Here is a 57671-nt window from a genome sequence, read left to right on the forward strand (position 1 = left end):
GCTCTCGGGCCTGGTGATCGACCGTAACAGCGTGAACAACCTGATCGCCGACAACGAGATCTACCGCAACCACACCGACGGCATCACCCTCTATGAGAGCGGCGACAACCTGCTGTGGGGCAACAAGGTGATCAGCAACCGCCGCCACGGCATCCGCGTGCGCAACAGTGTGAACATCAAGCTCTACGAAAACACCGCGATGGCCAACGGCCTGACCGGTGTGTACGGCCACATCAAGGATTTGACCGACACCGACCGCGACATCGCCCTCGACCCGTTCGACGCCAAGGTCTCGCTGATCGTGGTGGGCGGTGAACTGGCGGGTAACGGCAGCGGGCCGCTGTCCATCGACTCGCCGTTGAGTATCGAGCTGTACCGCGTATCGATGCTGGCACCGACCAAATCCAGCGGCATCAGCTTCTCCGGCGTGCTTGGCGATCGCCAGGAAGAGATTCTCGACCTGCTGGTGCGCCAGCAGAAAGCCGTGCTGATTGACCCTGTCGAACGCCAGACCGAAATGCAGGACTGAGGATGACCCTTATGCACCCACACATGATCAAACTGCTGAGCCTCTCGGGTCTGACCCTCGGCCTGCTCGCGGCCAGCCAGGGCGTACGCGCCGACGACGTCAAGGCGCCGACCTTCACCGCCGAGCCATGCTGCAGCCTGTGCCCGGCCGCCCATGATGCGCGCAACTACACCACGCGCTATCAGCAGAACTTCACCACCCTGGTGCAAGCCCAGGGCGACTGGTTGTTCCGCACCCAGGAAGACCTGCGTACCGAATTCGACACCACCCCGTCCGGCTACAAGCGCATGCAACAGCTGCACGACGCGTTCAAGGCCAAGGGCGTGGAACTGGTGGTGGTCTACCAGCCGACCCGTGGGCTGGTGAACCGCAACAAGCTCAACCCGGAAGAGAAAGCCAAGTTCGACTTCGACAAGGCCCTGGGCAACTACAAGACCATGCTCGGCCGTTTCGCCAAGATGGGCTACGTGGTGCCGGACCTGTCGCCGCTGGCCAACGAGCAACTGCCGGAAGAGCTGCCGGCCCACGATTTCTACTTCCGTGGCGACCAGCACTGGACCCCGTACGGCGCCCAGCGCACCGCAAAAATCGTCGGTGCCAAAGTGCGTGCGATGCCCGAGTTCGCGGATATTCCCAAGCGTGAATTCGAAACCAAGCGCTCCGGGCGCATGGGCAAGACCGGCACCCTGCACAACATGGCCGGGCAACTGTGCGGCACCAGCTACGCGATCCAGTACATGGACCAGTTCACCACCGAGCCCAAGGGCGAAGCGGGCGACGGCGACCTGTTCGGCGATTCGGGCAATCCGCAGATCACCCTGGTGGGCACCAGCCACAGCGGCAAGAACTACAACTTCGCCGGCTTCCTGGAACAGGAAATCGGTGCCGACATCCTCAACGTCGCCTTCCCCGGCGGCGGTCTGGAAGGGTCGATGATCCAGTACCTGGGCAGCGATGAATTCCAGAAGACCCCGCCGAAAATCCTCATCTGGGAGTTCTCGCCGCTGTATCGCCTGGACCAGGAGACCATCTACCGCCAGATGATGGCCCTGCTCGACAACGGCTGCGAAGGCAAGACCGCGCAGATGACCGCGAGCACCACCTTGAAACCCGGCAAGAACGAATTGCTGGTGAACAGTTCGAACAAAGACCTGCGTAATGCCAATCACCAGGTCGATATCCGCTTCGCCGATCCGTCGGTGAAAACCCTGCAAGCCACCCTCTGGTACATGAACGGGCGCCACGAGGACATCAAGATCGAGAAACCCGAGACATCCGATACAGACGGGCGTTTCGCCTTTGAACTGCGCACCGATGAAGACTGGGCCTCGCAGAACCTGCTGGCCGTGGAAGTGCAGGGTCCCGAAGCGGGCGCTGCTGCGCAGAAGGTCGAAGCGAAAATTTGCACACGCAACGTATTCCCGGCCGGTGGTCAACAGACCGCTTCAACTGGGAAATGAGGTTACCTATGCAGAAGTTACTGATCCCTACGCTGCTGGGCCTGGCGATGTTCGCAGGCTCCGTCAACGCCGCCGCACCGCTGCGTCCGCCACAAGGCTATTTCGCACCGATTGAAGCGTTCAAGACCGGCGACTTCAAGGAAAACTGCGACACCATGCCGGCGCCCTACACCGGGCCGCTGCAGTTTCGCAGCAAGTACGAAGGCTCGGACAAGGCGCGTTCAACCCTGAACGTGCAGTCGGAAAAAGCCTTCCGCGACAGCACCGCCGACATCACCAAGCTGGAAAAAGACACCAGCAAACGCGTGATGCAGTTCATGCGTGACGGCCGCCCCGAGCAGCTCGAATGCACCCTGAACTGGCTGGTGTCGTGGGCCAAGGCCGATGCATTGATGTCCAAGGACTTCAACCACACCGGCAAGTCCATGCGCAAGTGGGCGCTGGGCAGCATGGCCTCGGCCTATGTGCGCCTGAAGTTCTCCGACTCGCACCCGTTGGCCAATCACCAGCAGGAATCGCAACTGATCGAAGCCTGGTTCAACAAGCTCGCCGATCAAGTGGTCAGCGACTGGGACAACCTGCCCCTGGAAAAAACCAACAACCACTCCTACTGGGCCGCCTGGTCGGTGATGGCAACGTCCGTCGCCACCAACCGTCGCGATCTGTTTGATTGGGCGGTGAAGGAATACAAGGTCGGCGTGAACCAGGTCGACGACCAGGGCTTCCTGCCGAACGAATTGAAGCGTCAGCAACGCGCCCTGTCGTACCACAACTACGCTCTGCCGCCGCTGTCGATGATCGCCAGCTTTGCCCTGGTAAATGGCGTGGACCTGCGCCAGGAAAACAACGGCGCGCTCAAGCGCCTGGGCGACAAAGTGCTCGCCGGGGTCAAGGATCCCGAGATCTTCGAACAGAAGAACGGCAAGGAGCAGGACATGAAGGACTTGAAGCAGGACATGAAATTCGCCTGGCTCGAACCCTTCTGCACCCTCTACACCTGCGCGCCGGATGTGCTCGAGCGCAAGCATGGGATGCAGCCGTTCAAGACCTTCCGCCTCGGGGGCGACCTGACCAAGGTCTATGACCCGACGCATGAGAAAGGCAACAAAGGTTCCTGACGAAACGCGGTAAAACATGTGGGAGGGGGCTTGCCCCCTCCCACAGTTCGAGTCGGTTTCGTCAGTTGGAATGTTGTACGGCCCGCCCCCGATTTTTCGTGGGGGGGTTTGGGGGGGCTCTGGCCCTTGACTGTTGGTTAAACATGGAGAGATCGGGATGGTTTTCTCGTCCAATGTGTTCCTGTTTCTGTTCTTGCCGATCTTTCTCGGCTTGTACTACTTGAGCGGGCAACGCTATCGCAACCTGCTGCTGCTGATTGCCAGCTACGTGTTCTACGCCTGGTGGCGAGTGGACTTCCTGGCGCTGTTCGCCGCCGTGACGCTGTGGAACTACTGGATCGGCCTGAAAGTCGGTGCCGCCGGTGTGCGCACCAAGCCGGCCCAGCGCTGGCTGCTGCTCGGCGTGGCGGTCGACCTGTGCATCCTCGGCTACTTCAAGTACGCCAACTTCGGCGTCGACAGCATCAACGTGATGATGAAGTCGGCGGGCCTTGAGCCGTTCATCCTGACCCACGTGCTGCTGCCGATCGGTATCTCGTTCTACATCTTCGAGTCGATCAGCTACATCATCGACGTGTACCGTGGCGATACCCCGGCAACCCGCAACCTGATCGACTTTGCGGCGTTCGTGGCGATCTTCCCGCACCTGATTGCCGGCCCGGTACTGCGCTTTCGCGACCTGGCCGACCAGTTCAACAACCGCACCCACACCCTCGACAAATTCTCCGAGGGCTGCACGCGGTTCATGCAGGGCTTCATCAAGAAGGTGTTCATTGCCGACACCCTGGCAGTCGTCGCCGACCACTGCTTCGCCCTGCAGAACCCCACCACCGGCGATGCCTGGCTCGGCGCGCTGGCCTACACCGCGCAGCTGTACTTCGACTTCTCCGGCTACAGCGACATGGCCATCGGCCTGGGCTTGATGATGGGCTTCCGCTTCATGGAAAACTTCAAGCAGCCGTACATCAGCCAGTCGATCACCGAGTTCTGGCGGCGCTGGCACATCAGCCTGTCCACCTGGCTGCGTGACTACCTGTACATCACCCTGGGCGGCAACCGTAAAGGCACGCTGACCACCTACCGCAACCTGTTCCTGACCATGCTGCTCGGTGGCCTGTGGCACGGTGCGAACATCACCTACATCGTATGGGGCGCGTGGCACGGCATGTGGCTGGCGATTGAAAAAGCCATCGGCCTCAACACCGCGCCACGCAGCTTCAACGTCGTGCGCTGGGCCTTCACCTTCCTGCTGGTGGTGATGGGCTGGGTGATCTTCCGCGCCGAAAACCTGCACGTCGCCGGCCGTATGTACGGTGCGATGTTCAGCTTTGGCGAGTGGTCGCTGTCGGAACTCAACCGCGCCAACCTCACCGGCCTGCAAGTGGCAACCCTGGTGGTGGCCTACGCAACCCTGGCGTTCTTCGGCCTGCGCGATTTCTACACCAATCGCCCTGCCGAGAAGACCAAGCCGGCCGACCCGAGCCTGATCAAGGCCGTGCCGGGCGACAACCCCGGCAGCATCCACGAGCCCGGCTTCACCGTGGGCCAGGATGCCGCTGTGCAACCGGCCTACTGGACCGCTGACTGGCCACGCTACGCCATGCGCGCTGCGGTGCTGCTGCTGTTCGTGGCGTCGATTCTCAAACTGTCGGCGCAGAGTTTCTCGCCGTTCCTTTACTTCCAATTCTGAGGGAGCCGACCATGACCCGTTCATTACGCGTCCTCTATATCGGCCTGTTCCTGGTGGTGTTGCTCGCCCTGGGCGCCTGGTCGCTGCGCAGCTTCTTCGGCTTCAGCACCAATGCCGACGCCACCGTGCTCAACGGTCGCTGGACCAAGGCGGTCGAGACCCACTACGACGACCAGTTCCCGATCAAGCGCCTGGGCACCAACCTGTGGGCGGCGCTGGACTACAAGCTGTTCAATGAAGGCCGTCCCGGCGTGGTGCTGGGTCGCGATCACTGGTTGTACAGCGACGAGGAGTTCAACCCCGCCGTCAACGAAGACCAGAACCTGGAAGGTAACTACGCGCTGGTCGAAGGCGTACGCCAGAAGCTCAAGGCCCAGGGCATCCAACTGGTGATGGCGATCGTACCGGCCAAGGTACGCCTGTACCCGGAACACCTGGGTGAAGTGAAGCCGGCGAGCATCCACGCCAACCTGTACCAGGACTTCCACGCCCGTGTCGCCGCCGACAAGATCATCGCCCCGGACCTGCTCGGCCCGCTGCAACAGGCCAAGCTCGGCGGCAAGCAGGTGTTCCTGCGCACCGACACCCACTGGACCCCGGACGGCGCTGAAATCGCGGCCAAGCAATTGGCCAAGACCATTGCCGCCAAGACCCCACTGAGCGGCGAGCCCCAGCGTTTTGTCACCGAGGCCGAGAGCACCACACCGCACAAAGGCGACCTGCGTCTGTTCCTGCCGCTGGACCCGCTGTTCGAAAACCTGATGCCGCCGCAAGAGCCGCTGCAAAAACGCGTCACGCACCTGGCAGAAACCCAAGGTGACGACGCGCTGTTCAGCGACAGCGAAACCCCGGTGGCGCTGGTGGGCACCAGCTACAGCGCCAACCCCAACTGGAATTTCGTCGGCGCCCTCAAGCAAGCCCTGGGCAGCGACGTGGTCAGCTACGCCGAAGACGGCCACGGCCCGATCCTGCCGATGCTCAGCTACCTGAAAAGCGATGACTTCAAGAACAGCCCGCCCCAGGTGCTGATCTGGGAGTTTCCTGAACGTTATCTGCCCGTGAACAACGAAATCGGTGATGCCGACCCCGCGTGGGTTGCGCAGCTTAAACAAGCCGGTTCGCGCCAACAGAACATGGCCATCAACACTAAATCCGAGACGCCCGACCGGGCGCAAAACTGAAAGAGAGGTAACTCACATGACTTTCACTACAACTCCTCGTCGTCTCGCTAAAACCCTGGCCATCGCAGCCGGTTTGAGCTTCGTATCGATGTCCGCCTTCGCCGGTGGCGACGCTGCCCTGTACGGCCCTACCGCGCCAAAAGGCTCGAGCTTCGTGCGCATCTACAACGCCAGCAACCAGGAAGTCAGCGCTACCGTCGGCGCCACCAACCTGAGCGACGTGGCCCCACTGGCCAGCAGCGATTTCAGCTTCATGCCCGGCGGTGACTACAGCGCCAAGGTCGGCAGCCAGACCGTACCGGTCAAGCTCGCTCCGGACCACTACTACACCCTGGTCAACAGCGGCAGCGGCCAGCCACAACTGATCGAGGAACCGCCGTTCAAGAACAAGCAGAAATCCCTGGTGCGCGTGCAGAACCTCAGCGACAAGGCCCTGACCCTGAAAACCGCCGATGGCAAGACGGATGTGGTCAAGTCAGTGGCAGCCAAGGGCCGTGGCGAGCGTGAGATCAACCCGGTGAAAGTAAGCCTGGCGTTGTATGACGGTGACAAGAAAGTCGGCGATGTGAAGCCGGTTGCCTTGGAACGCGGTGAAGCGGCGGTGCTGTATGTGACGGGCTCCGGTTCGAGCCTCTCGCCAGTCTGGGTCAAACGCCCAGTGTCGACCCGCTGAAGCATTTTTCCGGGTTGGTTGAGACCAACCCGGACCGAGACAAAAACAAGAGTGAAACGACAAACCTTCGTAGCTCTGACCCATATCGATTCAAGGAGAAACACCCATGATTCCAGTCATCCTTTCCGGTGGTAGCGGCTCACGTCTTTGGCCGCTTTCCCGTAAACAGTTCCCTAAACAGTTCCTGGCCCTGACCGGTGAACACACGCTGTTCCAGCAGACCCTGGAGCGCCTGGTGTTCGAAGGCATGGACACCCCGATCGTGGTCTGCAACAAGGACCACCGCTTTATCGTCAACGAACAACTGGCCGCCCGTAAGTTGGAAAGCCAACGCATCCTGATGGAGCCTTTCGGCCGCAACACCGCGCCGGCCGTGGCCCTCACCGCGATGATGCTGGTCAACGAAGGCCGTGACGAGCTGATGCTGGTGCTGCCCGCCGACCACGTGATCGACGACCAGAAAGCCCTGCAACGCGCCCTGGCCCTGGCCACCGTGGCTGCCGAGCGTGGCGAGATGGTGCTGTTTGGCGTGCCGGCCACTCGCCCGGAAACCGGTTATGGCTACATCAAGTCCACCAACGATTCGCTGCTGCCCGAAGGCGTGAGCCGCGTCGAGCAGTTCGTGGAAAAACCCAATGAAAAACGCGCCGTCGAGTTCGTCAAAAGCGGCGGTTACTTCTGGAACAGCGGCATGTTCCTGTTCCGCGCCAGCCGCTTCCTCGAAGAGCTGAAAAAGCACGACCCGGACATCTACGACACCTGCCTGCTGACCCTGGAACGCAGCGAACAGACCGCCGATACCGTGTCGTTCGACGAAGCCACCTTCGCCTGCTGCCCGGACAATTCCATCGACTACGCCGTGATGGAAAAAACCCAGCGCGCCTGCGTGGTGCCGTTGAGTGCCGGTTGGAGCGACGTGGGCTGCTGGGCCTCGCTGTGGGCGGTCAACGACAAAGACGTCCACGGTAACGTCAGCAAAGGCGACGTGGTGATCCAGGACAGCCGCAACTGCATGATCCACGGCAACGGCAAACTGGTGTCGGTGATCGGCCTGGACAACATCGTAGTGGTGGAAACCAAGGACGCGATGATGATTGCCCACAAGGACAAGGTCCAGGGCGTGAAGCAGATGGTCAACACCCTCAACGACCAGGGCCGCAGCGAAACCCAGAACCACTGTGAAGTGTACCGTCCGTGGGGCTCCTACGATTCGGTGGACATGGGCGGCCGCTTCCAGGTCAAGCACATCTCGGTCAAGCCGGGCGCGTGCCTGTCGCTGCAGATGCACCACCATCGCGCCGAACACTGGATCGTGGTCAGCGGTACGGCCGAAGTGACCTGTGACGAGAACGTGTTCCTGCTCACCGAGAACCAGTCCACCTACATCCCGATCGCCTCGGTGCACCGCCTGCGCAACCCGGGCAAGATCCCGTTGGAGATCATCGAAGTGCAATCGGGCAGCTACCTGGGTGAAGACGATATCGAGCGCTTTGAAGATATCTACGGTCGCTCCACACCGGTAGAACGTGGCGTGTCGGTGAAAACTATCGCGCAGTAAAACAGTCGTACAAGAAGCCCTCGCCCAGCCCATTGCGTCCCCTATCCGCAGTGGGTTGGGTGGGGGCTTTTCTCGTTCAAGGGTTCTCTACACCTATCAGCGGACGCCCCCATTGTGTCCCATCGAATTGACGCCCCAATTTCTTGGGGAAAAGGCGTTGTAATTGCCGCTGGAGTGATCTTTCCCCGCGTTTTTGAATTGATCCTTGCCAAGTTTTTCAGCGGCCTTCCCTCCCCACATAAGCGCCCCACCTGCGGCTTTGGAGGCAAATCCCCCGGAGTTGGACACCGTCTTTCCGAGCACCTTGGCCATTCCCCCGACAACGGTCAGAGCGGCCCCCTGGGCTTTGTCCTTTTTATCGTTGTAGAGCGGTGGAAAGAAGTACGCATTCAGTTTGTCATTGACGCCTTGCAGAACCGTTTGTCGCAGGTTTGTAAGCCCCATGTTTTGCATACGAGGGAATAGGCGCGAGCTGACCTCCTCCCTGGGGGCTTGATCGATTGTTCCCAGCACGACAGGCGCTGGTACGGATGCAGGTACTACAGGAGAAATCTGCGCAGGAGCGAGGATGTTTGGAATGGCCATGGTGGATCTCACTTCGTAAGATGGCAGTAGGGTTACTGAAGGGCTTACAGAGCGTCTGCGTACCCGGTTTTTTGTAAAAAGACTCCACACTGGTTCGTGTCTCGAAGCCAATAAACACCTGGGGTGGTAGGTTTCAGCGGCGTCGGCAGTCCCACTCGGGCGAGCTCCCGAAGGCGATCGTCGGACGTCCTGCAAGATCGAATTTTTCGGCGCCATGCGCTTGGGCAACCTTGCCTCCCACAATCATCACTAGACCCAAGGCTTTGGAGAGAAGGCCACCACTGGCGGCTAACTTTTGCCCAGCCTCCTGCACGGCCATGCCGCCCACGGCAATACCCACACCCTTGGCGCTCATGTCACAGTTACGCGATTGCAGCATGGCTTGCTTCAGGTTTGTCAGCTTCTGAGCCTGCCTACGCGAAAACGGGTGTGATCCTGCCGCGTCAATCGTTTGCGTGAGCGATGCAGGGTGGGACTGCTCAGCCACTTTTGAAGATGTGATAAGCGCGGTCGCCACCGACGCTAGGGAAGAGGTAACCTCAGGAGCAAGAAGGGCTGCAATAGTCATCGTTTATCTCACTTGATCAGACTGCGATAAGTACATCCTGGACAATCCGTACTTCCCTGTTATAGCTCTGTGGACAAAATGCGTGGGCCGGTTCCTCGCACAGGAAAACTGATCCTGCGTTAGGCATCCACACCCGCCCGCGAGTAGGATGTTTTATCCGCATATGAGACTGTCATCATGTTTTTTGGCGTTCTACTGATCATCACTTGGCTGGTCCTGCTACTGCGCTACCCGGCCAGAGCCTTGCCGGTGTCGCTGGCCGCCGCCGTGGGCCTGGGTTTCGTGGCGATCTGGGTGGTATGGCTGGACAACCGCGAAGCCTCGCAACTGGCGCGCCTGGAACTGCGCATCAGCTACGCCCCGCAAGAGTGCCCGGCCGACCGCCCGCTAAAGTTGACCCTCAACAACGGCAACGATGTACCGCTGACCGAACTGCGCTGGCGCGTCGCCGCCTATGCACCGGGCGACTCGGTCAACCTGGCCGACAACGTCTACGCCGCCCCCCGCTATCGTGGCCCCGGCGAGTTGCAGGCCAGGGCGACATGGGATGACTGCCTGCCCACACCACCGCTTCGCCCCGGCTACCGCCCGCAAACCCTGGAATTTCGTGCCGAGCACCTTCAAGGCCGATTTGCAGACTGAGCCACGGGGACAAGTGAATCAGATTCAGGCCGGATTGATCCGTTTGAGCAACACGCTTTTATGCGGCGAGTCCACAGTTGAGCGCGTGCGAATAACTTTTTGTTCCGCACTCGGCCCTGGATTATTCTTTACCCATTCAAGACGCTCTTTCTCACTGATGAGAGTGGCTTCATACACCTCCAGGATCGCTTCGGGCTCGACGTAGGAGTCAATCAATACCTCCTGCGAGCCTTTAGCAAAATTCATCACCCTGTTTAATTCACCTCCAATCGGCTTCGAGCCCGGTGCATCTGCATGCTCCTGCTGCATCGCCGCGCGCCCCTGTTCAGTGGTCAGATCAAAGGTAGTGCTCTCAGCCGGCCTGCGAAACTTCACGACCCTCTTGCTTCCCTCGGCAGCCCATATGCCCGCCACTTTGAGAGAGCGCGTGCCTGAGATCCATCTGGACTTGAGCAGGGCCCTCGTGCCTCTTCGAACATGTTCATACGAACTGGTGAACTTGTCATGCCCGATCGGCGGTCGAAGCCCCCTGAGTTTAAGCCTGGTTTCATCCTTGCGCAGCGCACGATAGAAAATATCCGGATCCTCACTTTCCGATTCTCCTTCCGAATCTGGATGTCGGGCCCTGACTCGGGGTGGGACGCTGGTCACCTGGGACGAAGGCCCTGCCTGGTTGTCCAACCTGGGTCGCTTCGAGGACGAAGCCGAAGATTGTTCGTCCTGGGCTCTTTTCCCTTTCAAGCCATCATCGTCAATAAGATTGACAGGGTTGTTTCCGACCATCCGGTAGAGGTTGGGCCCGTCAATCATCAATTCGGGGTCCGGGCTCAACCATCGCTGTTGCCAAGGTAAGTAATAGCGTCGCTTGAAGTAGTAAAGCCCCGTCGCATCGCACTCCTTGCCCACGTAACCCAGCGTACGATAACTCTCTTCACTGGAATCACCACGCTCCCAAAGAGCTGTAGTGCCAAACGGATGGTAACTTTCGCGACTGACGACCTTCGCCATACCATCCAGCTCTACGGCCCATGATCGCAAATGATCATCCAGGTTGTAGCGGTACTGATCATTTGCCACTCGCTTGGGTCGCGCTGTTTCCCAGTGCAGCACCTGCACTTCACCCACAGTGATCACATGCAACACATTGCCGTGCACATTACGGATCTCCAAATCCGGTAAATAGCGTGTTTCCTGGGTGACAGCACGCGCATTGGTATGGGCAATGCGCACTTTGCGCCGACGCTTACCTTCTGAGTCGTAGACGTAATGCTCACTGTCATTGTCGGTGGATTCGCGCACCACCGGCTCTACGTGGAGCAATTGGTTACGCTGATCCCAATTCAGCGGTCGGCCCTCCAGCCTGAGTAGGTTGCCATTGGGGTCAAACTCGTCGTCGAAATCAGCTTGGGTCAGCGACACACCCTGACTTTCAGGCAAGCAGCGATTGCTGAAGGGAGCCGCCTTCAAAATCCGCCCATGGCTTTGTGGCCCTTGGTGGATCAACTCCAGCAAATTGCCGCCCCTGTCATAGCGGTACGTCTGACAGTATTTGGCTATTGCGAGGGGGTCGGCCACGTGATTCGGCCCTTGGCGAAGACTGCCCGCTTCAAAGCCAGTTGCCCTGACCAATTGACCGATGCTGTCGTGGTGGTAGCAACTGATCGGATCGATACGCTGATTGTTAAAAAACCGCACCGCCAGCGTCGTGTCCTTAATTCTGACAACGTTACCCGCCGGTTCATACTCGTAATGAAGGTCCTGCAAGAGCGCGCCACTGCCGCGATAACTGGACAGCTGGCGTAATCGACCGTCTAGAGGACAGTAATCAAACTGCCTGACCACACCATTGCCCAGGGTTTTGCGTTCTATCTTGCCGTGCGCATCGTAGACAATGGCGCTCACCAGAGTCGTTTGCGCTGACGCCCCCTTGAGCCTGAGCCACGCCTCACGCAATTGGCCGTCGACCGTGTAGCGGAAGCCCTGGTGATTACCTGCCACATCGATCTTTTGCAGCACCCCGCCGAGTGCATCGAGGTAAACCTGAGTGCGCAACCCCTCGCCAGGCTCCAACAAGGCATTGCGCAGGTGCAAGGATTTCGGCCAGTCCGGCATATCCAGGGTCTTCAGGAAATGCTGCACATGATCCAATACGGTACCGCCCATCGCGTACTCGTTGAAATGGCGAGTGCCCGCAGTGTCATCCTGCCGGATGACCTGCCCGCATAGGTTACTGTCGGCATGGACTGGCTCTGCACGCGCATAGGTAAAGCGCTCCGTGCACAAGCCTTGCTCAACCACTGCCAACGGTCGTATCAACTCATCAAATTCGACCTCGCGCTGCGTACCCCGCCCATCCTGCGAATACACGTTTTGCCCGGCTTCACCAAACACGTGGACACGCCACCCAGCGTCGACGCTTTGGGTACTCAGCACCTGGCCGCCCAAGGAGTAAACAGTTGTCAGGTTTGCCGGCACCGTAGGGTCGCCTTCATGCAGTAAATGCAAGCGGGGGTCCCATTGGGCAGTTGCCTGGCCTGCCTTGTTGTAAAGCGTGCGTGTGACTCTCAGGTCTGCCGCCCCCTGCGGATCGCTGCGGCAATAGGCAACTGCGCGGCAGGCCAGGCCGCGCGGTTCAATCGCCGTCAGGTCAGGCGTATGCGTGTGCACCTGGGGATTGAATAATGGCGTGACATCCGCGTACGCCCTGGCTGCTCGGGTTTCTTCATACGTGTCGTTTTCATCCTCACTGATGGTGTACCAGCAACGGAAAGTCTGACGCCGCAGATGGCCTTCCTTGGCAAGAATAGTATTCGTCCGCCGCCCCAACGGGTCGTAGAGCTGTGTATCGTAGTAGCCGTGCTGGCTGAAGCTGGCGTCGTTGATGCAATGCCAATCCGGGGCAAAGTACGGCCGATACACCCTCACCGCAAGCCCCTTGTTGTTGTACTCGACCCGCTCGCTGACGCGCCAGCGCGGCACATCCTGCAGCGTAATCGGCTTGCCCTCGGAGTCCAGCGCCAGGGTGCCGTCCGACTGCACCTGGTACGCATAGCCATCGTCCACCTTATGCTTGGTTTGCAATGGACGGCCGAATCCATCCCAACAGCGGATCGTCATGCGAATCTGCCGGTCAGGGGCAGTCGGATCATTATCCGCCATGAGGAGCACACCATGCACCGGTTCGCGCTGCACGTTCACCAGGAGCGCACGCAGGCGCTGGCGTGCAGGCGTCAAGTCTTGCGTCGGTAAAAGCGCATGCGCGCCAGCGCGTATGTGGCCACTGGGCAACAGGTCGCCTTGCTTAACGCACTCGTCAAGCCAGGCCAAGTCCGACCGGTCAACTTCGGGTATGCGGCCCATCCAACTGAACGGGTTTTCGAAATAAGCGGTGGCGGCACCTTGCAGTGCTTGCTCCGGCGCCTCGATCGCGTGGGCGGGGCTGTCGTCCTGTGGCCGTTGATAATTGTCAACGGGGTCGAATCCCACGGCCTCACCGCGCTCCACACCGTAAAAGCTGGTAGCCAGCACCTGTCCGAAAGCGCCATGTAGGACTTCCTGGCTATTTTGATTGGGGTCGAGGATGCGGGCAGGTTGCATCAAGCGGTAATCAATTTTCTCGACCTGAGTCTTACAGCCATCAGGCAAGGTCACCGACGTGTTCAGGCATCGGTGAGGGTCATAGCCCAGTAACGTCACGCCGTGGGCCTGGGTCTGCTGCACCGTCAAGACCTGATGAAAGTCGGACAATGGGGCATAGGTGTAGAAGCCCCGCCTGATCGACCAAAGCGGCTCCGGTTCCAATTGCGGGCCGAGCAGCCAGGGCATGCGGCGGTAGCCGATCTCGGTCAGGCGTGCCGCCAGGTCAAACGGCATATCGCCGTGTTCATTCTTGAGCAGGTCATACGCCTGGAGCGCGGGTTTATCGAGCTCAGCCCTCTCCACATAGTCCGGCAAAGCCTCGAAACCGGCCTGGCCGTCGGGCCATGGCGTGTTACCGGGAAGCTTGCGATAACGCTGCAGCGATTGCCCGACCAGCTGGCGCTGGATGCTGTCATTGAGCGGGTTGTCGGCGCTGGCGGACGTAAAGTATTCGTAGGTAATGTCTTGCGGCATCAGGCCTTTGGGGCCAGCGCCCTTGACCAGCACCATCGCATCGGTGCGTTGCAAATACGGCAGGCCCAAGCGCCAGGCGTCGGGCTCGGTCAGGTTGATGAATCGCGCAAGGGTCTGCGTCAGGTAGTAACGCTGCTGTGCATCATCATGGGTGTCGCACCACCAGCGTTTTTGCGGCGCAAGCGTGTGAGGGTCCAATTGGCACGCCGGATCACTCCGAGCAGTGAGACGCCGGGCGTATTCGACGGTAACGCTGTCGGTCGGGTTGCCGACAGCATCCCAGTGCAAATTCAAGGTCTTCTGACACACAGGGTCGGCGCTTTTGCGCTCGTAGCGATAGGTGATGATTTCAACCGGTAATACGTGCAGCACATGATAGGGGGCATGTTTTCCACCGGTGGGACGCTGCAGCCTGCGCAGCAGGTAGCGATGCTGCTCGACGGAATACGGCGTGCCGTCCTCGTCACCAAAGTCAAAGAGTTCACTGCGCAGCACCTGCCCAACCAGTGCATTGCACATTTGTTCCTGTTCCTTGGCATCGGGGACGACCAACTGATCGCAGTCGTCCGCCTCGTGATAATAGCTGTAGAGCGTACCCTTCAAATCGATAGCGTCACTATCCCCGTCGAAGTAGTCCTGGGTGGGTGGGTCCACGGTGTCACCGACGTGATACCAGGTTTTGCGCAACACCGGCGCGCTGTAACCCTCCTCGCGCTGCCCATTTGCCTGCTCTTCGCAGTCGCTCGACAGCTGCAAGGCGAACCCATGAAACTCACGCTCGACGCCTTCGTAGAAGGCCTTTCGATAGCTGAACCGCTGGGTCAATTGGTTGCCGGTGATTTCATCATGCTGTATTTGGACGCTGACCAAGGGCAGCGCAAATGGCAGGTGGCACACCGCTGGTTGTTCGCGGGCCTGGAGGTATTGTTTTTCATCCAACCACTCCTGGGCCGAACTGCGGTACACGACAGTTGCGGCAGCACCGAGGTTATTGTTGGTGCCACACAACAGGTACGGCTTGGCGTGAACCAGGTCATAGCGCCAGTGCCGAGGGCTCATATGGGGCACGGTCAGCACCAGGCTCGAATACCCCTGCCCTTGCAGGTCCGCGGCGCTGACTTGGCAAAATCGGTCATAGTTCACACCGGGTGGCCAAGGCAGGCACAGGGGGACTTCATCAAAACCGTTGCCACCACGGTTCATATAGATCAGCGCACAGTTCGGCCGCAATAACACCAGGTCGACAGCACCAGAGCCGTCGAAATCGGCGAGCAGCACCTGTGACGCGTCGAACTCATCGTAGGTGAAGGGTAACTTGCACCACACAAAACCCTTGCCGAAACGCCCACGCCCCAGGTTAGGCCAGCATTTGAGCTGATCATGGCGCACTTCAACAAGATGCTGCTGGCCGGAACCCAGCACGTCACAGAACGCCACCAGTCGGTCATTCGCGCGGCTGAATAGCGGCAGGCAGTCATCGTCGATACTGTGCGCCACTTCATGGGCGGCTCGATATCCTTCTGCGCGACCGCTCGCATAAAGGCGCACGCTGTGTGGACCGATCATTGCCAGGTCCTGCAGCCCTGCGCCCATCAGGTCCGCCAGTTGCGCCTGAGGATGAAAGAACTCATTGGGCAGTGCCTTCAGCGAGATGAACTGATCCCAGCGGCCATCCGGCCGGTAGGTGAAAAAGCCGCTCCAACCCGGCTTGGCGATGATCCAATCCGGAGTGCCATCACCCGTGATGTCCGCCAGGAATTGCCGCACAGGTTTTGTGCTATCGGCGACGGGAATGCGTTCGAGCTCACGCCACTCGTCATAAACCACCTCATCGGGATGGGTCGGAGCCTCGGCCCGTTTGGGCGAGCGGTAATACCAGCTTTTGTCGCTGCGATAGAGAATGCCTGCCATTCCTTCGCTCAGCAGATCGAACAGATGGTAGCGATCACCATCGTTCAAGCCGGGCATCGCATCGAAAGGTTGGAACCCCGTCACATCTTCAACCGGGGAGAACGCCTGATAAGTAAACTCAATAGGGGGGCGGCTATGAAGCACGCCATTACCGTCACACGCCTGGGAATGGGCTGCGCTCAAGTGGCTGTAGCCCAGGGCGGTAGTGTGGTACTCGAGTAGCAAACGTTGTACCAGGACCGGCTCAGGTCCGAGTTCCGCAAAGCTGTGAAACATCAGGACTTGGTGGCACAAGCGTTGCGTCCACAGTCCGAAGCCATAGCGGTAGTCGGAGTAGGCATCCGTCCGTGCAGTCCAATGTTCTGTTCCAGCATAGGCTGGGACCGCCTCGATCCCACGGGGCCGCTCCCCGTAGTCAAACACCAGATGAAAGTGCCACTGCACATTGGCCCAGCCAGCAACTTTCCAGGCATAAAGGTGCCTATGTCCCTGGGCATTACCGTAATGCACCGCGCTCAAGTAACGCTGGGCACGGCCATCACGGGGCTGGTCGGGGCCTGGCGCGTCGGTGTCACGTTTATATTCATAGGCCACGTGCTCGCCAGCGGGGTTAACTTTTTCATGAATCAACCAAGCGGCTACGTTTGTCTCATCATCAGGACAAGCCAACCGTGAGTCCGCGGTCTTACCGTAAATGTGAAGGCTGCCGTCTGCCGTATGCACCAGCCAGAACATGGTCTGATCGGCGTTTGAGGTCCAGCGCTCAATCAAGGCAAATGCGCCTTCGATGCGGGGCCAGTAACGTGTCACCTGGTGACTGCCGACGTCTAGCCCGCGGTAATGGGTTTCGGTCCTCTGGACTAGTTGTCCATCGCGGTCATCCCGTTCCGGCATCAACACTTCGCCGTCGGGGCCGAGAACCAAGTCCTCATCGGTGTAGGTAGGTACGCCTTGGGATGTGCGCCGACTGATGGCATTAACCGTCTTGCTCCAGCCCATACCGAAGTCGCTGTTGCCCGCATCGCTGCGATAGCTCAACGCAAGGTCCGGCGCAAGGCCGCGTCCAGGGGAAATAGGCAAGGGCAACGCATATGACGCCGTTCCCCTCGCGCCTACGGCACCCAAACCATCCCCAAGACTTCGAATCGCGCCACCGCCCTTCGGCAGGCTGGGTGGAATGATGTTCAGTGAGTCGTCATGGTTCATGAGGGCTACTCCTGGCCGAGTTTAGCGGTGTAACTCAGGTGGAGGATGATGTCTTGCAGCGATTCGATGTGCCGCTCACGTATCTGCGGATTTTGCTCGGTAAATGCCAGGCGCCAACGGGAGACCGAGCCAGTGGGTTCGAAGGGAAGATAGCGCTCGTCATCGCCGGTGAATTGGCCGTCGTCGTTATCCACGTGAGATAAGACAATTTGCAACTGACCTTGCCTTTCCTGGTTTTTTTGAGGCTGCGTCAGTCACCAGGCCTTTTAAAAAACGGGTGTTGAAGACCGGCTTGACTTGCGGTGCTTTCGCGCCGGTCTTGGGTTTGGCTTTCGATTTAGACGTTGTTGGTGGTTTCGCTGTCGTGGATTTCTTATCTTTGGCTTTCACATCCAGTTTGCCCCTGTTGCCCGAGTGAGACTGGATTAAACATAAGCCATTTCACACGATGGTGAACCTGTGAAAGTTGACAGGTTCACGCTCGTTTCCCGCGAAATGTACATGTTTCAATTTGCACCACAGCTACGGTAGGGTGCCTCTCCACAAAGACAGCGACACCGCCAAGGACCGCCCCATGCCCAACGTACTCATCACTGGTTGCTCCAGCGGCATCGGCCGCGCCATGGCTGACGCTTTCAAGGCAGCAGGCTTCGAAGTGCTCGCCAGCGCTCGCCGCGAAGCCGACGTTATCGCCCTCAACAACGCCGGTTTTCACGCCGTGCTGCTGGACGTCAACGACAACGCCGCCCTGCTAACACTGGCCAGCCATGTGGGCGAGCTGGACGTGCTGATCAACAACGCCGGCTACGGCGCCATGGGCCCACTGCTTGATGGCGGCACCCAGGCGCTGCAACGCCAATTCGAAACCAATGTGTTTTCCATCATCGGCGTGACCCAGGCGTTTTTTCCGGCGCTGCGCAAACGCAAAGGCCTGGTGGTGAATATCGGCAGCGTGTCCGGGGTGCTGGTGACGCCGTTTGCGGGCGCCTACTGCGCATCCAAAGCGGCCGTACATGCCCTGAGCGACGCACTGCGCATGGAACTCGCGCCGTTTGGCGTGCGGGTCATGGAAGTGCAGCCCGGTGCGATCAATACCAGCTTCGCAAAAAACGCCGGTGCCCAGGCCGAATTGTTGATCAACGAGCAATCGCCGTGGTGGCCATTGCGCGAAGGTATTCGCGCACGCAGCCAGGCGTCGCAGGACAAGCCGACACCCGCCAATGAGTTTGCGGCGGACGTACTCAAGGCCGTGCAACAGTCGCAACCGCCGCGCCTGCTGCGTTCGGGCAACGGCAGCCGCGCGTTGCCGTTGATGGCGGCGCTGTTGCCCAAGGGGTTGTTGGAGAGGGTGCTGAAGAAGCGTTTTGGTCTGGCGGGCTCACTCTAGCCCTTCATGAAATCAATAAATGCCCGCACCTTGAGCGGCAAATGCCGAGTGTCCGGATACATCGCATAGACCCCTTGCGGAGCGAAGCGATGGTCCGGCAACAGGCGCACCAACCTCCCGCTGTTCAGATCGTCCTGCACCAACCACTGCGGCAACACTGCCACGCCATGCCCGCGCACGGCAAAGGCTTGCAGGACCGCCGCGCTATCGGCCACCAGCGAGGCATTGCCGGGACGGTACTGATGTTGGCCACCTTCGGGGTCGGTCAGGCTTAACTCAGTCAGACGGCCATGTGCCAATTTGGGCAACGGCTCCAATGCCTCCAGCGTGTCAACCCCGGCGAACTCCGGTGCCGCCACGACAAACACCTCGAAGGTGGACAATTGCACCGCGCGGTGATTGGAATCGAGCAGGCGGCCCAGTCGAATCGCCACGTCGAAACGTTCGGAGATCAGGTCGGCATGGGTCGAGGAAGTGGACAAGTGAATGTCCAGGTCCGGATGCAGGCGGCGGAAGGCTTCGACCGCCGGCGCGACCACGGCCAACGCGTATTCGATGGTGGTGGTGATGCGCAACGTGCCTTTGAGTTGGGCATGCTCCGAGCGGGCTTCCTCCACCGCCAATCGAGCTTCTTCGAGCATGCGCGTGCAACGCACGTAGAAGCGTTCGCCGGCATCGGTCAGCGCCAGTTGGCGGGTGTTGCGGGTCAACAGAGTAACGCCCAGTTCCGCCTCCAGGCGCTTGAGGTTGAAGCTGACCACGGCGCGAGTCTGGCCCAACAGGTCAGCGGCAGCGGTGAGAGAGCCGGCCTCGACCACGGCCTTGAAGGTGTCGAATCGGTCCAGGCTGACCATGGGTTGGAGGTCTCTTTGTCAAAATATTTTTGACAAACTAGCAGGCAAACCGGCGTAGCCCAAATGTTGTGTGCGGCCTACCCTGCCCGCTTCATTCGCAGGATTGCGTTCATGACCTACCGCTCGAAAGTCGCCTGGATCTTTTTGCTGGGCTTCGCCCTGGACCTGGTAAACATGTTTGTCGCCACCGTCGCCTACCCGGACATTGCCCGCGAACTGCACGCCTCGGTCACGCAACTGGCCTGGATCAGCAATGCCTATCTGATCGGCCTGACCGTGATCATTCCGCTCAGTGTCTGGTTGGCTGCGGTGATGGGGGAGCGAACGCTGATCGCGGCAAGCCTGTTGCTGTTCGCCGGGGCATCGGTGATGGTGGGCCAGGCGAGTTCGATTGAAACACTGATCGGCTGGCGTGCCCTGCAAGGGCTGGGCGGTGGCTTGCTGATTCCCGTCGGGCAGGCCATGGCTTACCGGCATTTCCCGGCGGCTGAACGCAGCCAACTGACAGCGCGAGTGATGTCGGTGGCATTGCTGGTGCCGGCGCTGTCTCCGGCTCTGGGTGGTTTGATTGTCGACAACATGTCGTGGCGCTGGATCTTCTACGCCAATCTGCCACTGGCGTTGATGACCCTGCTGCTGACCGTTCTATGGATAAAACCTGACAGGCCGTCGAGCCGTCGTGTGCCACTGGACGTGGGCAGTATTTTCCAACAGATGCGCAGCCCAATGCTGCGCACCGCGATGCTGATCTACCTGTGCATCCCCGGCGTGTTCATCGGTACCAGCCTCATCGCCATACTCTATCTTCGCGGCCTCGGGTACGACGCCACACAGACCGGCGCCTTGATGCTGCCGTGGGCACTGGCGTCGGCACTGGCGATTTTGCTCAGCAAAAAACTGTTCAACCGCTGTGGTCCGAAGCCGTTGTTGTTGGCGGGCATGCTGCTGCAATGCCTGGGCATCCTGTTGCTGAATGGCCCTGCACTGATCATTCCAGCCTATTTGTTGATGGGGTTGGGAGGCAGCCTGTGCAGCAGCACCGCGCAGACCCTGGCCTTTCTCGATATTCCTGCCGAACGCATGGGCCACGCCAGCGCCTTGTGGAACATCAATCGGCAAGTGAGCTTCTGCCTGGGCGCAGCCATACTCAGCGCACTGTTGTCAGCCTTGGATTCCTTCGCCATAACCTTCACGATGGCGGCAGCCCTGACCCTGCTGCCTCTTTTTGCGGTGCTGCGTCTGGATGCGTCCAGGCTACGTGCACTGCTTCACCCCGCCAGCGAGCCCGACCGATGATTGACTACAGCGATTTTTTTGAAGAAGTGATCCAGACCCACGTCGAGATCGAACAATGGTTTGCCGGTGTCGCACCCGAAGGTACCTTGCAGACGTTGCTCGCCCGCTTTTCGCCGGAGTTCAGCATGATCGCCCCCGCTACCGGCGCACGGGTGAATGCCGCCGGGGTCAATGCACTGTTCACGCGTCTGGGCGGCATGCGCCCGGGGTTGAAGATCACCTTGAGCGAGATGGCCGGAATCGACCGGCATGCTCGTGGGGCGACGGTGACTTACCGCGAACATCAGGTGGATGCCAGCGGCACGCAGACGGATCGCCGCGCTACAGTGGTGTTTGAGAAGCAGGCCAGTGGCGTGCTGTTGTGGCGGCATTTGCACGAGACCTTCATAGCGCAGTGAGATAATTACCAGGCCGCGTCCTACAAAAAACAGCGAACGGCCTGACATCATTACAAGGAAACAATCCCCAGGCTCTTTCACCTCTGTCGACTCACAGGTGAAAGGATGCCCAGGGATTTTCTGCAAAGTGGTGTGCCGCAAGCGCATACCACTACTCGCCAGCGGCTGACCAGTCTGCTGGACCTGCCCAAGCTCTATCGAACCATAGATGCCGACCCGGCCATCGTCGGGGCCGCAGTGGTGCATATCGGCAGTGATTATCAGGTGACGGTACTGCGTGAGTTTGTGCCGCTGTGCAGTATCAGGCCCAAGCGCGTGATGTTGCGGGAAATGACGGGGCCGGTCAGGACGGCAGAAGAATATGCGCAGCTGGCGGCCAGTTCACTGCATGAGTCGCAGGTGTGAAAAGAAGCATCGGGAGTCGTGAGTTCCTGCGGCGGGGCTGTAATAGGCATCATAATTGCGAAGGCAGGAATCGCGGCGGCACCGTTCAGCGCAGGTACCAGTCTTGCTTTGTCCTACGTTGCTTTGGCCGGCACGGCTGCAAGCGGCGTGCAATGCCTCAACAGTCTATGGCGGACCTACAATGAGTTCGTCAACCCCGCCGAGAACGACTACTACGACTCGTTAGGTTGGTACCAGGCAATGACCGTCGCTCTAGACGGAATCTCACTCGTCGGTGCGGGAAGCACTACGTTTGCCACGGTAAAAACGATTATGGCGATCAAACATTCGACGGGGCGCGAAGTCACTGATGTCTTGAGGCATATGAGTCGTCAGGAACGCGCAAAGCTAACCAGCGAAGTATTACGCCTGAAAAACCCTCGTCACCCCAGTGCAATGGTTCGCCTGAAACAGTTGTCTGGGCAGTTGCCCAGACGCTTCAGCAATTCCCAGATACGCCTAAGCATCATGACTCAGATCCAAGACCAAATCGGCGCCACTTTGGCTGTCACGGGCAGCACTCTATCCGGAAACGTCAATCACGTGATCGTTGCACTCTACGAGGAGTTCGACAGCCATGAAATATAGCGTCGACCCCTTCCGGGAGTATTTAATTTGGCGCCGTTATGCGTACCGTTTTTTACCGGTATGGGGTGGCGCCTTACTGCTTTGCTTGAATACGATTGCCGGCAACATGGCGCATAGCCTCTCGTACTACGCAGCGCTCTATCACCTATCGACCGAGTATTCTTTCGGAACCGGCGTAGCACTCTGCTTGATCTTCTACGTGGGCCAAGCGATGTTGTGGGAAGGATCCCGTCATGCATCTCGAGTACTTGTAACTGTGATCATCGCGAATATCTTGCTCTCGATCGCCTATCTGGGCAGCCACGCTGTGACATTGCTCAACCTATTGCCGCTATTCTCGGCTCTGCTTTACATCTTGGTTCTCAATTCAAAAAAACATCGCCGTTTTACCAGCATCTTGAGAGTGAAACGCCGTCGCAAAGTGAGGGCCAACGCACTCCGCCAATAGCCGACCTCAACCTCCCGACAACTCCCGCACAATCACCGTGCACGTAATCCCCGCCGCCAACAACACCCCCTGCGGCACTTCATCGATATGAATCCGCACCGGCACCCGCTGGGCCAGGCGCACCCAGTTGAAGGTCGGGTTCACATCGGCAATCAACTCGCGGCTCTCGGGATTGTCGCGGTCGTAGATGCCGCGCGAGATGCTTTCTACATGGCCCTTTAAGGTCTCGCCGCTCATCAACTGCATATCGGCTTTGTCACCGACCTTCACATGGGGCAGTTTGGTTTCTTCGAAGAAGCCGTAGACCCAGAACGAGTTCATATCCACCACCGCCATCTTGGCTTCGCCGATGCGTGCGTAGTCGCCTCGGTGCACGTTGAGGTTGGTGACATAGCCGTCCACCGCCGCCAGCACCCGGGTGCGTTTCAGGTTGAGTTCGGCGGCTTCCAGTTGCGCCAACGCATGCTGGTAATCGGCCAAGGCGGAGTCGGCGATGTTGCTGGCGTCGTCGCGGTTTTCCTTCGAAATCACCAGCGCATCCAGGTCCGCCCGGCGATGGGCGTTGACCTTGCGCATTTCCCAGGTGGCTTTGCGCGACGCGACCAGCGATTGCGCCTGCTTGACCGCAATGCGGTAGTGCTCGGGATCGATCTGCATCAGCAGGTCGCCTTTTTTGACAAGCTGATTGTCACGCACCGGCACGTCGACCACTTCGCCGGTGACGTCAGCCGCCACGTTGATGATGTCGGCGCGCACACGGCCGTCGCGGGTCCACGGGGTTTCCATGTAATGCACCCACAACGTGCGGCCAATCCAGATCGCCAGGGCCAGTACCAGCAAGGTCGCGAGCAGGCTGAAAAACTTTTTCATCGGGGCATTCTCAACGGTAGACGCTCAGCGCCAGGGCGCCGAACAGGCAGACGAACAGGCTCAGGCGCAGCAACGCCGGGTGCCAGAAAAAACGGTACAGGTCGAACCCGGCCAGGAAGCGATCCACACCCCAGGCCAGCCCCGCCGCGATCAGGAACATCAGGGTCATGGTCGGCATATAGATGCCATGGAAGGCGATTTCACGGGGCATGCGCAGCTCCTTTAAAGGCAGCGAGTGGCGATTGCGGGTCGAGCAATGAAGTGCGGATAAAGTGCAGGTAGCTTTTCACCCGGCGCAGGGCCGACGTGTCGAAGTGCGGGGCGAAGGGTTCGTCGGTAGCCTGTACGCGGCTGATCGCATGGTCGACGGCGATGAGGCCGCGCTCCAGGTTGCTCGCGCTGGGTTGCAGGAACAGCCGCACCAGCGAGCGGCCCATCACGCGGATCGCCTGGCGCCACGGCTGGGACTCGGCGTACGCCGGGTGCACCGGAAGGATCGCCTGTTCCTTGCGCAGCTCAATGATCGCGTGACCGACTTCCAGCACCACGAACATCCAGCGCAGCAGGTCGCGCTGCACTTGCGGCTGGCCGACGGCGAGGCCGTAGGCCTGGTGCAGCAGGTCGCGGGTGCGGCTTTCAAAACTCGAGGCCAGGCCCTTGAGCTTGCCGCTGATCGCATACACCACCTGTTCGCGCAGGTCTTGCTCCAGGCGGCGCCACAACCAACGGCTGTTGGGCGGCAGGATGATCGCCCCGGCTGCGGCGCACACCAGCATGCCGATGATCATGGCGATGTAGTCGTTGATAAAGGTGTAGGGGTTGTAGACCGTGAGGTTATCCGGCACCGAGCCGGTACTGAAAAAGATCAACAAGCCCACGCCGACACCCGCGTACTGCGGGCGTGAGGCGAGAAACGCGCCGAAGATGATCACCGGCGCAAGCATCACGCACAGCAGCGGGAAACCGTCGATCCAGGGGAACACGAAGAACATTTCGACAAAGCCCACCAACGCACCGAGCAACGTGCCGCAGGCCATCTGGAACGCCATGCGCTTCGGGTTCGGCGTGGCGGCGGACAGGCCCACGGTGGCGGCGGCAATCAGGGTCATGGTCGCACCGCTGGGCCAGGCGGTGGCGACCCAGTAACTGCCGAGCACAATCAAGATAAACGACGCGCGAATCCCCGAGGCGACGCAAGCCAACCAGTTGGTCTTCGGGATAAAGGTTTCGTCCCACTGCTCGCGCGCATGGCTGTGATCGGCCAGGGACGCGTGGGTTTGCGCGTAGTTGTGCAGGTCGTCGACGAAACGGTAGAGCAACTCGTAGGCGGTGTGGAAATCCAGCTGCTCGGCTTCGGTGGGATCGCCTTCCTGAAAGGCCGCGCGCAGGCTACGGACCTTGGCGGGCAAGCTGTCCTTGTAGGCACTCAGTTGATTGACCAGGCGCGCCGCGTCAGGGCTGGTGAGCGCACGGCCAGAAAAACCATCGAGCACTTCGGCGAGGTCTTGCAGGCCGGGTTTGATCGCCGCGACAACATGGTCGGCGGCATCGCTGCGCAGGCGCTCGAGCAACTGGTGCAAGGCATTGAAGCGCGTGGTAAGGCTCATGAACTCGCTGTTGAGGCGACTGAGCCGACCATTGCGCCGGCGCATGTGCGGGTCTTCAAACACCGTGACACTGCGCAGCCCTTCCAGGCCCACGGCTTCGGCGATGAAGCGCACGTTGCTGGCCTCGAACCCTTCACGCTGGCTGCGCCCGCGCAGGCCATCGGTGACGAACAGCGCGAACACCCCAAAGCGCTGGTACAAGGCATTGCGCATGGCGGCGCTGGAGGTTTGCGGCAGGATCGCGGCGCTGACCAGCGTGGCGCACAGAATCCCCAGGGAGATTTCCAGCACCCGCCACACCGCTGCCATGAAAGCACCGTCCGGATGCGCCAGCGCAGGCAGGCCGACCATCGCCGCCGTGTAGCCGGCCAGCACGAAACCATAGGCACGAAAGTTACGATTGCGCGTGGCACCAGCGGTGCACATGCCCACCCAGATCGCCAAGGCACCAAGGAACAACTCGGTGTTCTGCGCAAACAAGGCGATCAGCAGCACCATCACCGCCGACCCCGCCAGAGTGCCGAGGAAGCGATAGAAGCTCTTGGCGAACACCTGGCCGCTTTGCGGTTGCATCACGATAAACACGGTGATCATCGCCGTACGCGGTTGCGGCAACTCCAGGCGCATGGCCAACCACAGCGTGAGGAACGCGGCGGCCAGCACCTTGAAGATATACACCCAGGTCACGCCGTCGCTGCGTACCCAGTCGAAAAAACCACGGCGCCACTCAAGGGCATGCAGCCAGCGCAGCGGTGCAGGCAAGGGAGTCATCAAATCCTACTCAGTGATCGAACACGGCCAGTGCCGTCGGGGTCTTGCTCGGGAGGGTCTTGGCGTCTTGCGGTACGTCGCTGCCAGCACCGAGGCCGCCGCCCAGGGCGGTGACCAGTTCGGCGTGGGCACTCAGGCGGGCGGCCTGCACCTGTTGCTGCACCTGTTGCTGGCGGAACAGCAACGTCTGCGCATTCAGCACATTGAGGTAGTCGGTGAGGCCGCGCTGGTAAGCGATCATCGCGATGTCGTAGGTTTTCTGCGCCGAAGCCACCGACTGCGCGGCGAAGGACGCTTGTTTGTCCATGGACTCGCGACGGATCAACTGGTCGCTGATGCCTTTGAGCGCGTTGACCAGCGTCTGGTTGTACTTGGCGACCGCGATGTCATAACCGGCGCTGGCTTCACCCAATTGCGCACGCAGGCGCCCGCCGTCGAAGATTGGCAAGGTGATCGCCGGACCGACGTTGTAGTTGAATTTCTTGCCCGCCAGGAACTCCAGTATGCCGCCACCGGTGGCCATGTAGCCGAGGCTGCCGACCAGGTCCACGTTGGGATAAAAACCGGCGTGGGCCACGTCGATGCCACGGGCCTGGGCCGCGACTTGCCAGCGGCTGGCGACCACATCCGGGCGTTGGCCGAGCAATTGCGCAGGCAGTCGCGACGGCAGTTTCAGGGGCGCGGCGAGAGACAGGGTCGGGCGTTGCAATGTCGCGCCCTCCCCCGGCCCCTTGCCCGCCAGCGCTGCGAGTTGGTTGCGGCTCAGGGCGATCTCTTCGTCCAGGGCGTCCAGTTGGCGATGGGTTTCCGGCAACGGCGTTTCGGCCTGGCTGACATCAAAGTGGGTGCCGATCCCGGCGTTCAGGCGTTTGTTGGCAAGGTCGAGAATCTGCTGCTGTTGCGCCAAGGTGGCCGCGACGATATCGCGATTGGCGTACTGCAACGACAGCTGGATATAGGCGCGCACCACGTTGTTCTGCAATTCGAGCTGGGCCTGGCGCGCTTCGGCGGCGCTCATGTGCGCCAGGTCGACGGCACGTTCGCTGGCATTGCTTTCACGGCCCCACAGGTCGAGGGCGTAGCTCAGGCCCAGGGACGCATTGTTATCCCATGTGTTGGCACCGCTCAGCTCGCCCGGCCCGTAGAATTGATCCTTCGGCCAATTGTGACGCTTGAGGGTAGTGTCGCTATTGATCTGCAACGACTCGGCCGACTCGGCAACCCCCGCCATGGCCCGTGCTTCACGCACCCGTGCAACGGCCATGGCCATGCTTGGGCTGTTTTCGGTAGCGAGGGCGACCCAGCGGTTCAGTTGGGGATCGCCGTAGGCTTGCCACCAGTGTGCGGTGGGCCAGTGGGCGTCTTGCGCGGCGCTCTGGATGGCGTCGTCGGTAGCCAGGTCATTGGCGTTGAGGGACTGGCCTTGAGGGGCTACTCCTCCGGTTCCGATGCAGCCGCTGATTGCGAACGATAAAGCCCAAACACTGAGAGTCTTGAGCTCTCTGCTGATGCGACGCGGCACTGCTGTGAATTCCTGAGAGGGTGTTGCGGGGAGAGGTGGCGCAATTCTAGGGGGCGGCATGGGGAACGATAAGCTGGCATTCCTGTGAATCTTTGTTACCGTTCAGACGATAATCCGAGCTGGCTCCAAGGATGTAGGGCTATTTATCCCGGCACAGGGACATTCTCCCTACAGCGCGGTGCGCTGCCAGCAAGCACACTAACGAGCATTCCACCCTCTGGAGTGCCCGAATGTTTTCAGTCCTCAACGCACGCCCTTTCGAAGCAGCCATATCCGCCCCTGCACAACAGACCGCTGACGTTCTGCGCAGGCAGCTACACCTCTCGCCAGCACCACTGCAACCCGGCATGCGCCCCCTGGAGCGTGATGTGTGCTGGATTGCGGACAGCGTCCTGGAAAAGCTGATCCCGCTTGCAGACGATCATCGCGATCGAGCGTCAATAGAGGCGCTTCACCACAAGCTGTCCAGCCGAGAGCCGAGCCTTGAGGTGTCGGTAGAGGCATTACCGGACTTTTACGCGTTTTTCAAAAAGGCCGAACACCTGCTTCGCCGGCACCGCACCTCCAGGGACCCGGACATCGAGGCCGACTATGCACTGTGTCGAGCCCTCAAATGGCAGTTCCGGGCAGCCGTCAGTGCTGGCAAACATCTGCGCCTGACGCAAAAGTTATTACCGGCACTCGCCTATGTCCGCAATGGCGGCGAACGCAGCAACCACCGTCATATCGGCTACAACGTTGCATTGGAACCAACGCAACAGACGCGTGCCGGGCCGCAGCTGGCAGCCGACTCCCGCCTGGAGGTCTGCGCCGACCAGCGCATCAGAAGCACGCGCGCCATCAGCCTGCAGGCACAGTTGAAGTCATCGATCGAGAAGCTGTTCCAGACCCACAGCCAACTCGGTATCGGCTATGTTTCGGCTCGCGAATACGAAAACCTGGAACAGTACGCCGATGCGCGCAGCCATTCCGTTCGCACCTCGCTAAGCGAGAGTATCCGTCGCACTGTGAAGAACCTGCCCAGCTTGTTGCGTGATAGCTACAACCTGCAGAAACACCTGGCCTACTCAGCGCTGAGCCAACCCTATGTCAGGGCGGCATTGGCCGACGCAGGCCTGACCGATGTTGAGCTGCCCAGCGTGAGAAACACGTCCCAACCGGTGATCACCGAACGCGGCTTCGCGTTGACGGCCCATAACAAGTCGACGGTGAATGTCTTCAGTGCTCTGCAGGTGAAAACCACGATAAAGCCAACCCTGCAACGCACTCACCGACACATCACCCTGGATATCCTGAGCCTGTATGAAACGGCGCCGGAGTTGGCGCATCGTCGCCTGGCCTCGCACAAGCACTACAACGACGACCCCCTGGCACTGTTGGCCGACATGAAAAACCACATAGACGCCACCAGCAAACAATTCACCCGGCAGGTCTGCACACCCGTGCCAGCGTCCGAGCTGAACGCCACCCGCCACGCCAGCAACAAACAGGCCCAATCATTGCTGGAGCGCTATGTACTGCTCAAGGCACAGTCGCGCATCGATAGGCCGCTGGAGAATGAAATGTACACGCTGATCCAGCGTCACCCTGCTCAGCTGCGCCCCGATGCGCTGAAAGTCTACAAGCTGACCGCCATCGCCCAGATACAGAGTTTCTCTGCCGGGGTAGCGGCCTCGTCACAGGGCGGGGCGGGCAAAGGCGTGACCATTGAAGTCAGCCAACGCAAGCTCGATGACCCGCACCTGAGCGGTGATTACCTGACAATCGATATTGCCCCTTTAGAATCCCGGCAAGTCGTCAAGGAAATGCTGGACCAAGCACTTGATACCATTGGCGAGCAGACATTCGGCTGGGGACACCTGGTCCGCTCGATCAGCGAATCGCTGCCTGATCCCGCCAGACCGTGGTCCACCCAAGTGCTGGTAAAGATAAAGCACGGCCAACCGGTGGTGCTCTATACCCGTCATACGGAGGACAAAGACCGCAATCTGGTACTGCCGCAACAGGTTGAACAGTTCAGCGTCATCGAGGCGCAGTCGTTGCGCACCCGGCAAACCTTGCACAAAGACCGGTTAGGCAGCGACTCACTGGATCATCTGCTGCCAATCGCCCTCCGCTACCTGGAAAACCCCGATGAGAAGCCGGGCTGGGACGATTACGTAGAGCGGCACGCCGATGACTTTCATGCATTGCTCGACACCCTGGGCCGGCAGGCCCACGGTACGTCGCTGACCGCGGAGATTGACGCACTCAAACGCATCAGTCCGGTACTCGCCCGGGCCGCCGAAACCCTGATACAGCGCGCCCAAGCCGCCCTCGACGTACCTACCGGTGAAAACCGCGCCCGCGCACAGGCGGCATTCAATCACTTGCTACAGGAATACATGCCGCACTATAGGGCGAAAGTCAGTGAGGCCTGGACGTTGTCCTGACTCTTCGCCACCCACGTCGGGAGGGGACAGCGCCCAGCGGATACACACCTGCGCGCAACTTCATGTCACAATTTGGCATCTCCCTTGAGAACACTCCATGGACACTTTGCAAAACATGCGCGCCTTCAGTTGCGTGGCCGAAGCCGGCAGCTTCACCGCCGCCGCGGTGCAACTGGATACCACCACTGCCAATGTGTCGCGCGCGGTCTCCAACCTTGAGGCCCATCTGCAAACCCGCTTGTTGAACCGCACCACTCGGCGCATTGCACTGACCGAGGCGGGTAAACGTTACCTGTTGCGCTGCGAACAGATCCTGGCCTATGTCGAAGAAGCCGAAGCCGAGGCCAGTGACGCCCATGCGCGCCCCGCCGGGCAATTGAAAGTGCACACCATGACCGGCATCGGCCAGCATTTCGTCATCGACGCCATCGCTCGCTATCGCCGCACCCATCCGGACGTGACCTTCGACCTGACCCTGGCCAACCGTGTGCCGGACCTGCTCGACGAAGGCTATGATGTGTCCATCGTGCTGGCCAGCGAACTGCCGGACTCGGGCTTCGTGTCCCAGCGCCTGGGCATCACCTACAGCATCGCCTGTGCCTCGCCGGATTACGTCAAGGCCAAGGGCTGCGCCCATCGCCCCAATGACCTGCTCAACCATGCCTGCCTGCGCCTGGTCAGCCCGGTGATCCAGCTCGACAAGTGGACCTTCAACGGCCCCGAAGGCCAGGAAAGCGTGGCGATCAATACCTCGCCGTTCCTGGTGAATTCGGCCGACGCGATGAAAACCGCGATCACCAGCGGCATGGGCATTGGCCTGTTGCCGGTGTACGCGGCCATCGAGGGCCTGCGCAACGGCACCCTGGTGCGGGTCATGCCCAACTACCGTTCCCAGGAATTGAACCTGTACGCCATCTATCCCTCGCGCCAATACCTGGATGCGAAAATCAAGACCTGGGTGGAATACCTGCGCGGCTCGCTGCCGGAGATTCTGGCGGCGCACCAGGCGGAACTGGTGGCGTATGAATTGAGTGGCAGCCTGAGCGGTGCGCGCCTGGCGAACTGATCTCTCCCAGGTGATATAGATCAAATGTGGGAGGGAGCTTGCTCCCGATAGCGGTGCGTCAGTCACCAGATGTGTTGACCGGTCCACTGCCATCGGGGGCAAGCCCCCTCCCACACTTGGTCCGGTGCTCACATGGATACATGTGACGTCCTGACAACTGTCGGCAGGAATGTTAGCGTGCTTGGCATTCTCCCGTAGTCGATGAGCCCGCCTGCAATGAAAAAGACTGTCCTCGCCTTCAGCCGCGTCACCCCGGCAATGATCGAACGCCTGCAACAGGATTTCGAGGTGATCGCGCCCAACCCCAAGCTGGGTGACATCAACGCTCAATTCAATGAAACCCTGCCCCACGCCCACGGCCTGATCGGTGTGGGCCGCAAGCTGGGGCGCGAGCAGTTGCAAGGCGCAAGCAAGCTGGAAGTGGTGTCCAGCGTGTCGGTGGGTTACGACAACTACGATGTGGCGTACTTCAACGAGCGCGGAATCATGCTCACCAACACCCCGGATGTGCTCACCGAAAGCACCGCCGACCTGGCCTTCGCCCTGCTGATGAGCAGCGCTCGCCGGGTGGCCGAGCTGGACGCCTGGACCAAGGCCGGCCAGTGGAAAGCCAGTGTCGGCGCGCCGTTGTTCGGTTGCGATGTGCACGGCAAGACCCTGGGCATCGTCGGCATGGGCAATATCGGCGCGGCCGTGGCCCGGCGTGGCCGCCTGGGTTTCAACATGCCGATCCTCTACAGCGGCAACAGCCGCAAGCCGGCGCTGGAGCAGGAGTTGGGCGCACAGTTGCGCAGCCTGGACGCGCTGCTGGCCGAGGCGGATTTCGTGTGCCTGGTGGTGCCGTTGAGCGACAAGACCCGGCACCTGATCAGCACCCGCGAGTTGGGGCTGATGAAGTCCAGCGCGATCCTGATCAATATTTCCCGCGGCCCGGTGGTAGACGAACCGGCGCTGATCGAAGCCCTGCAAAGCCAGCGTATCCGTGGTGCCGGCCTGGATGTGTATGAGCAAGAGCCACTGGCCGAATCGCCGCTGTTCCAACTGAGCAATGCCGTGACCCTGCCGCACATCGGCTCGGCCACCCATGAAACCCGCGAAGCCATGGCCAACCGTGCCCTGGACAACCTGCGCAGCGCCCTGCTGGGCCAGCGTCCGCAGGACCTGGTGAATCCTCAGGTGTGGAAGGAATGATTTTAGCGGCCCATGCCCCTAAAGCATGGGCCGCTCAAGTCGATAACCTTCCATAGATCGTCATCCCTGATCCACAGAAGGTTTTTATGCCCACCACCAAAGCCCGCGCAGACTCACTCTCGCTTCTGCTCTTTACCTTGCGCAGCGGCAAGCTGATGGCGATCAACCTGCTGAAAGTCAGCGAAATCATCCCGTGCCCGCCGCTGACCAAGCTGCCGGAGTCCCACCCGCATGTGAAAGGCATCGCCACCCTGCGCGGCAACTCGCTGGCGGTGATCGACCTGAGCCGCGCCCTCGGCGAAATGCCCCTGGCAGACCCGGACGGTGGCTGCCTGATCGTCACCGACGTGAGCCGCTCCAAACAGGGGTTGCATGTGCAGGCGGTGAGCAAGATCGTGCATTGCCTGACCACCGACATCCGTCCGCCGCCCTACGGCTCCGGCGGTAACCGTGCGTTTATCACCGGAGTGACCCAGGTGGAAGGCGGCCTGGTGCAGGTGCTGGATATCGAAAAAGTCATCCATGGCATCGCACCGGCGCCAATCGAAGCGGCGCCCACCGACTTGACCATGGAAGAGGCCGAAGTGCTGGGCAATGCGCGCATCCTGGTGGTGGACGACAGCCAGGTCGCGCTGCAGCAATCGGTACACACCCTGCGCAACCTCGGCCTCACTTGCCATACCGCACGCAGCGCCAAGGAAGCCATCGATGTGCTGCTGGAGCTGCAAGGCACAGCCGAGCAGATCAATGTGGTGGTGTCGGACATCGAGATGTCGGAAATGGACGGCTACGCCCTCACCCGCACCCTGCGCGAAACCCCGGACTTCCAGCACCTCTATATCTTGCTGCACACCTCCCTGGACAGCGCGATGAACAGCGAAAAAGCCCGGCTGGCCGGCGCCGATGCGGTGCTCACCAAGTTCTCTTCGCCCGAGTTGACCAAGTGCCTGGTAGTGGCCGCTCAAACCGTGGCGCAAAAAGGCCTGTGAGCGAATACTTCCAACTGCTGCGCCGCGACCTCACCGGCAGCCTGCCTGCCCCGCTGTGGCCCGCGGATACACAGTTGGATCATTATCGTGACGAGCTTGCACCAGCGATTCATGCGGTATTGCGCATGACCCAGGACCAGGGCGGCGGCCGCGTTCCCCACCTGGAAACCTGGCAGCACCAATTCACCACCGACGCCGAGTTCGACCCCACGCTGTGCCTGGTGGCGAGCAACCACGAAGGCATTCTCGCCGTCGCGCAATGCTGGACCAGCGCATTCATCAAGAACCTCTCCGTTCACCCTTGCGCCCAGGGCCAGGGGCTGGGCCGCGCCTTGTTGCTGCACAGCTTCCAGGTGTTCAAGCAGCGCGGCGAGCCCTATGTGGACCTCAAGGTATTGGAAAGCAACCTGCGCGCTCGGCAGTTGTATGAGAGCGCAGGCATGAGATTTGTCCTACGCGATGTAGTGACAGAGGACTGACAGGCACTGGCGTGTAACTTGCTTCCAGAGAGACAAAACGGTGAACAGAGGTAAAAGCCCGTCACCGTTCTTGCGTGCCCTCTGACCTAGCCTGGTGACAGATCCGCCATGAACACTCGATTTTCCTGCGTAGGTTGCGGCAAATGCTGCTCCGATCATCACGTGCCCCTGACCCTCGAAGAAGCCCGCCAGTGGGCGGCCGACGGCGGCAGCGTCATCGTCCTGGTGGAAGGTTTCCTCGGTAATGGCCTGGGCCTGCCCCTGCAACAACGCGAACATGCCGAACGCCGTTCGGTGGTCGTGCCCAGCGGCAACACCGAGGCGTTTGTGGCAATCACCTTTGCCGCCTACAACGCCGGCCCCTGCCGGAATCTTGACGAGGACAACCGCTGCCGTATCTATGAGCGTCGCCCGCTGGTGTGCCGCATCTACCCGATGGAGATCAATCCGCATATCCCGTTGAACCCCGCCGCCAAGGATTGCCCACCGGAGTCCTGGGAACAGGGGCCGGAACTGATCGTGGGCGGCCAGTTGATGGACCCTGAACTGGCGCAGTTGATCCAGCGCTCACGTCAGGCCGACCGTGATGATGTGCAGACCAAGGAAGCGGTGTGCGCCTTGCTCGGCATTCGCACCACGGCGCTCAAGGGCGATGGGTTTACCGCTTACCTGCCGGACATGGGCGCGTTTGCCCAAGCGATCGAGTTGGCGGTGGGTCAGCCGTCCGTGGCCAATGAATGGGTGTTCCATGTGTCGGGAATGGACATCGCCGAGCAAGTGCTGGATGCCGGGGCGCAGATTGCCACCGAAGTGCCGGCCAACTATGCGTTTATCTCGTTGCGCGCGGCCTAGACCAGAACTCCCGCGCCAACTGCCGTAGATCCTCCGCCAGTGCGGCCACATCGCTTGAACTGAGCCGGCTCTGCTGCCCAGCACTGACGGTGGCCTCCCCGGCATCACGGATGCCGACGATGTTGCGATTGATGTCCTCGCTCACCGTGCTCTGCTCCTCCACGGCGGTTGCAATCTGCTGGCTCATGGCGGTGATTTGTGTGACACGCTGGCTGATGCCATCCAGTGCGGCGGCGGCCCGCTGCGCCTGTTTGACGCTGGCGTCGACATACTCGCCACTGTGCGCCATGGCCTGCACCGCGTCCCGTGCGCCGCCTTGCAGGGTGCTGATCATGCGCTGGATTTCATCGGTCGATTGCTGGGTGCGCTGGGCCAGGCCGCGCACTTCATCGGCCACCACCGCAAACCCGCGCCCCTGCTCACCGGCCCGCGCCGCTTCGATAGCCGCGTTCAGGGCCAGCAGGTTGGTCTGCTCGGCAATCGTGCGGATCACTTCCAGCACGCTGCTGATTTCACCGCTGTGGTTTTCCAACTGGTGGATAACCTCCGTGGCCCGCGCCAGCTCCTGGGACAAGCGCAACACCGCATCATGACTTTCATCCACACGCAGGTGACCTTCACGGGTTTCGCTGCCGGCCTGGTCGGCCGCCTTGGACGCCTGCTGGGCATGGTTGGCCATTTCGGCCACGCTGGCGGCCATCTGGTGAATGGCTGCCGCCACCTGGTCGGTCCGGGTCTGCTGGCCAAGGCTGCTGGCGTGACTGTTGTCGAGGTGCTGCACCAACCGTGCAGCGTGGCCGGAGAGGCGCTGGGAGGCATCGTCGATACGCCCTACCACTGCGCCCACCTGGGCTTCGAGCATGTGCAGGGCGAACTCGATCTGCCCGCACTCGTCGCGGCGCCCGGTGTAGATCGCCTGGCTCAGCGGGTTGTCGGCCACCCGGCGCGCGCGCTTTTGCAGTTCAGCCAAGGGCCGCAACATCAGCCGCACGCCAGCCGCCCCCGCCGCACAGCCCGACACCAACGCCAGTAGCTGCCAGACCGGCGCGGAGTCCGTCAGGCCCAAGCCCAAGGCCCAGGTCACCGCGCAAGTGGCGATGACCCATGCCGATAATTTCACCCCCATGCCGACGACCGGCCAGGACAGCCGCTTGCCCGCTCGCAAACGCGCATACATCCGCTCCGCCACCGCGATCCTGCGCGCATCCGGCTTGATACGCACCGATTGATACTCCACGGTCGCGCCCTCTCGGGTCACCGGCGTGGCATACGCGCTGACCCAATAGTGGTCACCGTTTTTGCAGCGGTTTTTCACCATGCCCATCCACGACCGGCCGCTCTTGAGGGTTTGCCACATATGGGCGAATGCCTCGGCCGGCATGTCCGGATGCCGCAGGATGTTGTGCGGCGCCCCCAGCAGCTCGTCACAGCTGTAGCCGCTGATATCGATGAAGTCCTGGTTGGCGTAGGTAATCGCGCTGGTCAGGTCGGTGGTCGAAAAGATGTTGGCGTCGGGGGCAAAGTCCACATTCCGACCGGTGACCGGCAGATTGATCTTCATGGAGAAGCGCGCTCGTGGTTGTTGGGGGAGTCGGCAGGGCGTCGACTCTAAGCGCACCGAGGGGGCAAATACTGATCCAGCTCATGTTCCGCGCAATTAATTAGCCATCACGGCCGGTCCAGATGATAAGGCGCGACGATCCGCTGGTATTCGCCATTGTGCTTGAGCTGTTCAAGCGCACGATTCAGCTCGACACGCAGCGCCGTGTCGGTATTGCGCAGCGCAATCGCAACACCATTGCCTAACAGCTCAGCACAAACGGCGGGCCCCAGAAAGTCGAAATCCTGGCCGACAGCCGTGTCGAGCAGGGCCTCGCGAATTTCCACAGTGCCCTGCAGGGTCGCATCGATATCGCCTGCCACCAGGCTGCGGACCAGCTCGTCGTTGAGCCAGAAACTCTTGATAATCACGCCTTCGCGCGCCCATTGCGAACGAACAAAGGCTTCGCGATTACTGCCCAGCAATACGCCCACTCGCTTGCCCTTGAGCGACCTTGGTGTCGGCATCAGGCCCGAGCTTCGACGGGCGACAAGACGCGTGGTAAAGGGGTAGAGGTTGTCGGTAAAACTGACCCAACGCCGGCGCAGGGGTGTAGGGGCAATGCCCATGATTGCATCGAATTGCCGCGCTTCAAGACGTCCGAAGTTTTCGACCAGCACCTGGTCGACCCAGGTACAGCGAACATTCAACTGCTGGCAAAGGGCGTTGCCCAACTCGATATTCAAGCCGACCAACTGCCCTTGCGGGTTGCGGCTCTGGAAGGGGGGAAATTGTGCGGCAACGGCGAAGCGGATTTCGCGTCGAGGTTGATCAAGGCCTGCAACGGCATCCACCGCAAGCAACAGGACAAACGCTACACAAAGGTGTATCAGGGCCACAGGAAACGTCCTTTTCCGGAAAGAGCGCCCTCCGCTGCTCCCTGTGGAAAAACCAGGGGTGCAGCGGAAGCTGTGCAAGCTTTCAAGAAATGGTCGCGGGCTTACAAGAAGAAATAGCGACTGGAGCTGTAGGCAACATCCCGCAAATATTACAGTGGATTAATCTTAACGTTTACCCATGGAACGACGGGTGCCCGGTGGCGCCATGCCCGGGGTCTTGGTGTGGCCATTCCTGGCACCGTTCTTGTACCAGGGCTGGGCGGCATTCTTGGCCCCGGCCAGCTCACCCGGCTTGAAGGGGAATTTGAACGCCGGGATCTCGGCTTTTTCAACGCCTTCGGCGCTGGCCGGATCGACGAGGTCGGCCGCTTCAACAGGGGGTTGTGTCGGGGAAGTCATGGAAGCTCCGGAGCGTGCAAGAAATGACGCGGGGCCGGCTTGCGGGCCACGCTGGCGCGCAGTATACCTGCCCGCCTCGGATCTTTAACCACCACCTGTACGAATGGTCTGCCTTTACTGACAGCGCCGTCAGTTAGCAGTCACCTTGCTGACCGGGTTGGCAGGCTATAAAGGCCTCACACACTTCAAATCCTTTGCCCTGGCGCCTCACCCCATGCACATTCAACGCAAAACCGCCCTGATCGTGGCTGTCCTCGTAGTGTTGGCTGTTGCAGCCTGGACCTTGACCCGTCCAGCCAAAGCCAGACTGGCGGCGCCCACGGCGATTCCGGTGCGGGTGGTGAGCGTGGTGCAGCAGGATGTTCCGCGCTTTGTCAGCGGGATCGGTTCGGTGCTGTCACTGCACAGCGTGGTGATTCGCCCGCAGGTGGACGGCATCCTCACAAAATTGCTGGTCAAGGAAGGCCAACGGGTCAAGGCCGGCGACCTGCTGGCGACCATCGATGACCGCTCGATCCGCGCCAATCTCGACCAGGCCAAGGCGCAACTGGGCGAAAGCCAGGCGCAGTTGCAGGTGGCGCTGGTCAACCTCAAGCGCTACAAGGCATTGAGCGTCGATGACGGCGTGTCCAAGCAGACCTATGACCAGCAACAAGCGTTGGTCAACCAGCTCAAGGCCACCGCCCAGGGCAACCAGGCCGCCATCGATTCGGCCCAGGTGCAACTTTCCTACACCCAGATTCGCTCACCGGTCAGCGGCCGCGTGGGTATTCGCACCGTGGATGAAGGCAACTTCCTGCGCACAGCCGATACCCAGGGCCTGTTTTCCGTGACCCAGATCGACCCGATTGCCGTCGAGTTCTCCCTGCCGCAACAGATGCTGCCCACCCTGCAAGGCCTGATCGCGGCGCCCACCCCGGCCAGCGTCGACGCCTACCTGGGCGCCGATACCGACGGCCAGACCGGCGATTTGCTCGGCGAAGGCCATTTGAGCCTGATCGACAACCAGATCAGCTCCACCACCGGCACCCTGCGCGCCAAGGCCGAGTTCAACAACGCTTCACAGCGCCTGTGGCCGGGGCAACTGGTGACCATCAAGATCCAGACCGCCCTCGACAAAAACGCCTTGGTCGTTCCACCGACCGTGGTGCAGCGCGGCCTGGATTCGCACTTCGTGTACCGGGTCAACGGCGACAAGGTCGAGGTGGTGCCGGTGCAGGTGACGTACCAGGACAGCGACCTCAATATCATCAAGGGCGTGCAGGCCGGGGATGTGCTGGTCAGTGACGGCCAGTCGCGGCTCAAGGCCGGCGCGCAGGTTGAGGTACTCAAGGACCCGCCGCAGGTCATCCAGACCGTCGATGCCAAGGTGCAGCCATGAGCCGTTCGCCGTCAGCCTGGTGTGTCGACCACCCGGTCGCCACCCTGCTGCTGACCTTCGCCCTGGTGCTGCTCGGGCTGATTGCCTTCCCGCGCCTGGCCATTGCCCCACTGCCTGAAGCGGAGTTTCCGACCATCCAGGTGACCGCCACCCTGCCTGGCGCCAGCCCGGACACCATGGCCTCGTCCGTGGCCACGCCATTGGAGGTGCAATTCAGCGCCATCCCCGGCATGACCCAGATGACCTCCAGCAGTGCCTTGGGCTCCAGCCTGCTGACCCTGCAATTCACCCTGGACAAGAGCATCGACACCGCCGCCCAGGAAGTGCAGGCGGCGATCAACACCGCGTCCGGCAAGCTGCCCAGCGATATGCCGAGCCTGCCGACCTGGAAAAAGGTCAACCCGGCGGACAGCCCGGTACTGATCCTCAGCGTCAGTTCCAACAGCATGCCCAGCACCGAGCTGAGCGACTACGTGGAAACCCTGCTGGCCCGGCAGATCAGCCAGATCGACGGCGTTGGCCAGATCAACATCACCGGCCAGCAACGCCCGGCGATCCGCGTGCAGGCGTCGCCGGACAAACTCGCCGCCATCGGCTTGACCCTCGCCGATATCCGCCTGGCTATCCAGCAATCGAGCCTCAACCTGGCCAAGGGCGCGATCTACGGCGAGAACAGCGTGTCGACCCTGTCGACCAACGACCAGTTGTTCCACCCGGAGGACTACGCGCAGTTGATCGTGTCCTACAAGGACGGCGCACCGGTTCAACTGCGTGATATCGCCAAAGTCATCAATGGCTCGGAAAACGCCTACGTGCAGGCCTGGTCCGGCGACACGCCCGGGGTCAACCTGGTGATCTCACGCCAACCCGGCGCGAACATTGTCGAGACCGTCGACCGTATTCAAGCCGAGTTGCCGCGCCTGCAAGCCATGTTGCCAGCGTCGGTGCAGGTCAGCGTGTTGACCGACCGCACCAAGACCATCCGCGCCTCCTTGCACGAAGTGGAAGTCACCTTGCTGATCGCCATCCTGCTGGTGGTGGCGGTGATGGCGCTGTTCCTGCGCCAGTTGTCGGCGACGCTGATTGTGTCCAGTGTGCTGGGCGTGTCGCTGGTCGCCAGTTTTGCGCTGATGTACCTGATGGGCTTCAGCCTGAACAACCTCACACTGGTGGCAATCGTGATTGCCGTGGGCTTTGTGGTGGACGATGCGATCGTGGTGGTGGAGAACATTCATCGTCATCTGGAGGCGGGCCTCGACAAGCGCGAAGCGGCGATCAAGGGCGCCGGTGAAATCGGCTTTACCGTGGTGTCCATCAGCTTCTCGCTGGTGGCGGCATTCATTCCGCTGCTGTTCATGGGCGGTGTGGTCGGACGGCTGTTCAAGGAATTCGCGCTGACAGCCACCTCGACCATCCTGATTTCGGTGGTGGTATCACTGACCCTGGCGCCGACCCTCGCCGCGCTGTTCATGCGCGCGCCCACCCATCACGTCCACGACAAACCAGGTTTCAGCGAGCGCCTGTTGGCCGGCTATGCGCGCAACCTGCGCCGCGCCCTGGCCCATCAACGCACCATGGCAGCGATCTTTGTGATAACCCTGGCCCTGGCCGTGGTCGGCTATGTGTTTATCCCCAAGGGTTTCTTCCCGGTGCAGGACACCGGCTTTGTACTCGGCACCAGTGAAGCGGCGGCCGACGTGTCGTACCCGGACATGGTCGCCAAGCACAAGGCCCTGGCCGAGATCGTCAAGGCCGACCCGGCGGTGCAAGCGTTCTCGCATTCAGTGGGGGTGACCGGCAGCAACCAGACCATTGCCAACGGGCGTTTCTGGATCGCCTTGAAGGATCGCGGTGATCGCGATGTGTCCGCCAGCCAGTTCATTGATCGCATCCGCCCGAAACTGGCCAAGGTGCCCGGCATTGTGCTGTACCTGCGTGCCGGTCAGGACATCAACTTGAGTTCCGGCCCCAGCCGCGCCCAGTACCAATACGTGCTCAAGAGCAATGACGGCGCGACGCTGAATACCTGGACCCAGCGCCTCACCGAAAAACTGCGCGCCAACCCGGCCTTTCGCGACCTGTCCAACGACCTGCAACTGGGCGGCAGCATCACCCACATCAGCATCGACCGTCAGGCCGCCGCACGCTTTGGCCTGACCGCCACCGATGTGGACCAGGCGCTGTACGACGCCTTCGGCCAACGCCAGATCAACGAGTTCCAGACCGAAATCAACCAGTACCAGGTGGTGCTGGAACTGGACACGCAACAACGCGGCAAGGCCGAAAGCCTGAACTATTTCTACCTGCGCTCGCCGCTGACCAACGAGATGGTGCCGCTGTCGGCGCTGGCCAAAGTAGATCCACCGACGGTGGGGCCGCTTTCCATCAGCCATGACGGCATGTTCCCGGCCGCCAACCTGTCGTTCAACCTGGCGCCGGGCGTGGCATTGGGCGACGCGGTGCTCATGCTCAACCAGGCCAAGAATGAAATCGGCATGCCAACTACCATCATCGGCAACTTCCAGGGCGCGGCCCAGGCGTTCCAGAGCTCCCTGGCCAGCCAACCGTGGCTGATCCTGGCGGCGCTGGTGGCGGTCTACATCATCCTCGGCGTGTTGTACGAGAGTTTCGTGCACCCGCTGACGATCATCTCGACCTTGCCATCCGCCGGGTTGGGCGCACTGATCATGCTGTCACTGATGGGCCAGGACTTTTCGATCATGGCCTTGATCGGCCTGGTGCTGTTGATCGGTATCGTGAAGAAGAACGGCATCCTGATGATCGACTTCGCCCTTGACGCCCAACGCGTGCGCGGGCTGGCGCCTGAAGAAGCGATCTACGAAGCCTGCGTCACGCGGTTCCGGCCGATCATCATGACCACCCTCGCCGCCCTGCTCGGCGCGGTGCCGCTGATGCTCGGCGCCGGCCCCGGTGCGGAAATGCGCCAGCCGCTGGGGATCGCGGTGGTCGGTGGCTTGCTGGTGAGCCAGGCGCTGACGTTGTTCACCACGCCGGTCATATACTTGTACCTCGAGAAGTTTTTCCACCGGCCCATACCAACCCCTGCGTTGGCAACCACAGATTGAGGCCCGGCCCTGGAGCAAAAGACTCATGCGCGTCCTGATTATTGAAGATGAAGAGAAAACCGCGGACTACCTGCATCGCGGTCTGACCGAGCAAGGCTATACGGTCGATGTCGCCCGCGAAGGTGTCGAGGGTCTGCACCTGGCGCTGGAGAACGATTATGCGGTGATCGTGCTCGACGTGATGCTGCCCGGCCTCGATGGCTTCGGCGTGTTGCGCGCCTTGCGTGCACGCAAACAGACGCCGGTGATCATGCTGACCGCTCGCGAGCGCGTGGAAGACCGCATTCGCGGCCTGCGCGAAGGCGCCGACGATTACCTGGGCAAGCCGTTTTCCTTCCTGGAACTGGTGGCACGCCTGCAAGCCCTGACCCGCCGTAGCGGCGGGCACGAGCCGGTGCAGGTGACGGTCGCTGACCTGTGGATCGACCTGATCAGCCGCAAGGCCAGCCGCAACGGCGTGCGCCTGGACCTGACCGCCAAGGAGTTCTCGCTGCTCAGCGTATTGGCGCGACGCCAGGGCGAAATCCTTTCCAAGACGGCGATTGCGGAAATGGTCTGGGACATCAATTTCGACAGCGACGCTAATGTGGTGGAAGTCGCGATCAAGCGTCTGCGCGCCAAGCTCGACGGGCCGTTCGACACCAAGCTGCTGCACACCATCCGGGGCATGGGGTATGTGCTGGAGAGTCGCAATGTCGGCTAACTCCATTGCCTTGCGCCTGAGCGGCATGTTCAGCCTGGTGGCGTTGCTGATCTTCCTGTTGATTGGCGGCGCGCTCTATCAACAGGTGGACCGCAGCCTTGGGCTGCTGCCGGGCGCCGAGCTGGATGCGCGCTACAGCGTGCTCGAATCGTCGGTGAACCGCTTCGGTACGCCGGACCATTGGGTGAAGATCAAGGCCAAGCTCAAGCTGCTGGGTGAGGAAGACAAACGCATCCGCTTCTGGGTGGTGAGCAGCGACCCGAACTACGAGTATGGCAACCCCGATGCGCAGATCCGCGCCTTCGCCGAAGGGCGCACAGGCAAGCGCGACTTGCACCTGGCGGGCTACAAGCACCCGTTCAAGGTGTTGGTGAGCCAGTTCCCAGCCAAGGACCAGCGCCCGCCGCTGCGCTTCATGATCGCCATCGACACCGAGAACTTCCGCGCCACCCAGCATCATTTGCTCGTGGCATTGATCAGCCTGGCCCTGGTAGGCGTGGTGCTGGCGTCGTTGCTGGGGTTCTGGGTGGCGCGCATCGGCCTCAAACCGCTGGGCAAACTCTCGGACGAGGCGCAGAAACTCGCGCCACCGAAGCTCTCCGGGCGCCTGCAACTGTCGCCGTTGCCGCCGGAGTTGAGTCAGTTCGTCAACTCGTTCAACTCCACCCTGGACCGCGTCGAGCAGGCCTATTCGCGCCTGGAGTCGTTCAACGCCGATGTGGCCCATGAACTGCGTTCGCCGCTGACCAACCTGATCGGCCAGACCCAGGTGGCGCTGACCCGTGGGCGCTCGGCCGAGCATTATTTCGAAGTGCTGCAATCGAACCTCGAAGAGCTGGAGCGCCTGCGCTCGATCATCAACGACATGCTGTTCCTCGCCAGCGCCGACCAGGGCAGCAAGGCTACCAAGCTGATCGAAAGCTCCCTGGCTGACGAGGTGGCCACCACTCTCGACTACCTGGACTTCATCCTCGAAGACGCCCAGGTCCAGGTGCAGGTCCACGGGGATGCCGTGGTGCAGATCGAGAAGGCCCACCTGCGCCGCGCACTGATCAACCTGCTGAGCAATGCGGTGCAACACACCGCGCCCGGGCAGGTCATCGCAGTGAACATAGAGGTGCAGGAGCATCAGGTCTCGATTGGTGTGACCAACCCCGGCGAAGTGATTGCCAGCGAGCACCTGCCGCGTCTGTTCGAACGCTTTTATCGGGTGGACGCGTCGCGCAGCAACAGCGGGGCCAATCACGGGTTGGGCCTGGCTATCGTCAAGGCGATTGCGTTGATGCATGGCGGCGATGTGTTCGTGCGCAGTGACGGCGGTGGGAATACCTTTGGTATTAGCCTGCCGGTAGCACCATGACTGTTGCGATTTGGGCAACAGTCATTATCTTGTTACACTCTGTATCGCACCGCTCACCTGCGTTAATTTGACGCATCGATGAGCGCGACGGCAAAGACAGCTTTCCCGCTTACCCGCATTTCCCTCGACTTATTTCCAGGGCTCTACACTGGGAATCTGTCTTAAAGCCGCTGACGTTCAGCGGCTTTTTTTTGCCGTCAAAAAAGGCCAGGCACCCCCAACGACACTGGCCGTTTCCGATTGACCAAAGGAGCTCCACCGGTGAAGAACTCGCTGACGTTCACCCCGTTATTCCTCGCAATAGCCGCAACGATTTCCCCCCTTGCCCACGCGGCAGACACTACCCCCGCCGACGGTTTCGTCGAAGGCGCCCACCTCACTATCAACACCCGCAACTACTACATGAACCGCGACCGGCGCGACATTCACACCGATGACAGCAAGGAGTGGGGCCAGGGTTTCATCGGTATCTTCGAATCCGGCTACACCCAGGGCACCGTCGGCTTCGGCCTGGACGCCCATGCCATGCTCGGCCTCAAGCTCGACGGCGGTGGCGGCACCGATGGTTCCAGCATCCTTCCGTATGGCAGTGGCAACGGCAAGGCACCCGGCTCGTTCTCCACCGCGGGTGGCACCTTGAAAATGCGCGCATTCGATACCGAGCTGAAGGCCGGCGACCTGTTCCTCAATAACCCGGTGATCGCCGGCGGCGCGACACGCATGCTGCCGCAGACCTTCCGTGGCGTGAGCCTGACCAACCACAGTCTCGACGGCTGGATGTTCGAAGGCGGCCAGGCCAGTTTCACCAAGCTCTACAACCAGAGCGGCCATCGCCGCATCGGCACCAGCTACGGCGCGCTGCCCAACACGGCGGACAGCCAGCACCTGAACTGGGCCGGCGTGTCGTTCAGCGGCATCGCCGGGCTGACCAGCAACCTCTACGCGTCGGAACTCAAGGACGTGTGGAACCAGTACTACTACGACCTGGACTACACCTACGTGCTGAATGATCTGGTCAGCCTCAACCCGGGCCTGCACTACTACCACACCCAGGACACCGGCCAGTCGCTGCTCGGCGCCATCGACAACAACACCTACAGCCTGCATTTCACCGTGGGCGTGGGCAACCACAGCGTCACCGCCACCTACCAGCGGGTCAACGGCAACACGCCGTTCGACTACATCGCCCAGGGCGACAGCATCTACCTGGACAACTCCCAGCAGTACTCCGACTTCAACGGCCCCAACGAACGCTCATGGAAGCTCAAGTACGCCTATGACTTCGTCGGCCTCGGCATGCCGGGCCTGACCTCGGCGGTGTCCTACATCAGCGGCGAGACCGACCTGACCAAAGTTGATCCGCAAAGCCGTGGCTACAGCGCCTGGTACAGCGCCGATGGCAAAGATGCCAAGCACTGGGAACGCGACATCGACGTGAAATATGTGGTGCAGGGCGGCAAGGCCAAGGACCTGGCGGTGCGCCTGCAATGGGCGACCAACCGCGGTGGCAATGGCTACGCGGCGGTGGATCGGGACGTGGACGAGTACCGCGTGATCGTCGACTATCCGATCAACGTGTTCTGAGGGGTGATTTTTTCTTTTTAACCAAGTATTTAATTTTCATCGGGTAGAACTAAACTGCCAGCATCCTCACCGCTGAAGTCTGCCCGATGAGTCCACGCCCTGCTCGTATCTCACCCGCACACCCTGAGTTGTTACTGATCCTGGGCAGCGGGCTCAGCGTCGCCCTGATTGTGATCATTGTCGCGGTGCTGTTGATGCGCGAACACGCCAGCACGCTCGAAGCGGCCAAGCGGTCTACCACCAACATCGCCCAATTGATCAATGCCGACGTGCTGCGTAACGTCGAACTGTATGACATGGCGCTCAACGGTCTGATTGCGGCCACGCAACGCGAAGACTTGTCCCAGGTTGCCGCCAATATCCAGCACCTGGTGCAGTTTGATTTGTCCACGGCGGCGCCTTTCAAAGGCGAGGTCCTGCTGCTGGACACCACCGGTACGGTTATCGCCGACTCCTCCACGCTGCGGCCCACGCTACGTAATTTTGCCAGCCGCGATTATTTCCAGGTGCATGCCAAGGACGCCAACGCCGGCTTGTTTATCAGTCGGCCGTTCAAGGTCCGTTGCGACTGCGACCAGGTTTGGCGCATGGCATTCAGTCGACGTGTGTCAGGCCCCAAGGGAGAGTTTGCCGGCGTGGCGGTTGCGACCATGCGCCTGGCGTATTTCGATCAGCTCTTCAACACCCTGACCATCGGCAACGGCAGCAGCGTCAACCTGCTGAGCAGGAATGGCATTCTCCTGGCCCAGCAGCCGCTGCTCGAACGCGACATGATCGACAAGGACCTCAGTGACCGGCCCAACTTCAAGCGAATACTGCGTGACGGAAGCGGCAGCTTTCAGGCGATCTCTGCCATCAGTGGCAAAGAGCGCCTGTATACCTTTACCAATGTCGGTGAACTGCCACTGATCGTGGTCGTGGCGCTGTCCAGCGAGGACGTATTCGCGCCCTGGAGTCGCGTGGCACTGCTGACCAGTAGTGCCACAGGAGTGCTCTGTGCCGGTTTGTTGTGGCTGACCTGGATGCTACGCCGGGAACTGCGACGGCGGCGGCGCGCTGAACGGGTACTGTCAGAACTGGCAGCCACCGATGCGTTGACGGGCCTGGCCAACCGCCGCGTGCTGGACGAACGCCTGCGCCTGGAGTGGGACCGCGCCCAACGCTCGACCGAGCCGCTCACGGTGCTGATGATCGATGTGGACCACTTCAAGGCGTTCAACGACCGTCATGGTCATCATGGCGGCGATGAGGCACTACGTAACGTGGCCCAAGTGATCGGTACCAACATCCGCCGCCCGGCCGACTTGGCGGCACGCTATGGCGGTGAAGAGTTTGCGGTGGTGTTGCCGTTGACCGATGCCAAGGGTGCCTGGGTGATCGCCGAGCATATCCGCAGCGGCGTCGAGCACTTGCCGCGGGTGGCCGGGGACGAACAGCCGATTACGGTGAGTATTGGCATGAGTACGTGGGACAAGCGCAGTCGCCAGTCGCTGGAGGCATTGCTGTTGAGTGCGGACCAGGCGTTGTATGAGGCCAAGCACAGCGGAAGAAACCGCATTGCCGATTCAGCAACCCTCTGAATAGTGAAGCGGATCTAATGTGGGAGGTGGCTTGCGCCCTCCCACACTTGAACAGTGGCAGAGTCAGAAAAAGTGGGTATAAAAAAAGGCCACCCGAAGGCAGCCTTTCAAAACTAAAGAAAGAGAGTTGTTACTTACACCGCCGCAACGGGACGCATGTAAGAGATCGGTGCGGTGCTGGCATCTTCGAAGGTCACGACTTCCCAAGCGTCTGTCTGCTCAATCAACTTGCGCAGCAGCTGGTTGTTAAGGGCGTGGCCCGACTTGAAGCCTTTGAACTCGCCTATCAGGCTATTGCCCAGCAGGTAGAGGTCACCGATTGCATCGAGGATCTTGTGCTTCACGAATTCGTCTTCGTAGCGAAGGCCGTCTTCGTTCAGTACACCATCCGCGTCGACCACAATGGCGTTTTCAACGCTGCCGCCGAGTGCGAGGTTGTGCTTGCGCAGGTACTCGATGTCACTCATGAAACCAAAGGTACGGGCGCGGCTGACTTCTTTTACGAACGAAGTGCTGGAAAAATCCACGCTTGCACTTTGGGTGCGGTCACGGAATACCGGGTGATCGAAATCGATCTCAAAGCTCACTTTAAAGCCTTCGAACGGGACGAAGGTGGCGCGCTTGTCGCCGTCTTCTACTGTCACTTCCCGCAGAATGCGAATGAACTTCTTGGCTGCGTCCTGTTCTTCCAGGCCGGCAGATTGAATCAAGAATACGAAGGGTCCAGCGCTGCCATCCATGATCGGGACTTCGGACGCGGAGAGCTCGACGTAGGCGTTATCGATGCCCAAACCGGCCATGGCCGAGAGCAAGTGCTCCACCGTGTCCACCTTGACGTCACCGTTGACCAATGTGGTCGACATCGTAGTTTCGCCAACGTTTTCCGCGCGAGCAGGAATCTGCACCACAGGGTCCAGGTCGGCACGCACAAACACGATGCCGGTGTCGACAGGTGCAGGCTTGAGGGTCAGGTATACCTTCTCCCCGGAGTGCAGACCTACACCTGTGGCACGAATAATATTCTTCAGGGTGCGTTGTTTAATCATGGCTTGGACCGCTTCAGCGCAAATTGCGAACTGGTATCAACAAAGGCTGGCGATAATAGCAGACCAGACCTTTGCTGAACACCAATCACCTTCATAGCCCTGATACATTCCATCAATCGGCCTGACGACGCAAGAATGCCGGGATGTCCAGGTAGTCCAGATCATCTTGCGGATTCGGGCTACGGGACGCCGCAGCACCGGCCTGAGCCTGGTTGCGCATCACGGTCGGACGGTCCAGGTCACGGTAGTTCACCGACGGCAGTTCCTGGCGCGAAGGCGCTGGAGCAGCAGCCGCCTGGCTGGCGTGGCTGGCTTGGCTGTTGTGCAGGGTGTTGTCGATGACCTTCACAGGCTTCTCGATTTTCGCGCCCAGGCCGGTCGCAACCACGGTCACGTGCAGCTCGTCGCGCATATCCGGATCGATAACGGTACCGACCTTGACCATGGCGTGCTCGGAAGCGAAGGCTTCGATGATGCTACCCACGTCGGAGTACTCACCCAGGGACAGGTCAGGACCGGCGGTGATGTTCACCAGGATGCCGCGTGCACCTTGCAGGTTCACGTCTTCCAGCAGCGGGTTGCGGATGGCCGCTTCAGTGGCTTCACGTGCACGGTTCGGACCGCTGGCGCAGCCAGTGCCCATCATCGCCATGCCCATTTCGCTCATCACGGTACGGACGTCGGCAAAGTCGACGTTGATCATGCCAGGGCGCTTGATGATGTCGGAGATACCGCGAACGGCACCGGCCAGTACATCGTCAGCCTTGGCGAATGCGGACAGCAGGCTCGCGTCCTTGCCCAGGATGGTCAGCAGCTTCTCGTTTGGGATGGTGATCAACGAGTCGACGCTTTCAGACAGCAGACGGATGCCTTCGTCGGCGATCTGCATGCGCTTGCGACCTTCGAACGGGAACGGACGGGTGACGACAGCCACCGTCAGAATGCCCATTTCCTTGGCCACTTCGGCAATGATCGGCGCAGCACCGGTACCGGTACCGCCGCCCATGCCGGTGGTGATGAACACCATGTTGGTGCCTTGCAGCACTTCAGCGATACGCTCGCGGTCTTCCAGCGCGGCTTGACGGCCGACTTCCGGGTTGGCGCCAGCGCCGAGGCCCTTGGTCACCGCAGTGCCCAATTGCAGGATGGTCCGCGCGCCGATGCTTTTCAGCGCCTGGGCATCAGTGTTGGCGCAGATGAATTCAACGCCTTCAATGTTGCTCTTGACCATATGGTTGACAGCGTTGCCGCCGCCACCGCCGACACCGATCACTTTGATGACCGGGCTTGCGGGGATGTTGTCTACGAGTTCGAACATGTTCCCTCTCCTTTCATTTCTCTAGTTTTTTCGCCTACTGCTTACAACGGTGTTGCGGTGTCGCGGTAAATCGTTAGAAGTTGCCCTTGACCCATGCCTGCAACCGCTCGAACAACGGCGCCTTGGCCTCGTCGTCGCTGCGGTAGCTGTCACGGTTGCTCGGGCCCGACAGGGAAATGCCGTCGGTCTGCTTTTGCAGCCCGTACAACAGCAAGCCCACGCCGGTGGAATAAATCGGGTTGCGTACCACGTCGCCCAGACCCTTCACGCCATGGGGCACGCCCAGGCGGACCGGCATGTGGAAGATTTCCTCGGCCAGCTCGACCGCGCCTTCCATCTTCGAGGTACCACCGGTCAGCACGATGCCGGCCGGGATCAAATCTTCGTAGCCGCTGCGGCGCAGTTCAGCCTGGATCAGGGTAAACAGCTCGTCGTAGCGTGGCTCGACCACTTCGGCCAGGGCCTGGCGCGACAGTTCGCGCGGTGGACGATCACCCACGCTCGGCACCTTGATGGTCTCGCCGGCACCGGCCAGCTTGGCCAGGGCGCAGGCGTAGCGGATCTTGATTTCTTCGGCGTACTGGGTCGGTGTACGCAGCGCCATGGCGATGTCGTTGGTCACCTGGTCACCGGCAATCGGGATCACGGCGGTGTGACGGATCGCACCCTCGGTGAAGATCGCGATGTCGGTGGTGCCGCCGCCGATGTCGACCAGGCACACGCCCAGTTCTTTTTCGTCGTCGGTCAGAACCGAGTAGGCCGAAGCCAACTGCTCGAGAATGATGTCGTCGATTTCCAGGCCGCAGCGACGCACGCATTTTTCAATATTCTGTGCGGCGTTGACGGCACAGGTCACCACGTGGACCTTGGCTTCCAGGCGTACGCCCGACATGCCCAGGGGCTCACGTACGCCTTCCTGGTTGTCGATCACGTAGTCCTGCGGCAGGGTGTGCAACACCCGCTGGTCAGCCGGGATCGCCACGGCCTGGGCAGCGTCGAGCACGCGCTCGAGGTCGGCCGAGCTGACTTCGCGGTCGCGGATCGCCACGATGCCGTGGGAGTTCAGGCTGCGGATATGGTTGCCCGCCACGCCGACGAACGCCGAGTGGATCCGGCAACCGGCCATCAGCTGCGCTTCTTCGATGGCGCGCTGGATCGATTGCACGGTGGACTCGATGTTCACCACCACGCCCTTCTTCAGGCCCCGGGACGGATGCGTGCCAATACCGACGATTTCGATGACACCGTCTTCCCCGACCTCGCCCACCAGCGCCACCACCTTGGAGGTGCCGATATCGAGACCGACGATCATTTTGCCGCTTTGCACGTTTGCCATGGGTCCTGCCTCTTCTTAATTCTTCGCGACAGCGGGTTGCGCTGCCGTGGGCGCTGCCGGTTCACGCCAGCCGACGGCAAGGCCGTTGGCGTAACGCAGGTCGACGCTCGCAATGTTCGTAATCTGTTCTTTCAAGGTCTTGTCGTAGATGGCAATGAAGCGGCGCATCTTTTCCACCAAGCGGTCGCGTCCCAGCAACAACTGGATGCCCGGGCCGGAACTGCCTGCCCCGGTCGTCAAAAACCAGCTGCCCCGTTCACGCAGTTCCAGGCGTGCAATGGAGAAGCCCAGTGGCCGCAGCATCTGGCTCAAGGCCTGGTACTGCTGCATCACTTGCTGCTGAGCCCGCTGCGGCCCGAACAGCTGCGGCAGGTGCTCGTAGTTGGCCAGCTCACGCGGGGTGAACGCCTGGCCCTGGTTGTTCAACAGCGCTTCGTCACCCCAACGGGCCACGGGCAGTTGTTCTTCCAGGCGGATCGTCACCTGGTCCGGCCATACGCGGCGGACTTCGGCGTGGGCGATCCACGGCATCTGTTCCAGCTCCGAGCGCATGCCGGCCAGGTCGATGGTAAAGAAGCTCGCCGCCAGGTACGGGCCGATGCGCTGCTGTACCGCTTGCTGGCTGATGTAGCTCAAGTCGCCCTGCACGCTGATCCTGGTGATCGGCCGGTCGGCATACGGCAACAGACGCTGCGCGCCTTCGTAGGTTCCGAAGCCCAGCACCACCAGCAATACCGGCCAGTACAACGCCTTGAGGAAACCAAAGTTGGCTTTCGGCAGGCGCGCCGACATCGGCTCTTTAGCCACCATTCGGCTGGCACCCCGTGGCACCGGCTTGCGGCTCGGTGCTTGAGGGGGCTGATGACGAAGCGATGCGCCTTTCATGTCCTTAGCCTCGTGGCTCAATGCTTGCGGCCAGGATCGCCAGCACCAGTTGCTGGAAATCCAGGCCCGCAGCGCGAGCGGCCATAGGTACCAGGCTGTGGTCGGTCATGCCCGGTGCGGTGTTGACTTCCAGGAACCAGAAATTCCCTTGGTCATCCTGCATCACGTCTGCCCGCGCCCAACCGGCGATACCCAGCGCCTCACAGGCTTTCGCCGTGAGGTCCATCAATTCCTGTTCCTTGGCTGCGTCAAGGCCGCACGGGATCCGGTACTGGGTATCGGAAGCCAGGTACTTGGCGTCGTAGTCGTAAAAGGTGTGGGGCGTGCCCAATGCGATGGGCGGCAATACCTGGCCACGCAGGGTGGCGATGGTGTACTCGGGACCCTGGATCCACTGTTCCACCAACACTTGCGAATCGTAGGTACTTGCCGCTTTCCATGCGTCGATCAATTCGGCGGCCGAGTTCACTTTGGCCATGCCGATACTGGAGCCTTCATGGGCAGGTTTGACGATCAAAGGCAGGCCCAGTTCCTTGGCTGCAGAAATACAATCGTCTTCGCTGCACAGCACACTGTGACGCGGGGTCGGAATGCCCAGGCTGTGCCACACCTGCTTGGTGCGCAACTTGTCCATCGCCAGCGCGGAAGCGAGGATGCCGCTGCCGGTGTAAGGGATGCCGGCGCACTCCAGCAGGCCTTGCATGCTGCCGTCTTCACCGCCACGGCCATGCAGGATGATGAAGGCGCGGTCGATCTTCTCGGCCTGCAGGCGGGCGAGGAAGTCATCGCCCACGTCGATACCGAAGGCGTTCACGCCGGCACTTTGCAAGGCTTCGAGCACGGCGTTGCCGGACTTGAGCGACACTTCGCGCTCGGCGCTCTTGCCGCCGAACAATACGGCTACGCGACCGAAGTCGGCAGGCGTGATCGTGGAAAACAGGGAGGCGTAGTCAGTGGTCATTTCGCCGCTCCCTTTTTTGCCGCAAACAGCGGGCTCGCCAGCAATTTCGGCGCAAGGCCACCAATGTCACCGGCGCCCTGGCACAGCAGGATGTCGCCGGCACGCAGCAGCGGCTTGACGATTGGCGCCAGGTCCACGCCACGCTCGATGTAGATCGGGTCCAACTGGCCGCGCTGACGGATGCTGTTGCACAGCTTGCGGCTGTCGGCGCCCGGGATCGGCTCTTCGCCGGCCGGGTAGACTTCCATCAACAGCAGCACGTTGGCATCGGCCAGTACATTGACGAAATCGTCGTACAGGTCGCGGGTACGGCTGTAGCGGTGCGGCTGGTACACCATCACCAGGCGACGCTCCGGCCAGCCACCACGCACGGCCTTGATCACCGCAGCGACTTCAGTCGGGTGGTGCCCGTAGTCGTCCACCAGCATCACGTCACCGCCCTCTACCGGCAACTGGCCGTAGACCTGGAAGCGACGGCCCACGCCGGCAAAGCGCGACAGGCCTTCGACGATGGCTTCATCGCTGACGCCCTCGTCGGTGGCGATGCAGATGGTCGCCAGGGAATTGAGTACGTTGTGGTTGCCCGGCATGTTCACCGAGACATCCAAGGGCTCACGGTCCGGACGCAGCACGGTGAAGAAGGTTTGCATGCCTTCCTGGCGCACATTGATGGCGCGCACGTCGGCGTCTTCGCTGAAGCCGTAGGTCACGGTCGGACGCTTGACCAGCGGCAGGATTTCGCGCACCACCGGATCGTCCAGGCACACCACCGCCAGACCGTAGAACGGCAGGTTGTGCAGGAACTCGACGAAGGTTTTCTTCAGCTTGTTGAAGTCACCGTCGTAGGTCGCCATATGGTCGGCGTCGATGTTGGTGACCACAGCCACCAGCGGTTGCAAATGCAGGAAGCTGGCATCGCTTTCATCGGCTTCGGCGATCAGGTAACGGCTGGTGCCGAGCTGGGCATTGGTGCCGGCGGCATTCAGGCGGCCACCAATGACGAACGTCGGGTCCAGGCCACCGGCGGCGAACACCGAGGCGATCAGGCTGGTGGTGGTGGTTTTGCCATGGGTACCGGCGACGGCAATACCGTGGCGATAGCGCATCAGCTCGGCCAGCATCTCGGCGCGAGGCACAACGGGAATGCGGCGCTCAAGGGCGGTGGCCACTTCCGGGTTGGAGGTGTTCACGGCGCTGGACACCACCAGCACATCGGCCTCGGCGGCGTTCTCGGCACGGTGGCCGATAAAGATCTGCGCGCCGAACGACTTCAGGCGGTCGGTGACCGGCGACTCTTTCAAGTCGGAGCCGGACACCTGGTAGCCCAGGTTCAGCAGTACTTCGGCAATGCCGCACATGCCCACGCCGCCGATACCGACGAAGTGGATGCGACGGATGCGGCGCATTTCCGGTTGCGGCATGGCTTTCTGATTCTCAACCATGGGCCACCTCCAGGCAGATATCGACCACGGTGCGGGTTGCGTCAGGTTTGGCCAGGCGGCTTGCGGTGCTCGCCATGCTGTTGAGTCGTTCCGGTTGCATCAATACCTCGGTCAGGCGTGCGGCCAAGTCGGCGGCGCCAGTCGTTCTTTGCGGCAGCAGGAAGGCAGCGCCCTCCCCGGCCAAATATTCAGCGTTGCGGGTCTGGTGATCGTCGATCGCGTGGGGCAAAGGCACCAGCAACGACGGCAGACCGGCGGCGGCCAGTTCACTGACGGTCAGCGCACCGGAGCGGCAGACCACCAGGTCGGCCCAGCCATAGGCATGGGCCATGTCTTTGATGAAGGGCTGTACGTTCGCCTCCACACCGGCCTCGCGATAGCGCGTGGCGGTGACTTCACCATGATCTTTGCCCGCCTGGTGGAAGACCTCAGGGCGCAACTCCACAGGAAGTTGCGCCAGGGCTTGCGGCAGCAATTTGTTCAAAGGCTCGGAGCCCAGGCTGCCGCCCATGACCAGCAGGTGCGCCTTGCGCCCGGCCAAGGCTTCACGGGCGATGCCCATGAACAGTTCGGTGCGCACCGGGTTGCCAGTGGTGCGCAGCTTGTCCGATGCACCAAAGGTCTTCGGAAAGGCCTCGCACACCCGCGCCGCCAAGGGCACCAGCAGGCGGTTGGCGGTGCCGGCGACGGCGTTCTGTTCGTGCACAATCACCGGCACACCGGCGAGCCTGGCCGCGACGCCACCAGGGCCGGTCACATAGCCACCAAAACCGAGCACACACACCGGCTTCAGTTCACGAATGATCTTGCGCGCCTGCCACACCGCCTTGAGCAACACGAACGGCGCCTTGAGCAGGGACAACTTGCTCTTGCCGCGCAGGCCGGTGACGTTGATCAGGTGCAGCGGCAAGCCGGCATTCGGCACCAATTCGTTTTCGATACCGCGCGGCGTGCCCAACCAGTGCACGGTGTAGCCACGGTTCTGGAATTCCCGCGCGCAGGCCAGGGCCGGGAACACGTGGCCCCCGGTGCCGCCCGCCATGATCAGCACGTTAGCGCCCATGGGTCGGCTCCTCGGCGAAATCGCTTTCGCTGAATTCCATCTCTTCGCTGCCCAGGTGGGTTCGACTCTCCCACTCGATGCGCAGCAACAAGCCCAGGCACGCGCAGCAGATCACCAACGAACTGCCGCCATAACTGAGGAACGGCAAGGTCAGGCCCTTGGTCGGCAACAGGCCGACGTTCACACCGATATTGATCAGGAACTGGCCGATCCACAGGAACGACAAGCCGTACGCCACATAGGCGGCGAAATACTGTTTGGCCTTCTCGGCCCACAGGCCGATGTACATGCCGCGTACACACACGAACACGAACAGCGCGACGGTGCATAGCGAACCCACCACACCGAGCTCTTCGGCCAGTACCGAGAACACGAAGTCGGTGTGCGCTTCCGGCAGGTAGAACTGCTTCTGCACACTGTTGCCCAGGCCCACGCCCAGCCACTCGCCGCGACCGAAGGCGATCAGCGCCTGGGTCAACTGGTAGCCGGAGCCGAACTGGTCGGACCAGGGGTCGGTAAAGGTGATCAGACGCGCCATCCGGTAGGGTTGTGCCTGCACCAGGACCGTCACGGCAGCCACGGCCAGCACCACCATCAGGGTGAAGCGGAACAGCCCCACGCCGCCGAGGAACAGCATCGCCGCAGCAGCGCCCATCATCACGACGGTGGCGCCGAAGTCGGGCTCCATCAGCAGCAGGCCAGCCATGGGCAGCAGCACGATGAACGGCTTGAAGAACCCCATCCAGCTTTCGCGCACTTCTTTCTGGCGACGTACCAGGTAGCCGGCCAGGTAGATCACCACGAACACCTTGGCGATTTCCGACGGCTGCACGTTGAACGCGCCGAAACCGATCCAGCGCATCGAACCATTCACCTCGCGGCCGATGCCGGGCAGGATCACCATGACCAGCAAGCCGAACGCCCCGATCAGCATCAACCAGCCCAGGCGTTGCCAGGTGGCGATGGGGATCATCATGGTGACGATGCAGGCGCCGAGGCCGATCACCAGGTACACCAGGTGACGGATCATCATGTACAGGGTATTGCCCGACTGCACGGCAGCCACTTCGGACGACGCCGAGGTAATCATCACCAGGCCCAGGCCCAACAAGGCGAGGCAACCGGCGAGCATCGGGAAATCGAGGTCGATACCGCGCCCGGTAATGATCGGCGATGGGTACGGCTTGATGATATTCCGGAAATTCATGCCAAGGCCTCCACGGCGCGGGCGAACAGCTGGCCGCGCTCTTCGTAGTTCTTGAACATGTCGAAACTGGCGCAGGCTGGCGACAACAGCACCGCATCGCCGGACTGGGCCAGGGCCTTGCAACGGGCGATGGCGTCGTCCAGGGACGTGGCGCGCACTTGCGGCACCGCGTCACCGAGAGCGGCGGCGATCAGATCGGAATCGCGGCCCATCAGCACCACGGCGCGGCAATGCTCAGCCACCGGGCCTTTAAGGTCCTTGAAGTCGGCACCCTTGCCGTCGCCACCGGCGATCAACACCAGCTTGCCGTCGATATCGGCGCCAAGGCCTTCGATGGCTGCCAGGGCTGCACCCACGTTGGTGGCCTTGGAATCGTTGTAATAGCTGACGCCATCAAGGTCGCGCACCCACTGGCAGCGATGCTCAAGGCCGCCAAAGCTGCGCAGCGCCGAGAGCATCGCGTCAAACGGCAGGCCGACGGCATGCCCCAGCGCCAACGCCGCCAGGGCATTGGACTGGTTATGGGCGCCACGGATTTTCAGCTCGCGCACCGGCATCAGGTTCTGGAATTCGAAGGCCAGGTATTTCTCGCCGTTCTCTTCGCGGATGCCGAAGGCTTTGAAATCGGGTTTGCCGAGGCCGAAGGTCCAGCAGGGCAGGCCCTCGCCCATCAGCGGACGGCTCAGGGCATCCTGGCGGTTGACCACGACTTGCCGCGCACCACGGAAGATCCGGTGCTTGGCCAGGTGGTAAGCCGGCAGGCCGCTGTAGCGGTCCATGTGGTCCTCGCTCACGTTCAACACGGTCGCCACTTCGGCGCCGAGGTCGTGGGTGGTTTCCAGCTGGAAGCTCGACAGCTCCATCACGTACAACTCGATGTCGTCACTGAGCAGGTCCAGCGCGGGTGTACCGAGGTTGCCGCCCACGGCCACGCGCTTGCCGGCCGCAGTCGCCATCTCGCCGACCAGGGTGGTCACGGTGCTTTTCGCGTTGGAGCCGCTGATGGCCACGATCGGCGCCTTCGCATTACGGGCGAACAGGTCGATATCGCCGGACAGCTTCACGCCACGGGCAGCGGCGGCTTGCAGGGCCGGGGTCGCCAGGGCCAGGCCGGGGCTCACGTAGAGCTCATCGGCACGGCAAAGAAACTCGACATCCAGCTCGCCACAACGCACTTCCACGTGCGGGTAGTCACGGCGCAGCGTGACCAGCTCCGGTGGATTTTCCCGCGTATCGGCCACGGCAAACGACGTGCCGCGGTTCGCCAGGAAGCGAACCAGGGACATGCCGCTCTTGCCGAGGCCGACAACGATGCGGAAGTGGTCTGAAGCGATCAGGGACACTCGTTTCTACCTCAGTTTCAGGGTGGCAAGGCCGATCAGCACCAGGATCACCGTGATGATCCAGAAGCGGACGATCACGCGTGGCTCGGGCCAGCCCTTGAGTTCAAAGT

48 protein-coding genes (2 of these 48 cut by a window edge) are annotated in these 57671 nt (G+C 61.1%); 26 read left to right on the top strand and 22 right to left on the bottom strand.

The features are described 5' to 3' along the window. The 7 genes from algG to BMX59_RS02345 form a co-directional block, all read left to right on the top strand. Positions 1 to 529, top strand: the 3' end of a protein-coding gene (gene algG, locus BMX59_RS02315) for a mannuronan 5-epimerase AlgG (RefSeq protein ID WP_071488566.1). Its footprint begins 1040 nt before the window's first position; 529 of the gene's 1569 nt are visible here — the last part of the coding sequence; its start codon lies off the left edge, out of view; its stop codon occupies positions 527 to 529. Between the two features lie 11 nt (positions 530 to 540). Beyond that, the gene (locus tag BMX59_RS02320; RefSeq protein ID WP_093120078.1) at positions 541 to 1989 is read left to right on the top strand and encodes an alginate O-acetyltransferase; all 1449 of its coding nucleotides are present in this window, start codon (positions 541 to 543) and stop codon (positions 1987 to 1989) included. A gap of 8 nt (positions 1990 to 1997) precedes the next feature. Further along, positions 1998 to 3107 (top strand): mannuronate-specific alginate lyase, encoded by a 1110-nt coding sequence (locus BMX59_RS02325; protein WP_092240845.1) that lies wholly within the window; start codon positions 1998 to 2000, stop codon positions 3105 to 3107. 157 nt (positions 3108 to 3264) lie between these two features. Next, complete coding sequence (locus BMX59_RS02330; protein WP_034118206.1) at positions 3265 to 4797, top strand: MBOAT family O-acyltransferase; 1533 nt, start codon at positions 3265 to 3267, stop codon at positions 4795 to 4797. An 11-nt stretch (positions 4798 to 4808) separates the two neighbouring features. Next, positions 4809 to 5978 carry an alginate O-acetyltransferase gene (locus tag BMX59_RS02335; RefSeq protein WP_092240839.1) on the top strand — a complete coding sequence of 390 codons (1170 nt, stop codon included), beginning with the start codon at positions 4809 to 4811 and terminating at the stop codon, positions 5976 to 5978. A gap of 16 nt (positions 5979 to 5994) precedes the next feature. After that, positions 5995 to 6651: an alginate O-acetyltransferase AlgF gene (locus BMX59_RS02340; RefSeq protein ID WP_058422926.1), complete on the top strand. Its 657-nt coding sequence runs from the start codon at positions 5995 to 5997 to the stop codon at positions 6649 to 6651. A 106-nt stretch (positions 6652 to 6757) separates the two neighbouring features. Beyond that, the gene (locus tag BMX59_RS02345) at positions 6758 to 8209 is read left to right on the top strand and encodes a mannose-1-phosphate guanylyltransferase/mannose-6-phosphate isomerase (protein ID WP_071488563.1); all 1452 of its coding nucleotides are present in this window, start codon (positions 6758 to 6760) and stop codon (positions 8207 to 8209) included. A gap of 96 nt (positions 8210 to 8305) precedes the next feature. Here BMX59_RS02345 and BMX59_RS02350 read toward each other — a convergent pair whose 3' ends face one another. Beyond that, entirely contained in the window at positions 8306 to 8794 is a 489-nt protein-coding gene (locus BMX59_RS02350) for a hypothetical protein (protein WP_139212842.1), read from the bottom strand. 133 nt (positions 8795 to 8927) lie between these two features. Further along, the gene (locus BMX59_RS02355; RefSeq protein ID WP_093119719.1) at positions 8928 to 9362 is read right to left on the bottom strand and encodes a hypothetical protein; all 435 of its coding nucleotides are present in this window, start codon (positions 9360 to 9362) and stop codon (positions 8928 to 8930) included. Positions 9363 to 9539: 177 nt separating this feature from the next. On the opposite strand from BMX59_RS02355, the gene BMX59_RS02360 reads away from it, so the two are divergent. After that, entirely contained in the window at positions 9540 to 10004 is a 465-nt protein-coding gene (locus tag BMX59_RS02360) for a multidrug transporter (RefSeq protein WP_092240831.1), read from the top strand. A gap of 24 nt (positions 10005 to 10028) precedes the next feature. Here BMX59_RS02360 and BMX59_RS30995 read toward each other — a convergent pair whose 3' ends face one another. Both BMX59_RS30995 and BMX59_RS02370 read right to left on the bottom strand, forming a co-directional pair. Continuing rightward, the gene (locus BMX59_RS30995; RefSeq protein ID WP_093119723.1) at positions 10029 to 17234 is read right to left on the bottom strand and encodes a SpvB/TcaC N-terminal domain-containing protein; all 7206 of its coding nucleotides are present in this window, start codon (positions 17232 to 17234) and stop codon (positions 10029 to 10031) included. 5 nt (positions 17235 to 17239) lie between these two features. After that, positions 17240 to 17488: a Tc toxin subunit A-related protein gene (locus BMX59_RS02370; protein WP_256572933.1), complete on the bottom strand. Its 249-nt coding sequence runs from the start codon at positions 17486 to 17488 to the stop codon at positions 17240 to 17242. A 320-nt stretch (positions 17489 to 17808) separates the two neighbouring features. On the opposite strand from BMX59_RS02370, the gene BMX59_RS02375 reads away from it, so the two are divergent. Then, a complete protein-coding gene (locus BMX59_RS02375; protein ID WP_092240825.1) occupies positions 17809 to 18621 on the top strand; it encodes an SDR family oxidoreductase in 813 nt (270 codons plus the stop codon). On the opposite strand, the gene BMX59_RS02380 is transcribed toward BMX59_RS02375, so the two are convergent. Then, positions 18618 to 19475 (bottom strand): LysR family transcriptional regulator, encoded by an 858-nt coding sequence (locus tag BMX59_RS02380; RefSeq protein WP_092240823.1) that lies wholly within the window; start codon positions 19473 to 19475, stop codon positions 18618 to 18620. The genes BMX59_RS02375 and BMX59_RS02380 overlap by 4 nt on opposite strands. 111 nt (positions 19476 to 19586) lie before the next feature. Between BMX59_RS02380 and BMX59_RS02385 the strand changes: the two genes are divergently transcribed. From BMX59_RS02385 to BMX59_RS02400, 5 genes are all read left to right on the top strand, one after another. Next, a complete protein-coding gene (locus BMX59_RS02385; RefSeq protein ID WP_093119729.1) occupies positions 19587 to 20771 on the top strand; it encodes an MFS transporter in 1185 nt (394 codons plus the stop codon). Continuing rightward, positions 20768 to 21169, top strand: a complete 402-nt coding sequence (locus tag BMX59_RS02390; protein WP_092240819.1) for a DUF4440 domain-containing protein — start codon at positions 20768 to 20770, stop codon at positions 21167 to 21169. Before BMX59_RS02385 ends, BMX59_RS02390 begins: the two co-directional genes overlap by 4 nt. A gap of 105 nt (positions 21170 to 21274) precedes the next feature. Next, positions 21275 to 21574, top strand: a complete 300-nt coding sequence (locus tag BMX59_RS30675; protein ID WP_256572926.1) for a hypothetical protein — start codon at positions 21275 to 21277, stop codon at positions 21572 to 21574. A gap of 18 nt (positions 21575 to 21592) precedes the next feature. Further along, positions 21593 to 22201 carry a hypothetical protein gene (locus tag BMX59_RS02395; RefSeq protein WP_256572927.1) on the top strand — a complete coding sequence of 203 codons (609 nt, stop codon included), beginning with the start codon at positions 21593 to 21595 and terminating at the stop codon, positions 22199 to 22201. Further along, positions 22191 to 22649 (top strand): hypothetical protein, encoded by a 459-nt coding sequence (locus BMX59_RS02400; protein WP_092240817.1) that lies wholly within the window; start codon positions 22191 to 22193, stop codon positions 22647 to 22649. Before BMX59_RS02395 ends, BMX59_RS02400 begins: the two co-directional genes overlap by 11 nt. Before the next feature lie 6 nt (positions 22650 to 22655). On the opposite strand, the gene BMX59_RS02405 is transcribed toward BMX59_RS02400, so the two are convergent. From BMX59_RS02405 to BMX59_RS02420, 4 genes are read right to left on the bottom strand one after another with little or no spacing between them, the layout of a single operon-like run. Continuing rightward, positions 22656 to 23519, bottom strand: coding sequence for an efflux RND transporter periplasmic adaptor subunit (locus tag BMX59_RS02405; RefSeq protein ID WP_071488551.1), 864 nt, complete (start codon positions 23517 to 23519; stop codon positions 22656 to 22658). 10 nt (positions 23520 to 23529) lie between these two features. Beyond that, positions 23530 to 23730 (bottom strand): DUF1656 domain-containing protein, encoded by a 201-nt coding sequence (locus tag BMX59_RS02410; protein WP_071488550.1) that lies wholly within the window; start codon positions 23728 to 23730, stop codon positions 23530 to 23532. After that, the gene (locus BMX59_RS02415) at positions 23720 to 25897 is read right to left on the bottom strand and encodes an FUSC family protein (RefSeq protein WP_093119734.1); all 2178 of its coding nucleotides are present in this window, start codon (positions 25895 to 25897) and stop codon (positions 23720 to 23722) included. The genes BMX59_RS02410 and BMX59_RS02415 overlap by 11 nt, the downstream gene beginning before the upstream one ends. Positions 25898 to 25907: 10 nt before the next feature. Beyond that, positions 25908 to 27419 (bottom strand): efflux transporter outer membrane subunit, encoded by a 1512-nt coding sequence (locus tag BMX59_RS02420; RefSeq protein ID WP_092240813.1) that lies wholly within the window; start codon positions 27417 to 27419, stop codon positions 25908 to 25910. A 230-nt stretch (positions 27420 to 27649) separates the two neighbouring features. Here BMX59_RS02420 and BMX59_RS02425 point away from each other — a divergent pair, with 230 nt between their 5' ends. The 6 genes from BMX59_RS02425 (at position 27650) to BMX59_RS02450 (ending at position 34428) form a co-directional block, all read left to right on the top strand. Then, positions 27650 to 29851, top strand: coding sequence for a hypothetical protein (locus BMX59_RS02425; protein ID WP_139212844.1), 2202 nt, complete (start codon positions 27650 to 27652; stop codon positions 29849 to 29851). Positions 29852 to 29948: 97 nt separating this feature from the next. Beyond that, positions 29949 to 30917: a LysR family transcriptional regulator gene (locus BMX59_RS02430; RefSeq protein ID WP_058422937.1), complete on the top strand. Its 969-nt coding sequence runs from the start codon at positions 29949 to 29951 to the stop codon at positions 30915 to 30917. A 216-nt stretch (positions 30918 to 31133) separates the two neighbouring features. Then, positions 31134 to 32108, top strand: coding sequence for a 2-hydroxyacid dehydrogenase (locus tag BMX59_RS02435; RefSeq protein WP_093119741.1), 975 nt, complete (start codon positions 31134 to 31136; stop codon positions 32106 to 32108). 86 nt (positions 32109 to 32194) lie between these two features. Continuing rightward, complete coding sequence (locus BMX59_RS02440) at positions 32195 to 33097, top strand: chemotaxis protein CheV (protein WP_071491200.1); 903 nt, start codon at positions 32195 to 32197, stop codon at positions 33095 to 33097. Further along, positions 33094 to 33576 (top strand): GNAT family N-acetyltransferase, encoded by a 483-nt coding sequence (locus tag BMX59_RS02445; RefSeq protein ID WP_092240807.1) that lies wholly within the window; start codon positions 33094 to 33096, stop codon positions 33574 to 33576. Before BMX59_RS02440 ends, BMX59_RS02445 begins: the two co-directional genes overlap by 4 nt. A gap of 108 nt (positions 33577 to 33684) precedes the next feature. Continuing rightward, positions 33685 to 34428: a YkgJ family cysteine cluster protein gene (locus tag BMX59_RS02450; protein WP_092240805.1), complete on the top strand. Its 744-nt coding sequence runs from the start codon at positions 33685 to 33687 to the stop codon at positions 34426 to 34428. On the opposite strand, the gene BMX59_RS02455 is transcribed toward BMX59_RS02450, so the two are convergent. From BMX59_RS02455 to BMX59_RS02465, 3 genes are all read right to left on the bottom strand, one after another. After that, positions 34406 to 35989 carry a methyl-accepting chemotaxis protein gene (locus BMX59_RS02455; protein ID WP_093119746.1) on the bottom strand — a complete coding sequence of 528 codons (1584 nt, stop codon included), beginning with the start codon at positions 35987 to 35989 and terminating at the stop codon, positions 34406 to 34408. The two genes, BMX59_RS02450 and BMX59_RS02455, sit on opposite strands and share 23 nt — an antisense overlap. 107 nt (positions 35990 to 36096) lie before the next feature. Beyond that, positions 36097 to 36867: a transporter substrate-binding domain-containing protein gene (locus BMX59_RS02460; protein ID WP_092240801.1), complete on the bottom strand. Its 771-nt coding sequence runs from the start codon at positions 36865 to 36867 to the stop codon at positions 36097 to 36099. Between the two features lie 165 nt (positions 36868 to 37032). Then, a complete protein-coding gene (locus tag BMX59_RS02465; RefSeq protein ID WP_092240798.1) occupies positions 37033 to 37266 on the bottom strand; it encodes a hypothetical protein in 234 nt (77 codons plus the stop codon). Positions 37267 to 37480: 214 nt separating this feature from the next. Between BMX59_RS02465 and BMX59_RS02470 the strand changes: the two genes are divergently transcribed. The 6 genes from BMX59_RS02470 (at position 37481) to BMX59_RS02495 (ending at position 46960) form a co-directional block, all read left to right on the top strand. Then, positions 37481 to 38647, top strand: coding sequence for an efflux RND transporter periplasmic adaptor subunit (locus BMX59_RS02470; protein ID WP_093119751.1), 1167 nt, complete (start codon positions 37481 to 37483; stop codon positions 38645 to 38647). Further along, positions 38644 to 41733 (top strand): multidrug efflux RND transporter permease subunit, encoded by a 3090-nt coding sequence (locus BMX59_RS02475; protein ID WP_093119754.1) that lies wholly within the window; start codon positions 38644 to 38646, stop codon positions 41731 to 41733. The genes BMX59_RS02470 and BMX59_RS02475 overlap by 4 nt, the downstream gene beginning before the upstream one ends. A gap of 25 nt (positions 41734 to 41758) precedes the next feature. Further along, on the top strand, positions 41759 to 42436 hold the full coding sequence (locus BMX59_RS02480; RefSeq protein ID WP_071491192.1) for a heavy metal response regulator transcription factor: 678 nt from the start codon (positions 41759 to 41761) through the stop codon (positions 42434 to 42436). Further along, positions 42426 to 43796, top strand: coding sequence for a heavy metal sensor histidine kinase (locus BMX59_RS02485; protein WP_093119757.1), 1371 nt, complete (start codon positions 42426 to 42428; stop codon positions 43794 to 43796). The genes BMX59_RS02480 and BMX59_RS02485 overlap by 11 nt, the downstream gene beginning before the upstream one ends. A gap of 261 nt (positions 43797 to 44057) precedes the next feature. Continuing rightward, complete coding sequence (locus BMX59_RS02490) at positions 44058 to 45380, top strand: OprD family porin (RefSeq protein ID WP_093119760.1); 1323 nt, start codon at positions 44058 to 44060, stop codon at positions 45378 to 45380. An 86-nt stretch (positions 45381 to 45466) separates the two neighbouring features. After that, positions 45467 to 46960: a GGDEF domain-containing protein gene (locus tag BMX59_RS02495; protein ID WP_093119763.1), complete on the top strand. Its 1494-nt coding sequence runs from the start codon at positions 45467 to 45469 to the stop codon at positions 46958 to 46960. 134 nt (positions 46961 to 47094) lie between these two features. Here the strand turns inward: BMX59_RS02495 and lpxC are convergent, their stop codons facing one another. The 10 genes from lpxC to mraY form a co-directional block, all read right to left on the bottom strand. Next, positions 47095 to 48006, bottom strand: a complete 912-nt coding sequence (gene lpxC / locus BMX59_RS02500; protein WP_003171886.1) for a UDP-3-O-acyl-N-acetylglucosamine deacetylase — start codon at positions 48004 to 48006, stop codon at positions 47095 to 47097. 112 nt (positions 48007 to 48118) lie between these two features. Further along, entirely contained in the window at positions 48119 to 49324 is a 1206-nt protein-coding gene (gene ftsZ, locus BMX59_RS02505) for a cell division protein FtsZ (protein ID WP_017526184.1), read from the bottom strand. A gap of 73 nt (positions 49325 to 49397) precedes the next feature. Beyond that, a complete protein-coding gene (gene ftsA / locus BMX59_RS02510) occupies positions 49398 to 50660 on the bottom strand; it encodes a cell division protein FtsA (protein WP_010213031.1) in 1263 nt (420 codons plus the stop codon). Positions 50661 to 50675: 15 nt separating this feature from the next. Then, the gene (locus BMX59_RS02515; RefSeq protein ID WP_071491188.1) at positions 50676 to 51545 is read right to left on the bottom strand and encodes a cell division protein FtsQ/DivIB; all 870 of its coding nucleotides are present in this window, start codon (positions 51543 to 51545) and stop codon (positions 50676 to 50678) included. A gap of 4 nt (positions 51546 to 51549) precedes the next feature. Then, positions 51550 to 52506, bottom strand: coding sequence for a D-alanine--D-alanine ligase (locus BMX59_RS02520; protein WP_092240786.1), 957 nt, complete (start codon positions 52504 to 52506; stop codon positions 51550 to 51552). Further along, the gene (murC, locus tag BMX59_RS02525) at positions 52503 to 53948 is read right to left on the bottom strand and encodes a UDP-N-acetylmuramate--L-alanine ligase (protein WP_071491186.1); all 1446 of its coding nucleotides are present in this window, start codon (positions 53946 to 53948) and stop codon (positions 52503 to 52505) included. The genes BMX59_RS02520 and murC overlap by 4 nt, the downstream gene beginning before the upstream one ends. Continuing rightward, the gene (murG, locus tag BMX59_RS02530; protein ID WP_093119767.1) at positions 53941 to 55011 is read right to left on the bottom strand and encodes an undecaprenyldiphospho-muramoylpentapeptide beta-N-acetylglucosaminyltransferase; all 1071 of its coding nucleotides are present in this window, start codon (positions 55009 to 55011) and stop codon (positions 53941 to 53943) included. Before murG ends, murC begins: the two co-directional genes overlap by 8 nt. Next, entirely contained in the window at positions 55001 to 56218 is a 1218-nt protein-coding gene (ftsW, locus tag BMX59_RS02535; protein WP_053254470.1) for a putative lipid II flippase FtsW, read from the bottom strand. The genes murG and ftsW overlap by 11 nt, the downstream gene beginning before the upstream one ends. Then, a complete protein-coding gene (murD, locus tag BMX59_RS02540; RefSeq protein ID WP_092240784.1) occupies positions 56215 to 57561 on the bottom strand; it encodes a UDP-N-acetylmuramoyl-L-alanine--D-glutamate ligase in 1347 nt (448 codons plus the stop codon). Before murD ends, ftsW begins: the two co-directional genes overlap by 4 nt. A gap of 6 nt (positions 57562 to 57567) precedes the next feature. Beyond that, a protein-coding gene (gene mraY, locus BMX59_RS02545; RefSeq protein WP_071491183.1) for a phospho-N-acetylmuramoyl-pentapeptide-transferase crosses the window boundary here: on the bottom strand, positions 57568 to 57671 show its final stretch. The gene runs 979 nt beyond the window's last position; only the last 104 of its 1083 coding nucleotides appear in the window; the start codon falls outside the window, past its right edge; the stop codon is at positions 57568 to 57570.

The sequence above is a fragment of the Pseudomonas sp. NFR09 genome (assembly GCF_900111535.1).
In the GTDB taxonomy this organism is placed as follows: domain Bacteria; phylum Pseudomonadota; class Gammaproteobacteria; order Pseudomonadales; family Pseudomonadaceae; genus Aquipseudomonas; species Aquipseudomonas extremorientalis.

Bases quoted from the DNA above. Each gene is read 5' to 3' on its own strand.
- BMX59_RS02320 (WP_093120078.1), top strand. From the start codon at position 541: ATGCACCCACACATGATCAAACTGCTGAGCCTCTCGGGTCTGACCCTC.
- BMX59_RS02325 (WP_092240845.1), top strand. From the start codon at position 1,998: ATGCAGAAGTTACTGATCCCTACGCTGCTGGGCCTGGCGATGTTCGCA.
- BMX59_RS02330 (WP_034118206.1), top strand. From the start codon at position 3,265: ATGGTTTTCTCGTCCAATGTGTTCCTGTTTCTGTTCTTGCCGATCTTT.
- BMX59_RS02335 (WP_092240839.1), top strand. From the start codon at position 4,809: ATGACCCGTTCATTACGCGTCCTCTATATCGGCCTGTTCCTGGTGGTG.
- BMX59_RS02340 (WP_058422926.1), top strand. From the start codon at position 5,995: ATGACTTTCACTACAACTCCTCGTCGTCTCGCTAAAACCCTGGCCATC.
- BMX59_RS02345 (WP_071488563.1), top strand. From the start codon at position 6,758: ATGATTCCAGTCATCCTTTCCGGTGGTAGCGGCTCACGTCTTTGGCCG.
- BMX59_RS02350 (WP_139212842.1), bottom strand. From the start codon at position 8,794: ATGGCCATTCCAAACATCCTCGCTCCTGCGCAGATTTCTCCTGTAGTA.
- BMX59_RS02355 (WP_093119719.1), bottom strand. From the start codon at position 9,362: ATGACTATTGCAGCCCTTCTTGCTCCTGAGGTTACCTCTTCCCTAGCG.
- BMX59_RS02360 (WP_092240831.1), top strand. From the start codon at position 9,540: ATGTTTTTTGGCGTTCTACTGATCATCACTTGGCTGGTCCTGCTACTG.
- BMX59_RS30995 (WP_093119723.1), bottom strand. From the start codon at position 17,234: ATGAACCATGACGACTCACTGAACATCATTCCACCCAGCCTGCCGAAG.
- BMX59_RS02375 (WP_092240825.1), top strand. From the start codon at position 17,809: ATGCCCAACGTACTCATCACTGGTTGCTCCAGCGGCATCGGCCGCGCC.
- BMX59_RS02380 (WP_092240823.1), bottom strand. From the start codon at position 19,475: ATGGTCAGCCTGGACCGATTCGACACCTTCAAGGCCGTGGTCGAGGCC.
- BMX59_RS02385 (WP_093119729.1), top strand. From the start codon at position 19,587: ATGACCTACCGCTCGAAAGTCGCCTGGATCTTTTTGCTGGGCTTCGCC.
- BMX59_RS02390 (WP_092240819.1), top strand. From the start codon at position 20,768: ATGATTGACTACAGCGATTTTTTTGAAGAAGTGATCCAGACCCACGTC.
- BMX59_RS30675 (WP_256572926.1), top strand. From the start codon at position 21,275: ATGCCCAGGGATTTTCTGCAAAGTGGTGTGCCGCAAGCGCATACCACT.
- BMX59_RS02400 (WP_092240817.1), top strand. From the start codon at position 22,191: ATGAAATATAGCGTCGACCCCTTCCGGGAGTATTTAATTTGGCGCCGT.
- BMX59_RS02405 (WP_071488551.1), bottom strand. From the start codon at position 23,519: ATGAAAAAGTTTTTCAGCCTGCTCGCGACCTTGCTGGTACTGGCCCTG.
- BMX59_RS02410 (WP_071488550.1), bottom strand. From the start codon at position 23,730: ATGCCCCGTGAAATCGCCTTCCATGGCATCTATATGCCGACCATGACC.
- BMX59_RS02415 (WP_093119734.1), bottom strand. From the start codon at position 25,897: ATGACTCCCTTGCCTGCACCGCTGCGCTGGCTGCATGCCCTTGAGTGG.
- BMX59_RS02425 (WP_139212844.1), top strand. From the start codon at position 27,650: ATGTTTTCAGTCCTCAACGCACGCCCTTTCGAAGCAGCCATATCCGCC.
- BMX59_RS02430 (WP_058422937.1), top strand. From the start codon at position 29,949: ATGGACACTTTGCAAAACATGCGCGCCTTCAGTTGCGTGGCCGAAGCC.
- BMX59_RS02435 (WP_093119741.1), top strand. From the start codon at position 31,134: ATGAAAAAGACTGTCCTCGCCTTCAGCCGCGTCACCCCGGCAATGATC.
- BMX59_RS02440 (WP_071491200.1), top strand. From the start codon at position 32,195: ATGCCCACCACCAAAGCCCGCGCAGACTCACTCTCGCTTCTGCTCTTT.
- BMX59_RS02450 (WP_092240805.1), top strand. From the start codon at position 33,685: ATGAACACTCGATTTTCCTGCGTAGGTTGCGGCAAATGCTGCTCCGAT.
- BMX59_RS02455 (WP_093119746.1), bottom strand. From the start codon at position 35,989: ATGAAGATCAATCTGCCGGTCACCGGTCGGAATGTGGACTTTGCCCCC.
- BMX59_RS02465 (WP_092240798.1), bottom strand. From the start codon at position 37,266: ATGACTTCCCCGACACAACCCCCTGTTGAAGCGGCCGACCTCGTCGAT.
- BMX59_RS02470 (WP_093119751.1), top strand. From the start codon at position 37,481: ATGCACATTCAACGCAAAACCGCCCTGATCGTGGCTGTCCTCGTAGTG.
- BMX59_RS02475 (WP_093119754.1), top strand. From the start codon at position 38,644: ATGAGCCGTTCGCCGTCAGCCTGGTGTGTCGACCACCCGGTCGCCACC.
- BMX59_RS02480 (WP_071491192.1), top strand. From the start codon at position 41,759: ATGCGCGTCCTGATTATTGAAGATGAAGAGAAAACCGCGGACTACCTG.
- BMX59_RS02485 (WP_093119757.1), top strand. From the start codon at position 42,426: ATGTCGGCTAACTCCATTGCCTTGCGCCTGAGCGGCATGTTCAGCCTG.
- BMX59_RS02495 (WP_093119763.1), top strand. From the start codon at position 45,467: ATGAGTCCACGCCCTGCTCGTATCTCACCCGCACACCCTGAGTTGTTA.
- lpxC (WP_003171886.1), bottom strand. From the start codon at position 48,006: ATGATTAAACAACGCACCCTGAAGAATATTATTCGTGCCACAGGTGTA.
- ftsZ (WP_017526184.1), bottom strand. From the start codon at position 49,324: ATGTTCGAACTCGTAGACAACATCCCCGCAAGCCCGGTCATCAAAGTG.
- ftsA (WP_010213031.1), bottom strand. From the start codon at position 50,660: ATGGCAAACGTGCAAAGCGGCAAAATGATCGTCGGTCTCGATATCGGC.
- BMX59_RS02515 (WP_071491188.1), bottom strand. From the start codon at position 51,545: ATGAAAGGCGCATCGCTTCGTCATCAGCCCCCTCAAGCACCGAGCCGC.
- BMX59_RS02520 (WP_092240786.1), bottom strand. From the start codon at position 52,506: ATGACCACTGACTACGCCTCCCTGTTTTCCACGATCACGCCTGCCGAC.
- murC (WP_071491186.1), bottom strand. From the start codon at position 53,948: ATGGTTGAGAATCAGAAAGCCATGCCGCAACCGGAAATGCGCCGCATC.
- murG (WP_093119767.1), bottom strand. From the start codon at position 55,011: ATGGGCGCTAACGTGCTGATCATGGCGGGCGGCACCGGGGGCCACGTG.
- ftsW (WP_053254470.1), bottom strand. From the start codon at position 56,218: ATGAATTTCCGGAATATCATCAAGCCGTACCCATCGCCGATCATTACC.